General features: G+C 65.1%; 32 protein-coding genes and 1 pseudogene (1 of these 33 running past the window's edge). 22 read left to right on the top strand and 11 right to left on the bottom strand.

Annotated features, from left to right (window positions below; genetic code table 11):
• Nucleotides 1-4,760 carry the final stretch of an alpha/beta hydrolase gene (locus ACIBG0_RS12905; RefSeq protein ID WP_397032074.1) on the top strand. Its footprint begins 10,279 nt before the window's first position, so 4,760 of the gene's 15,039 nt are visible here — the last part of the coding sequence; the start codon falls outside the window, past its left edge; it ends in the stop codon at nt 4,758-4,760.
• Nucleotides 4,761-4,939: 179 nt separating this feature from the next.
• Here the strand turns inward: ACIBG0_RS12905 and ACIBG0_RS12900 are convergent, their stop codons facing one another.
• Nucleotides 4,940-6,073, bottom strand: a complete 1,134-nt coding sequence (locus tag ACIBG0_RS12900) for a mandelate racemase/muconate lactonizing enzyme family protein (RefSeq protein WP_397032072.1) — start codon at nt 6,071-6,073, stop codon at nt 4,940-4,942.
• A gap of 17 nt (nt 6,074-6,090) precedes the next feature.
• Entirely contained in the window at nt 6,091-7,005 is a 915-nt protein-coding gene (gene kdgD, locus ACIBG0_RS12895; RefSeq protein WP_397032071.1) for a 5-dehydro-4-deoxyglucarate dehydratase, read from the bottom strand.
• 260 nt (nt 7,006-7,265) lie between these two features.
• Here kdgD and ACIBG0_RS12890 point away from each other — a divergent pair, with 260 nt between their 5' ends.
• The 5 genes from ACIBG0_RS12890 (at nt 7,266) to ACIBG0_RS12870 (ending at nt 13,272) form a co-directional block, all read left to right on the top strand.
• Nucleotides 7,266-8,651, top strand: coding sequence for an MFS transporter (locus tag ACIBG0_RS12890; RefSeq protein ID WP_397032070.1), 1,386 nt, complete (start codon nt 7,266-7,268; stop codon nt 8,649-8,651).
• Nucleotides 8,652-8,671: 20 nt separating this feature from the next.
• Nucleotides 8,672-9,778: a lactonase family protein gene (locus ACIBG0_RS12885; RefSeq protein ID WP_397032068.1), complete on the top strand. Its 1,107-nt coding sequence runs from the start codon at nt 8,672-8,674 to the stop codon at nt 9,776-9,778.
• 171 nt (nt 9,779-9,949) lie between these two features.
• A complete protein-coding gene (locus ACIBG0_RS12880) occupies nt 9,950-10,711 on the top strand; it encodes a DUF4239 domain-containing protein (protein ID WP_397032066.1) in 762 nt (253 codons plus the stop codon).
• A 61-nt stretch (nt 10,712-10,772) separates the two neighbouring features.
• Nucleotides 10,773-11,654, top strand: a complete 882-nt coding sequence (locus tag ACIBG0_RS12875; RefSeq protein ID WP_397032064.1) for a hypothetical protein — start codon at nt 10,773-10,775, stop codon at nt 11,652-11,654.
• Between the two features lie 343 nt (nt 11,655-11,997).
• A complete protein-coding gene (locus tag ACIBG0_RS12870) occupies nt 11,998-13,272 on the top strand; it encodes a cytochrome P450 (protein WP_397032062.1) in 1,275 nt (424 codons plus the stop codon).
• A gap of 63 nt (nt 13,273-13,335) precedes the next feature.
• Here the strand turns inward: ACIBG0_RS12870 and ACIBG0_RS12865 are convergent, their stop codons facing one another.
• The 5 genes from ACIBG0_RS12865 to ACIBG0_RS12845 form a co-directional block, all read right to left on the bottom strand.
• Nucleotides 13,336-14,625: a cytochrome P450 gene (locus tag ACIBG0_RS12865; RefSeq protein ID WP_397032060.1), complete on the bottom strand. Its 1,290-nt coding sequence runs from the start codon at nt 14,623-14,625 to the stop codon at nt 13,336-13,338.
• A 233-nt stretch (nt 14,626-14,858) separates the two neighbouring features.
• The gene (locus tag ACIBG0_RS12860) at nt 14,859-16,094 is read right to left on the bottom strand and encodes a cation:proton antiporter (protein WP_397032058.1); all 1,236 of its coding nucleotides are present in this window, start codon (nt 16,092-16,094) and stop codon (nt 14,859-14,861) included.
• 36 nt (nt 16,095-16,130) lie between these two features.
• Entirely contained in the window at nt 16,131-17,849 is a 1,719-nt protein-coding gene (locus ACIBG0_RS12855) for a 3-deoxy-7-phosphoheptulonate synthase (RefSeq protein ID WP_397032057.1), read from the bottom strand.
• 40 nt (nt 17,850-17,889) lie between these two features.
• Nucleotides 17,890-19,377, bottom strand: a complete 1,488-nt coding sequence (locus ACIBG0_RS12850; protein WP_397032056.1) for an NAD(P)/FAD-dependent oxidoreductase — start codon at nt 19,375-19,377, stop codon at nt 17,890-17,892.
• 619 nt (nt 19,378-19,996) lie between these two features.
• Entirely contained in the window at nt 19,997-21,118 is a 1,122-nt protein-coding gene (locus ACIBG0_RS12845; RefSeq protein ID WP_397032055.1) for a hypothetical protein, read from the bottom strand.
• Between the two features lie 277 nt (nt 21,119-21,395).
• Here ACIBG0_RS12845 and ACIBG0_RS12840 point away from each other — a divergent pair, with 277 nt between their 5' ends.
• From ACIBG0_RS12840 to ACIBG0_RS12820, 5 genes are all read left to right on the top strand, one after another.
• The gene (locus ACIBG0_RS12840; RefSeq protein WP_397032053.1) at nt 21,396-21,569 is read left to right on the top strand and encodes a hypothetical protein; all 174 of its coding nucleotides are present in this window, start codon (nt 21,396-21,398) and stop codon (nt 21,567-21,569) included.
• 108 nt (nt 21,570-21,677) lie between these two features.
• Nucleotides 21,678-22,382 carry a PIG-L deacetylase family protein gene (locus ACIBG0_RS12835; RefSeq protein ID WP_397032663.1) on the top strand — a complete coding sequence of 235 codons (705 nt, stop codon included), beginning with the start codon at nt 21,678-21,680 and terminating at the stop codon, nt 22,380-22,382.
• Nucleotides 22,383-22,779: 397 nt separating this feature from the next.
• The gene (locus ACIBG0_RS12830) at nt 22,780-36,852 is read left to right on the top strand and encodes an amino acid adenylation domain-containing protein (RefSeq protein WP_397032051.1); all 14,073 of its coding nucleotides are present in this window, start codon (nt 22,780-22,782) and stop codon (nt 36,850-36,852) included.
• A gap of 10 nt (nt 36,853-36,862) precedes the next feature.
• Nucleotides 36,863-37,795, top strand: coding sequence for an aldo/keto reductase (locus ACIBG0_RS12825; protein WP_397032049.1), 933 nt, complete (start codon nt 36,863-36,865; stop codon nt 37,793-37,795).
• Nucleotides 37,796-38,267: 472 nt separating this feature from the next.
• Entirely contained in the window at nt 38,268-39,632 is a 1,365-nt protein-coding gene (locus ACIBG0_RS12820; protein ID WP_397032047.1) for a wax ester/triacylglycerol synthase domain-containing protein, read from the top strand.
• A gap of 84 nt (nt 39,633-39,716) precedes the next feature.
• Here the strand turns inward: ACIBG0_RS12820 and ACIBG0_RS12815 are convergent, their stop codons facing one another.
• Entirely contained in the window at nt 39,717-40,973 is a 1,257-nt protein-coding gene (locus ACIBG0_RS12815; protein ID WP_397032045.1) for a cytochrome P450, read from the bottom strand.
• 106 nt (nt 40,974-41,079) lie between these two features.
• Nucleotides 41,080-41,676 carry a TetR family transcriptional regulator gene (locus tag ACIBG0_RS12810; RefSeq protein ID WP_397032044.1) on the bottom strand — a complete coding sequence of 199 codons (597 nt, stop codon included), beginning with the start codon at nt 41,674-41,676 and terminating at the stop codon, nt 41,080-41,082.
• Between the two features lie 277 nt (nt 41,677-41,953).
• Between ACIBG0_RS12810 and ACIBG0_RS12805 the strand changes: the two genes are divergently transcribed.
• Complete coding sequence (locus ACIBG0_RS12805; RefSeq protein WP_397032042.1) at nt 41,954-42,883, top strand: AMP-binding protein; 930 nt, start codon at nt 41,954-41,956, stop codon at nt 42,881-42,883.
• Here ACIBG0_RS12805 and ACIBG0_RS12800 read toward each other — a convergent pair.
• Together ACIBG0_RS12800 and ACIBG0_RS12795 are read right to left on the bottom strand one after the other, a co-directional pair.
• Nucleotides 42,873-45,227 (bottom strand): hypothetical protein, encoded by a 2,355-nt coding sequence (locus ACIBG0_RS12800; RefSeq protein ID WP_397032040.1) that lies wholly within the window; start codon nt 45,225-45,227, stop codon nt 42,873-42,875. The genes ACIBG0_RS12805 and ACIBG0_RS12800 overlap by 11 nt on opposite strands.
• 128 nt (nt 45,228-45,355) lie before the next feature.
• Nucleotides 45,356-46,057: a MerR family transcriptional regulator gene (locus ACIBG0_RS12795; protein WP_397032038.1), complete on the bottom strand. Its 702-nt coding sequence runs from the start codon at nt 46,055-46,057 to the stop codon at nt 45,356-45,358.
• 263 nt (nt 46,058-46,320) lie between these two features.
• On the opposite strand from ACIBG0_RS12795, the gene ACIBG0_RS12790 reads away from it, so the two are divergent.
• The 10 genes and pseudogenes from ACIBG0_RS12790 to ACIBG0_RS12745 all read left to right on the top strand — a co-directional run.
• Complete coding sequence (locus ACIBG0_RS12790; RefSeq protein WP_397032036.1) at nt 46,321-46,770, top strand: hypothetical protein; 450 nt, start codon at nt 46,321-46,323, stop codon at nt 46,768-46,770.
• Nucleotides 46,771-46,821: 51 nt separating this feature from the next.
• The gene (locus tag ACIBG0_RS12785) at nt 46,822-47,715 is read left to right on the top strand and encodes an ROK family protein (RefSeq protein WP_397032034.1); all 894 of its coding nucleotides are present in this window, start codon (nt 46,822-46,824) and stop codon (nt 47,713-47,715) included.
• 310 nt (nt 47,716-48,025) lie between these two features.
• On the top strand, nt 48,026-49,177 hold the full coding sequence (locus ACIBG0_RS12780) for a GAF domain-containing protein (protein WP_397032032.1): 1,152 nt from the start codon (nt 48,026-48,028) through the stop codon (nt 49,175-49,177).
• 76 nt (nt 49,178-49,253) lie between these two features.
• Nucleotides 49,254-50,315, top strand: coding sequence for a conjugal transfer protein (locus ACIBG0_RS12775; RefSeq protein ID WP_397032662.1), 1,062 nt, complete (start codon nt 49,254-49,256; stop codon nt 50,313-50,315).
• A gap of 18 nt (nt 50,316-50,333) precedes the next feature.
• Nucleotides 50,334-50,594, top strand: coding sequence for a hypothetical protein (locus ACIBG0_RS12770; protein ID WP_062991015.1), 261 nt, complete (start codon nt 50,334-50,336; stop codon nt 50,592-50,594).
• Nucleotides 50,591-51,121, top strand: a complete 531-nt coding sequence (locus tag ACIBG0_RS12765; RefSeq protein WP_397032030.1) for a hypothetical protein — start codon at nt 50,591-50,593, stop codon at nt 51,119-51,121. The genes ACIBG0_RS12770 and ACIBG0_RS12765 overlap by 4 nt, the downstream gene beginning before the upstream one ends.
• Nucleotides 51,122-53,650 (top strand): ATP-binding protein, encoded by a 2,529-nt coding sequence (locus tag ACIBG0_RS12760; protein ID WP_397032029.1) that lies wholly within the window; start codon nt 51,122-51,124, stop codon nt 53,648-53,650.
• Between the two features lie 47 nt (nt 53,651-53,697).
• Nucleotides 53,698-56,193 carry a hypothetical protein gene (locus ACIBG0_RS12755; RefSeq protein ID WP_397032028.1) on the top strand — a complete coding sequence of 832 codons (2,496 nt, stop codon included), beginning with the start codon at nt 53,698-53,700 and terminating at the stop codon, nt 56,191-56,193.
• A gap of 48 nt (nt 56,194-56,241) precedes the next feature.
• On the top strand, nt 56,242-57,150 hold the full coding sequence (locus ACIBG0_RS12750; protein ID WP_397032027.1) for a hypothetical protein: 909 nt from the start codon (nt 56,242-56,244) through the stop codon (nt 57,148-57,150).
• Nucleotides 57,147-57,671 (top strand): annotated as a pseudogene (locus ACIBG0_RS12745) (hypothetical protein); the annotation flags it as partial. The gene ACIBG0_RS12750 and the pseudogene ACIBG0_RS12745, both read left to right, overlap by 4 nt.

Below are 57,671 nucleotides of genomic sequence, written 5' to 3'. Positions count from 1 at the left end.
CCGATATCGGGCGGGCCAATCAGATTCACGGCCGCTTCGAGCTGCGCGAATACCGGGTTGGAGCGTTCTACCACAACGGTTTCGGTCTTATCGGGGACCTGCACGCCGTACTCGAGAACGGTGTCCGTCAGGGCGGCGACATCGGGGAGATCGTGTTGGCGATGGTCGCCGATGCGTGGAGCGATATCCTCTACGGGGGCGGCAGGCGTACAGACAATCCGGACGCCTTCGACGAAAAGGCCTCGGCGGAACTGCTTTTCCACCGTGCCATGCGGCACGGCTACGGCCTGCCTACGGCTGTGCTGTTGGGGATGACGGTGGAGGCCACCGCATTCGACGAGGCCACCGGAGCTCAATCGGTCGAGCTGATGACATCGCTGCCGGACCGGTGGCTTGCGCTGGCGGGACCCACTGTGGTCGCCCAGATGCCTCGCGACTGGCCTTTCGTGGCGCTGCGGCTGGCCAACTGGGTGGCCGGTGTGGATTTGCAGACGCTGTCGGAGCCCGATGCGCTGGTCGAGAGCATCGAGTTGGCGGTTGAGGATTTGATGTCGCGCCGCTACAGCCCGTTCCGGGTGCTCGGCCGTGCCATGGCCAAGATGGGCGTTAGGGTCAACTTCATTGATAAGGCGCTGCGGCTGATTTGGGACTACCGAAACGCGGCGCCGGAGTTGTGGGACCCGGACATGACTGTCGGGCTCGCATTCGTCGATCGGCTGCGCCGCAACGCTGGCTTCATCGATCCCGACACCGGGCACCGCGACCCCGACGGATGGATTCTCGGCAACCGCGACATGCGCCGCGAGCACGCGGCAAAGATTCGGGAGATCGCCGACAAGCTCGAGGCGACACTTTTGCGGATGGAGCGGCGACTCGCGGGCAAGCCTGCCGACGAGCCGGACTACACCCCCATGGACGCCTACCGCGAGGCGAAGCAGCATGCGGTGGCAATGGCCGAGAAGTACGGTAGTTTCCGCTGGCAGCGGGTCATGCGCCCGGAAGAGCAACCATGGGATCTGGTAGCGGTCGCGTCGACGCTCGCCGGATGGTTGCCCGAAGCCGACCGGCCGAGTACATCCCGCGACGCTATCGAGGCGATGCTGCGGGTGAGCGAACTGGGCGCATCGGTGGCCGACGACGGTCGAGATGCCGTCGATCAGCGCCGGACCGGACCGGGAGCGGCGATCGTGTTGACCATGTCGGAGAAGGCAGACGGACAACCGCGGTTGCGCGCCGAACTGGACTACTACACCCGGGGCGAGCCAGGAATCGACGAAGAGTATGTGCGCGCAGCCTTGTCCGGTATCGACTGCCAGCCTCGCGTGGAGGAATCCGACGCCGATACCCGCGGACGGGTTTGGCATCGGATCAAGCTCGACTTCGACCACCCCGTACCCGATGACGGGCAGGACCGAAGCCACCTGGTCACCGGCCGGTCCGGCCCGCAGGCCATGCCCGTCGGACCGTTTGCGGACCGGGCCGCAGTTGAGCGTCGGGCACGGTTCCTCGTCAATGGCGTGTTGAAGACCAGCGAATACACCGATCAGCTCGCCCCTGTCGTCGCGGAACTGCTCGTCCGCAGCGATGCGACGGTGCTGCAACTCGACCGAGACGAGCACGACGAGACCGTCGCTGTTCTCGACATGCGCGCGGGCGACTGGAGAGTGCAACTGGCGGTGGACACAAACGAGGACGCCCCACTCCCGACCGAGACGACAGTGCAGCTGCCGATCACGCCCGCCACCGCCGAGCATGAGACCGCCGAACACCCTGCTTTCGAAACCAACAAGCGTGACTCGGCAGGCGATCGAACAGGCGCATCCGGCCGCGTCCAGAGACTGGTCGGCACTGAGGATCCCACTCCGCACAAGGTGGCGAAATCCGAATCCGGTGACAGTGTCCTCGTGGGGATTGTCCATCGCACGGACCCCGACCATCCCCAATCGAAGGCGTTCGGCGGTCTCGCTCACGGCTGGCTCGACCGTACGAGCGGGCACGCCCGAATCCTTCTTGTCGAAGGCGGAGTTCCGACGCCGGGTCCGACAGAACGGGATTCGCTGGCCGCGGACAGTGACACCGGTCGGCTGGCGTATCTCGCCGCCGTGCATGGTGTCGAGATCGGGTCACTGGAAGAAAACCCTCGTGATCAGGTGGCTTGGTTGATCGAGGAAAAAGGGCATGACCCGGAAACAGTCTTCGCGTACTACGTCTTGCGCCGGATACCACAGGCGTTACGCGCACAGGAGGGATATCGACCGGATACAACAGAACACCTACTCGAGACCATAGCAATGCGTTCGTTCATTCTGCCGGGCAACGTCGATGGTCGAAAAGCGTTCGGGCGAGTGATGGCGCGTCTTTATCCGGAGCGAAAGTCTCCCTTCGAATTCAGTGCAGCCGACGAGGACTGGTTGTTGCGGGAAACGGTGGACATGCTCGCGGGCAGGCCGGTGGAGACGCCGGTGCAACGGGTCGCGGCCGATTGCCACGAACGTAGAAAGGCATACGCGGTACAGGTGGTACTAAATGCTATCGCCGACGGGAAAGAGGTCTTCGCCATTTTCGGTGAGCCCCACTTCGACGAGATGGTTGCGAGGATGGGGGCGGACTTCCCAGCAGGCAATGTCCGGGCACTCGGCGACTCCACCGAAACGACACCGCGCGGCATACATCCGGGAACGACGGGGGTGCACCTGCCGATTGCGCCCGCTGAGGATATCCACGAGAACATTCACGCGGTACTGACTGCGTGCTTGCCTGATGCACCGCAATTCGTCGACCGCCTGATGTCGGCGGTGTCCGAACTCGGCCCAGGCGTACTGACCATCGGCGTCACTCGCCCACGAGGCCACCGCGCCGTCGAATTGACTGTGAACGGCACTCGCCGATCCGTGTTTTTCGAGCAAGACCGCTACCAGTACGTGCCGCGCCTGTCGGACACCGACTTCGGCAACCTCCCCGTGACTCGACAAGCCGACGAGGCACTTCGCGAACTGCTGCCGGTCAACGCGGACCTGACCGCCCCGGCCACCGACCTTGCAGCATACGTCGCCGATCATCTGGCCACCACGGAGCAGGAGGGAATCCTCCCGCACGATGTGCTGGTAGCAGCGCATATTTCGCAGGCGATGTACCTGCCAGGCGAACATCGGACGCTGCAGTTGGCCGTGCGGGCCGATACCCCGGCCGACATGGCCGCAGGCGAAAGGACCATCGCTTTCGTGCGACTTCCCGTCGGCACACCAGTAGTCTGGCATCCCCAGACCGGCGAGCTGCGCACCACGATCGACGCGCACATCACCCGGGTGGTCCAGACGGTCGACGAGCAACCACTCCGCCTCTACGCCGTCGCAGGCCCCGTGGGCCCGACCGGCGGACAACACCAGCCGACGGGCGAAGGCGATGAGCCCTGGAGCCCGACCGAAAACGAGAGTGAAAACGGTCAGTTGGTGCCCCAGACGGATGAGCCGAGCGACGGTGAGCAATCCGCGAACCCGGCGCAGCCGCCAGGCTCGGCCGCGCCCGACACCTCAGGCCCGACCGAGCCCTCGAAATCCGGATTTCTACAATGGATCCGCGGCAGGGGCCAGCCCAAGAACAAAGAACTAGCACCGGGTGCGCATGTGAGCGGCGTGGACGCCGGTCAACCGAACCGCGCACCCGTGGAGGATGACGCCCCCGCGTCGCCGCCGACACCCGCGTTCTCGCCTGAGAACGATGCCGGTGCCGAGACCACCACGGAGCAGGCCCGAGAGCAGACCGATACCAACGAAGAAACCGATCAGCACTCTGCATCGTTGAGTGAGGAGACGAGCCTCGGCGAACTCGGCCGGAAGTGGGCGGGTTACGACGAACGAGCCCCGCGAGCGATGCAGGTCCACCTCGAAAGTCCACACGGCGAGTTCTCGCTCGATCTGGTGTGCGACGGCGATCCGGAGGTGCTCGGGCGGGAAACCCTGGTGTTGCCCACCGACTTTCCCGGCATCGACGATATATCCGCTCGGCATGCCAGTATCGGCGTCCATCCGTCCGGTCGGGTCTGGATCCGCGACGAAGGATCGACGAGTCATACATACGTCAACGGGACCCGAATCAAGCCCGGCTCGAAGGTCATCCTGAATCCAGGCGATCATGTGCAGCTCGGCAACGCAAACAAGTTCACCGTCGCCTACCCACCGGCCGAGGGCGGCCCCTTTGTCAACATCGTCGACCAGACGCGGAAAAGCAAGCAGGCCATGAAGGATCTGGCCCGGATACCCGAGCACATTTTCCAGCGGGTGAGCGATTACATGAACGGCACGCCCAACGGTGGAATCGTCATCGGCAACAGGCCCATTAGCCAGTTGCCCGGGATCGAGGAAACGGTGCGGAACAGTGACGGACCCAATCACTATGCCAAGTGGGAACACGTAGATGGCCTATATCTACAGAATGACCGGCGGGTCTACATCAATTCCACCAGTAGGAACGGATCAGGGATGCTCGTCTGGCATGAGGTCGGGCATGTTGTTGACGAGGTGTACGGAGCCCATGGCGACTGCCTCAGCGATGACGAGTCCTGGCTCGACCTCCATAGGGTGATGGTGGAGACCCTCAGAATCAACCCTAAGTGGAATAGATACAACAACAACCCGCAAGAGGCGTTCGCTGAAACGTTTGCGTCATGGGTGTCGGGCTCCCAGCAGCTGCGCAAGTTCGCACTCGGTGACGAACAGATAACCAATCATTTGAAGGAGTATTTTGACCGAATATTCAGATGATGCTGGGCCGCTGATGCTGGCCGAGGTGAGGACTGACGGCGTGACGATCGTGCGGCCATTGGTCGGCCGGACCGAGGATGGCTGCTATTTATCCCTCCGAACCCGGCCAATGGTCTACGGCAAGCGTACGGATTGTCGGGAGTGTCTGATTGTCGGAGATCATCTGACCGGCACGGCAATCAGAGGGAGGTGGTGTGTTCGGCGACGGTCCAGGCGCGGGCTTGGTCGCTGATGGTGATGCCGAGGCCGGGGCGCGATGACAGGTGCATGCGGCCGTCGGTGATGGCGAGGCGTTCGTTGAAGAGTGGGTCGAACCATTCGAAGTGTTCGACCCAGGGCTCGCGGGGGTAGGCGGCGGCGAGGTGGATGTGGATTTCCATCGCGAAATGTGGTGCCAGTTGCAGGTTTTGACTGTCGGCGAGCGCCATTATCTTCAGGAATTGGGTGATGCCGCCGACGCGCGGTGCATCCGGTTGCACGATGTCCGCGCCGTGCGCGGCGATGAGTTGGGTGTGTTCGGCGACGCTGGTGAGCATTTCGCCGGTGGCGATGGCGGTGTCGAAGGTGGCGCTGAGTTGGGCGTGCCCGTCGAAGTCATAGGCATCGAGGGGTTCTTCGATCCATACCAACCCGAATGGTTCGAAGGCTCGGCACATGCGGCGGGCGGTGGGGCGGTCCCACTGCTGGTTGGCATCGACCATCAATGGCACACGGTCGCCGAGCTTCTCGTGCACCGCCGTGAGGCGAGCAAGATCCACCGCGTGGTCGGGGTGTCCGACCTTGATCTTGATACCGCCGATGCCGTGTTCCAGTGATTCGGTTGCGCGGTCGAGGACTTCTTCGATCGGTGCGTGCAGGAACCCGCCCGAGGTGTTGTAGCAGCGCACCGAATCACGGTGGGCACCTAGTAGTTTGGCCAGCGGCAACCCGGCGCGCTTGGCCTTCAGATCCCACAGGGCGACGTCGAAAGCGGCGATCGCCTGCACTGACAGCCCGCTGCGACCGACCGATGCACCTGCCCACATGAGCTTGTCCCAGATCTTGGCGATATCGCTGGGGTCCTCACCGAGTAGCACGGGCGCGATCTCGCGGGCGTGTGCGAACTGTCCCGGCCCGCCCGCGCGTTTGGAGTAACTGATGCCGATGCCTTCGAGTCCGGCCTCAGTGGTGATCTCGGCGAAGAGCACGGCGACTTCGGTCATGGGTTTCTGCCGACCGGTCAGCACCTTCGCATCGCTGATCCCGGTGGGCAGGGGCACGGTGACCGAGGAGATCTTGACGTTGGTGATTCTGTCGAGGATGGGTGAATCCATGGTGTGTTCCTTCGGGGTCAGGCGATCGTCTTCACGAGGGTGGTCAGCTCCGCGAGTTCGGCCTCGGTCAGGTCGGTGAGCGGCGGGCGGACCCGACTGGATGGTCTGCCGACCGCGGTGAGACCGGCCTTGATGATCGATACCGCGTAGCCGGGTCGGCGGTCGCGGATGTCGAGGTACGGGATGACGAAATCGCGCAGGTGTGTGTAGACGGTCGCGCGATCGCGGGCGCGGACCGCGCGATAGAAATCGAGCGCGAACTCGGGGGCGAAATTGAAGATGGCCGAGGAATAGGTGGTCACACCCATTTCGGTGTAGGGGAGTGCGAAGGTTTCCGCGGTGGGCAGGCCGCCGATGTAGGTCAGCCGGTCGCCCATCCTGGCGTAGATCCGCGTCATCGACTCGATATTGCCGACTCCGTCCTTGAAACCGATGAGGTTCGGACTGCGCTCGGCCATCCGGGCGACCGTGACGTCATCGCAGGCGGCATTGGCGCGGCTGTAGAAGATCACCCCGAGCGAGGTCGCGGCACACACCTGGGCCACATGTTCCACCAAGCCGTCCGGCGAGGCCTCCACAAGGTAAGGAGGCAGCAGCAGGATTCCGTCCGCGCCGGCCGCCTCGGCCGCGCGGGCCTGTTCCACCGCCATCCTGGTGCCCGCTGTCGCGGGCGCGATGACCGGGACCCGGCCACCGGTCTCGGCCACGGCGGCGCGCACCACGCGATCGATCTCCGCACTGGTCAGGGCGAAACCTTCCCCAGTGCCACCGGCCGCGAACAGGCCAGCGACCTCGTATCGGGACAGCCAGCCGATGTGATCCCGATAGGCCCGCTCGTCGAAGTTCAGTTCGGCGTCGAAATGGGTGACCGGGAACGAGAGCAATCCGCGCCCTAGCGCGGGTCCCAATTCCTCGGCGGAGAGCTGCGACACGGATATCCTCCTGGCAACGGAAATTGCTGATTTCTTGGAGATTAGGTCCGGCGCCCGATGCCGGTCCAACACTGTTTCGAAATCGACCGATACTCGAATGGCATCAGATCAGGCCGGGTGGGGTCCGACCCACACCGCTCGTTTGGGTATCGCTCAATACCGAATTGGTGTTCGACGGGTATCGCTTCGGCCCTTTAGCCTCCTTTCACACCCATTGCAGGGTGATCCGGCGCACACCGGCCGGTCACAGGAGGACAGTGATGTTGAAACGTGAGACAGTGCCCGCCGACGGCGGCGCCCGCGCCATGGCGGCACCCACCGAACAGCGGCCGGGTCGTCGCATTCCCACGCGCTATCTGGTGCTCGGGCTGTTGTTCATCATCACCGCTGTCAATTACGCCGATCGCAGCAGCCTGTCGATCACCGGCAGCGCGGTCCGGTCGGATCTCGGATTTTCCACCGTCCAGCTCGGCTACATCTTCTCGGCATTCAGCTGGGCCTATGTCGTCGCGCAATTGCCCGGCGGGATGCTGCTGGACAAGTTCGGTGCACGGCGGGTCTACGCGGCGAGCCTGGCATTGTGGACACTGGTCACCGCGGCCACCAGCCTGGTCGGTCTGATCACCACCCCGGTGCTGGTCGCATTGTCGATCGTATTCGGGTTGCGATTGCTGCTCGGCGTATTCGAATCCCCGGCATTTCCGGGTAATGCGCGGGTGTCGACCATGTGGTTCCCGACCGCTGAACGTGGCCGGGCGACAGCGGTTTTCAATTCGGCGCAGTATTTCGCGACTGTGATGTTCGCCCCGGTAATGGCCTGGGTCACCAATCAATTCGGCTGGCGCTGGGTATTCGTACTGCTCGGCGTGCTCGGCTTCGGTTTGGCGGTGTTCTGGTGGCGCTGGCTGTATCCGCCGCGCGCACACCGCCGCGTCACCCCGGCCGAACTCGATGCGATCGTCGCCGGTGGCGCGCTGGTCGACCTCGATACGACCAAGGGCGAGAACGCGACCCAGCGCAAGCGACTCGATCGGCGCATGCTCGTGCGCGTCTTCTCCACCCGGCCGCTGTGGGGCGTCTATGTCTTCCAGTATGCGGTCAACGCGCTGACCTATTTCTTCATCACCTGGTTCCCGATCTATCTGAACAAGGGCCGCGGGCTGTCGCTGGTGCACGTTGGATTCGTCGCCGCACTGCCGGCATTGGCGGCCTTCATCGGCGGCCTGGTGGGCGGGATTCTGTCCGATGCCCTGTTGCGTCGCGGACGATCGCTGACGGCGGCGCGCAAAATCCCGGCGGCCGCGGGCATGTTGCTCGCCACACTCATCGCGCTGTCCAACTTCAGCGACAGCACCACCGTGATCGTGGCGATCTTGACCGTGGCATTCTTCGGCAAGGGCATCGGTTCCCTCGGCTGGGCGATAACCACCGATATCGCGCCGACGCAGGCGGTCAGCTTCGTGAGTTCCACCATGAATGCCTTCGGCAATATCGCGGGCATTGTCACCCCGATCGTCATCGGCTATCTGGTTTCTTCGACCGGTTCGTTCAATACCGCGCTGTGGTTCGTATCGGCACACGGTTTGCTCGCCGTCGTCGCCCTGATCGGTATGGGCACCATCCGGCGTATCGAATTCGACGCCTGATCCGAAACCGGAAGTGTCCCATGACCATCAGATATGGCAGCGCATTCGGTAGCGCCGGAATCCTGCTCGCGGCGGCGCTTGCCGGATGCACCGCGGACCGTCCCGCCGCTCCAACGACGATCGTGTACGTATCGAATGCCGACAGTGCCGAGATTTCCGTGCTCCGTCTCGACAGTGCCACCGGTGCGATTACTCCGGTGGATACGGTTTCGGTGTCGGGTAAGGTAATGCCGCTGACAACAAGCCGCGACCACCGCATTCTGTACGCATCGCTGCGATCGGCCCCGTATTCGGTTGCCACATTCGGAATCGACTCCGCGACAGGGAAATTGCGACCAACACCGACGGTTGCTCTCCCGGACAATATGGCCTATCTCTCGACGGACCGAACCGGACGCTACTTGCTCGCTGCCTCCTATACCGGGGACAAGATCTCCGTGAACGCGATAGATCCATCGGGTCGGATTTCGGCGGAGCCGCTGCAGGTGATCGCGACACCGCCGCATGCCCATTCGATCGTCGCCGATCCGTCCAATCGGTATGTGCTCGCGGCCGCACTCGGCGGTGATGTCATTCTGCAGTACCGCTTCGATGAGAGCACCGGACGATTGACGCCGAACGAACCGGCTTCCGTCGCAACCGAACCGGGCGCGGGCCCACGGCACTTGCTCTTCCATCCGAACGGCCGCTATGTCTACGCCACCAACGAACTGGACGGGACGGTCAACACCTACCGTTTCGACCCCGACCACGGCACACTGACCCTGCAACACTCCGATTCGGTACTGCCACCCGATTTCGCGGGCGGCGCACCCGCCACCTCGGATCTGCACATCACGCCCGACGGGCGCTATCTCTATGTCGCCGAGCGAACCTCCAGCACGATCAAGGGGTTCCGGGTGGCCGACACCACCGGCGCATTGACGCCGATCGGGTCCACGCCGACCGAGACCCAACCCCGCGGGTTCGCCATCGATCCCCGAGGCCGCTACCTGATAGCGGCGGGCGAGAAGTCCAATGCGATTACCCGCTACACGATCGACGCGAGTACCGGCGTGCTGGTCGCTGGCGACCACTTCGGCATAGGTCGTGATCCCAACTGGGTCGAGATCATCGATATGCCCTGAGTAGCAGCACCTTCCCGCGACACCCTCGTCCGCGACACGCGGAATGCATTGGGACACCATCCATCCGGGTCTCGGCACCGAATAACAGTTGATCGACGCCGCTGCTGGTCGCCCTCGGCGAGCACCAGCGGCGCAGATCTGGTCGGTGTGTTTCGGGAGGTGCGTCGCCATATGCTGTTGATATTCATCGTGCCCGTCCTTGCGGCGATCATCGCGGTGGCCATCTTCGTGATCGGAGATCGGCTGCGGCCGGATTCGTGGGTGTCGACCGAGGAGGAAGCCTCCGGGTCCCTCGTACTGGAATTGATCAACACGCTTTTTCTGGCGGTGGTCGCCTTTGTGGTGGTGATCTGCTGGCAGGAGTACGACAACGCGCACAATCACACCGTTGCCGAGGCCAAGGCACTGGTGGACACGTATTGGACCGCACATTCGATGCCGGATCGGGAACATCGCCAGATCCAGGGCTTGGTGCGGGATTACACCGATCAGGTCCTCACCCGGGAGTGGCCGGTTATGCAGGCGGACCGGCGGCTGAGTCCGCCAACGCAGGACACCTTCGACAGTCTGCGCGATGCCGTGGAGTCGATCAATAGCACCGATCCGGACGTCATGGATCTGCGCACGAGTGCGATGGCCAGCCTCGACGCGGCTGCCGAGGCACGCCAGGACCGGGCCATGGACGCGAGTTACCAGATGCCCGTATTCCTATACGCGGCTTTGTGGTTCGGCACTGTACTGCTGTTGTGTTCCGCAGTGCTGTCGGGGGTGGAGGTCACCAGGCGCAGTCTGCTGATGACCGCGCTGCTCGGCATCGTCGTCGGCACGACGGTGCTGGCGATCTACAACCTCGACCGACCGTTCTCCGGTGGAAACAGTGTCTCGAAGGACGCATTCGAATACGCCATGTCGCGCTACGAGCACATCACCTGACGGGTCGGCGCGAGACCTGCGGAGCTGCGACGGATGGGATACCGGCGACATGGCGTTTGTTGTGCAAAGACGAAGGGCCGCGGTGGCGGTGGCGGCAGCGGTGCCGTTATTCGTGGGAGGGCCCGCGACCGCCGATCCCACTGGGCCCGAGTGGTCGGTCATCGGTGATGTCGCCACCGGGAGTGCTGCCGTCGACGCGACCGGTACCGGAAGTGCCGCAGCGGATTCCGGGAGTAGCTCCTACGGCGGAGTCTTGGCTCTCGAACCCAGGGGTGTCGCCACCGGCAGTGCGGCTCCGGGGACAGCGATGTCGAGCAATGTGAAGCAGGGCAGCACGACGACCGGCACAGCAGCCGTCGATATCGGCGCCGATGCCTTACCCGCTGGCGGGCGCGCGGATGCGACGGCCGGAGCGGGCGAGACGCTCGGCCTCGACCCCGGCAGCGTCCAATCCGCCTGCACGGGCAGTGCCGTAATCGGCAGCGCGACAATACTGCTCGGTCTGATGTCGGGCAGCGGCATAACCGGCTCCGGTTTGATCGGCACTGGTTCGGTCGGTTCGAGCGGATCCGGGCTCGGTAGTGTCGTGGTCGGCAGCGCGACGACCGGCAGCGCACTGCTGACCTGTCTGCTCCTACTCCCGGCCCCCGAACCGGACGCACCCGGCATCCCCCTCCAGCTCGGCCCGCCGCCCGCACCACCGGTGCCCGCTTCGCCCGCACCAGCGCCCCCACCGGAATTCACCGCCGCCGCACCGGCACTCGCGATCGCTCCGGAAACGCCGATCCGCACCACCCCGCATCGACCACTGCCCGCGGCGGCCGAATCCGCTCCGGAGAATCCGATTGCCTGGAACCTGCTGGAGCTGGTGACGGTCATGGTGGTCACCGTCCTGACCGTGGTCCGCAAGGTTGCTGTACGTCGCAACCGGCGAGCCGAATGACGCGCGCGGGCGTGGCCCCGATCTGCTGAGCCCGGGCGAATGATTGCTCGAACCGACGTTGGGGCTGCGCGTCTCATGAGCGGTGGCTATCATGACGGCGGACACTCAAGAACTGGTCTGGGGCAACGGATTTGGATCATGGGAACCGGCAGGTAACTCATGACCCGCACCACACGTGCTGCCCACGTGGGGCAGATCGGCACGACTGAAGTCGTGCGAGCAGTTTGTTCGTCATCCGTTGTCATCAACCTGCCGAAGCTCGCTGCTCTGACATAACTGAGGCCAGTGCTGGGTCTGCTCGATTGTCAAGGTTCTTTAGTTTTCAAAAGTTCGGAGTTCATCTGTGGCAACGCACACGCATAACCCACCGGAATCACGCTCCTCGGTCGGTGGCTCACCGGGATTCGGGGCCGGGCCGCGCATCGTGATGTACACCCCTGAATTCGCCGCCGACCCGCACCGGGCCTACGGACAGATGCGCAAGAAGTTCGGTTCGCTCGTGCCCGTGGATCTCGCCCCGGGCGTACCGGCCACCCTGGTGATCGGCTACTACACAGCGGTCCGCATTCTGACCGATCCTGACCACTTCCCGGCGGATCCGCGGACTTGGGAGCGAAACATCCCGGCCGACTGCCCGGTACTGGGCATGATGAAGCGGCGGGAGAACGCCCTGCGCACCGACGGGCAGGAACACAAGCGCTATCGCGAGTCCACCAGCGCGGCGATCAATGACGTCGATCTGCTCGGCATGCACGCTGTGATCGAGCAGATCGCGATCCCGCTGATCAACAAATTCTGTGCCGACGGACACGCTGATGTGTTGCAACGCTACGTTCTTCCGCTGGTATTCACCGCGGTGAACACCATGCTGGGAGTCGACTCCGATATCGGCGCGCGGATTGCGTCGGCAATGGATGCCATGTTCGATGCCGGGGTCGAGGTCGGTGCGGGCGAGCGCATGCTGCACGAGGCGCTACGGCTGCACGTCGATCGCAAGCGGGAGGAGCCCGGTGACGACATCACGACCCGGTTGATGCTTCACCCGAGCGGTTTGACCGATGAGGAGGTAGTCCAGCAGTTGGTGACGCATTACGCGATCGGGGTCGAACCGCTGGTCCATCTCATCGGCAATGCGTTGCGACTGATGTTGACCGACGATCGATTCGCCGCGGGCATGCACAGCGGTAGTCTGTCGACCCGCGATGCGCTGGACGAAGTGCTGTTCACCGACCCGCCGTTGGCGAACTACTGCATTTCCTATCCCCGTCAACCGATTCTGCTCAATGGCGTGTGGTTGCCCGCTCACCAGCCGGTCGTCATCAGCATGGCCGCCTGCAACAGCGATCCCACCATCAGTGCGGTCGACGGGGTCGAACGTGACGGCAATCGCTCACATCTGGCCTTCAGCGCCGGACCACACATGTGCCCGGCACAGGATGCCGCCTATTTGATCGCCCAGGACGCGATCGACCAACTGCTCGATGCCCTGCCCGAAATCGAGTTGGCCGGTCCGGCCGCCGAACTCGGCTGGCGCACCGGGCCGTTCCACCGCGCGTTGACCGCGCTGCCGGTCGTCTTCCCGAAGTCCGCTCCGTTCCCGGAGTTTCCGCCTGCCTGAGATCCAGACCCAGGGGCCGAGATCGCCGACCATCGACGATCTCGGCCCGCTGTCGGCCGACATCTACATGAGTTTCATCGGCGCGGACGGTGTGAAAACGACGGGGAATGCCGCCATCGCACGATGGAAGGGGCCGGGCCGCCAGATCAGCTGATCCGCGGGCACCCCGAGCTGGATATCGGGCAGTGCGTCGAAGAGCTGATCGATGGCGTACTGAACCGTCAGGTACGCAACGCCTTTGGCCGGACAGGCGTGGGGCCCGGCGCTCCACGCCAGGTGTGAGCGGTTGCCGAGGCGTCGTCCGTCGGCGTCGTCGTTGCCGCGGATCGCCGGGTCGTTATTGCAGCCGGTGAGGCTGATGACGACCGGTTGGTCCGCGGGTAACCAGATATCGTCGACCATGATCGGCTGGCGCGGATAGGTCGTGCAGAAGTTCGCCATGGGCGGGTCGTTGAACAGAACTTCGTCGATCGCGGTGATCGTGGACAGGTTCCGTCCGAGGACATCCGCGCACTTGAATCGGTCGTCGGTGATCATCAGCAGCAGTGCGTTGGTGATCAGGTTGCGCTGTGCTTCGAATCCCGCGCCGTAGAAGCTCATCAGCTGCGCGAAGATTTCCATGTCATCCAGGGCGACAGGGTGGTGTGCCAGCCGTGAGGTGACGTCGTCGCCGGGGTGTTCGCGTTTGAGCTGGATCAGCTCCAGTAGTGCCTCTTTGAGCATGACCATGCCCTGAGCGCTGCGGACCGTGTCGAAGCGCGCTGCCATGCCGTTCGCGACACGCTGCCCGATATCGGGTGGGCAGCCGACTATTTGGTTCAGGACACCGAGAACGAGCGGAAAAGCGTACTGGGTCACCAGATTGGCGTTCCCAGCCTTGCAGAAGGTATTGATCAGCGGGATCGCGATCTGCTCGATGATCGCGGGCAGTCCGTGCACATCGATTCCGTCGATGCTCGCGATGGATGGCTCCCGATAGCGGATGTGGGTAGGCCCGTCGTTGTTCCGTGCGGCCGGGAGCCAGGCCATCATCGGCCGTACCGGGCAGTCCTCGGGGACGGTCTTCTGCCAGGTGCGCGGGTCGGCGGGAAAGTGGGTGGGGTCGTTGAGGATTCGCACCGCGGTCGCGTAGCCGATCACGAGGGTGGCCGGCACTCCGGGGGCCAACTCGATCGGAACCAGCGTGCCGTACTTGCGCCGCATCTCCTCGTAGGCGTGGTGCGGATCGGCGACGAACTCCGGGGTGTACAGCGGAATCCGCTCGCCGGTAATGGTCGATGATCCGTGCTGAACTGGGCAAACTCCGGTCGTGCCGGTGTGCGGATCGGACGTGGGGGTGTGCGGTGTGGTCAAAGACGTTACTCCAAACGGTGGAACAGAATTCGACAAAGACTGAATCAATGAGCGCGGGCAGGTTCCTCGAGTAAGGGTCAGCGGTGCGTCGTCGAGCGTTCGAAACGACACACCCTTCCTAGGACCTTTCCGGAACCTGGCGACTCGCCCACGCTAGCAACATAGCAACGCGCAGGCCGCGACGCCCGGGGAACCTGGTTGCGACCCGGTTGGTTCGAGCGTGTCGTCGACGACTATTCGACCGCACCACCGACGGGCAACCGGTTGACCGACGCGGCTGAATCGCCCCGTGACGTTTCGTCGACACCGATCAGCCGCAGTAGTGGCGCCGTCATCGCCGTTGTCACCAACGCCATTACCACCAGTATCGAATACAATTGTGGGCCAATGAGTCCGGTGCTGAGCCCGACATTGAGTATGACGAGTTCGGTCAAGCCGCGAGTGTTGAGCAACGCTGCCAATGCCGCTGCCGATCGCGATGTCAGACCGGTCAGTCGCCCGGCCAAGTAAACACTGCCGAGCTTCCCCGCGACGGCCACCACCATGATCACGACCAACTCGCCGATGGCGGCCCGATCGATCGCCCCGAGGTCGACCGCGAGTCCGGCCACGACGAAGAATCCGGGCAGCAGCACCAAGCTCAGAATCCGGGCACCGGATTCGACTGCTTCGCGTCGAGCGCGCGGGAACACCACGCCGAAGGCGAAGGCGCCGAATATCAAATGCAGTCCGATCCATTCCGTTATCGCGCCGAGCAACAGCGCGCCGCCGACACTGATCACGATCATTGTCTGCTCAGCGCCCGCCGCGGCGATTCGCGCCAATGCCGGGCGCACGATCCACCACGTCACCACCACGACCGGCACCAGCAGCGCCAGTCGCCACTGACTGCCCATGCCAGGGTGCGCGACGGCCAGCACGACGGCCAGTGCCGTCCAGGCGAAGATGTCGACCAGCGCCGCACAGGCGAGGCTGAGCTGACCGATTCCGGTGCGTGTCAGCCCACGGTCCTGCAGGATCCGGGCCAGTACCGGGAATGCGGTCACAGCCAGCGCACAGCCGATGAACAGCGTGAAGCTGGGTAGGTCGCCGCTGCGGTGGCGCGCGAGCGTGGTCGCGGCGATGCCGCAGCCCAAGATGAATGGCACGGCGTAGGCGGCCACCGATACCGCCGGGATAGACCGTCGGCTGCCCGCGAATACGCCGCGGTCGAGTTCGAGCCCGGCGACGAACATGAATACGGCGACGCCGACATTGGCGAGCAGGGTCAGATACGAGCGGACCTCGTGCGGGAACAGCATGTCCGACAAATGCGGCCCCAACACCGTCGGGCCCGCGAGTATTCCGGCGGTGATCTCCCCGATGACCGCGGGCTGGCCGACGCGTTCGGCCAACCATCCCAAGATCCGAGCCGCCGCCATGATGAGGGCGAGATCCATGAGGACCACGACGATTTGACTACTTTGCACTTACTTCTCCCTCGCGATTCGACGGGCTGCCCGCGTTCAGCTTGCCCACATCGCGCTCAGTGTGGTGATGACACAGTTCAATGCCCGTCCGGTATCGAGTCCGGTGTCGAGGTGACTTCGGGGTTCGGTGTCGACGTGCAGCCCAGCCGGTGCGGTGCCCGTGGTCCGGCAGGCGTTGACGTAGGCGTGGATCGCAGCGGCCGGATCGTCGGCATGCATCGGATCGCACATCCAGCCCACCGGGGTAGCGCACCGGGTGGCCGCCTCGAACAACGCGGGAAGTGCGGCGGCGGTCCGGGTGCCGGATAGCGCCGGGATAAGCGTGAGCCGACCCGGCCGACGCGTGGGATTCAGATACCGGCACAGGAATTCGACATCGTCCGGCGTCGCGGTAGGTGCGAGGGTTACCGCCAGCGGGTTGCGGACCTGAGCGGCGAAAGACAAGTGCTGGGAGGTGAATTCGTGGCTTCGGTCGCCGATCCACAGCAGCTGGGTCGAACGGTCCCACTCTTGCCGGGGCTGCTGAGGTCGAGTCGCATCCGCCTCGCATGACCGGATCGTGCGCGAGATATGCAGGGGCGCAATAGAACTGTACAGTTCGCGGGAGCCTGAGGGCGCGCTTGCCGCGATCGGGAGCATCGAGGCGACCTCGACCAGCAGATCGCGTACCACCGACGGCGGGTAGCGGTCCGCGGCGCCGCGCAGCAGCTGCGCGCAGAGTGCGATAGGCGGGTTCGCGAGGCGCCAATATTCGAGCTGTGCCGCGGCCCGACGGTATTTCCGGTCAGCGGCCACGGTGTCGAAATCGGCTGGTATTCGACATGTTTCGCTGTCATATCGCAATTGGCCGATGGTCACGATCGGCAAATCGAGTCCGTGGTTCAGCACGGCGGCAGCACTGATCGCCAGCGCACGGCGGGCGGGCAATGCCGTGATATCGAGGGCGGCTTGGGCTCGGGCGCCGAGATGTACAGCGAAGGCGCGCCCGCGCGCCGCAGCGGCCAAATCAGCAGTGAGCGAGTCGCATTCGCGTGGGTGGATCAGTTCCGGCAGCGCTCGTGAACACTGCCCGCCGGTGTGCGGCGATTCGGTATCGCAGCCACTCGGGCGTGCCGTCGAGGGCTCGGTCGCTCGTGATCGGGGGTATTCCGGCTCATCGGCCCAACTCAGCTCCTCATCCGAGATGGGAGCATGTTCCGGTGGCACGACGCTGGGATTGAATACCTCGCGGATATAGCACAGCGGTCGTTGATCTCCGAGCATGATGACATACGCCTTCGCCGCGCAGAGGCGACCATCGGGCCATCGCGTGACGCCCGCCCGAAGCACATGCCGTCGCTGGGACACACCCCGCGAGATCAAGCCGCGCCCGATCGGCACGTGCACATCGTCGGCGCCGGCCGCGGCCGCGGGGCCGCTCACCGCGACGACATAGTTGACCGATGCGGTCACCATATCGGCATTGATCAGACATGAGCGCCGGACGATGACACGGTCGGGGCCGGCCAACCGCAGTGCCTCGGCGACGGCAGGGGGCAACTGCTCGGCCGCGAGTTCATCCTGACGCAGCACCCGTATCTGGAGATCCGTGCCGAGTATGGCCTCGAGTCTGGGCTGGGTGAAGCCGTCGCTGGCCAGCAGCATCCGGGTGACTGGATGGCCGAATTGCGCGATCTGCTGTGTGGCTGTCCGGGAACCCGAACCGCCGACCGGGAAATCGCCCGGCGGCTCGGGGTCGGAGCGCGTGATAGTCATAGTGTCCGACTTCGCGCTGTGGTTTTCACGAAGGCCGGAACTAGAGCACGGGGACGTCCGCCACCTTCGGTGGCAGCACCGGACGCGCGATGGCCGCGACCTCCGCAGCATCGCGGGGCCGCGTGGTCAGGCCGAGTACCGGTTCGGTGGTAATTCGCACATCGTCGAGCACCGTATCCGCCAGCGGGTCACGCCAGTGGTCCCAAACGACCGACATATCCAAGTGACCCATGTACTCGAGGTTGGCCGATTCCGCGTGCAGTTTTTCGGTCTCGCTGAGTTCGGAGGCGATTGTGTCGGTTGGAGTGCGCCCTTGCTGTCCCGAGGATTCGTCCACATCGGTGAGCCCGGCCATGATCCGGGTGAAGGACACCTCTGGAGTGTCACCCTCGTGCGTCTCGGTGAGTTTGTCCGCGTGCGAGAAGTATTCGTCGGAACCGATGTACTGCTCGTACATGCGCGAGACCAGTACGAGGAACCGTGAGTAGGCCCGTCGGGCAGTGTGCTCGTAGAAGGCCATCGCGTCGGTCTCGCTCATTTCGCCACGCAGGGTGGTCGCGATCGCGGCCGCGGCGACGAGCCCGCCGTAGGTCGCCAGATGCACGCCGGTGGACAGCAGCGGATCGAGGAAGGCCGCGGAGTCACCGACGAGGGCGTAGCCCGGACCGCAGAACCGGTCCGACACATAGGAATAGTCCTGCTCGGCTTTGACTTCGGCGACTTGCTTCGCGCCTTCGAGCAATGCGCTCATGGCCTTGCTGTCACGAATCGTATTGAGGTAGTACTCGTCTCGACCCTGCTCGCGTAGTCGCTCGCCCGCCTTGCGGGCCGAAACGACGTAGCCGACGCTGAATCGGTCATTGGACAGCGGGATGTGCCAGAACCAGCCGCCCTCGGGTGTGGACACGACGTTGATCGCGCCTTCCGGGCTGTCCGGGTGCAGGTGCGCGCCTTCCCAATACGACCAGACCGCGACATTGCGGAAAGCAGGATGCTGCCGACGCATGTTGAAGCGTCGCTTGGCCAGCAGGCCGTATCGTCCCGATGCGTCGACGAGAAAATCGAACTCGGTGGTCTGAGTGCCGTTGTCGCCGGGGCCGGTCCATTCCACGGCTATCGGGCGGTCACCATCGAAAATCACATTCTCGACATTGGCGTTCTCGATCACCAACGCGCCTTGGTCGGCGGCGTTGCGCAGCAGAATGTCGTCGAATGCGTCTCGCTCGACCTGGTAGGACCAGGCTTCGGCATCGACGAGCTGGGACCAGTCCAACAGCCAGTTATCGTTCTGCCACTGGAAATAGCCGCCTCGTTTGATCTGGAAGCCGTGCGCCGCGACCTTGTCGAACGCGCCGGAAAGGCGCAGGGTCGACAGGCACGATGCGAGCATCGACTCGCCAATGTGATACCGCGGGAACGTATCTCGTTCCAGAAGCGTCACGCGGATTCCTGCTCGAGCCAGCAGAGCTGCGGTTGTCGACCCCGCTGGGCCGCCACCGACAACGAGGACATGCGGATCGTTCGCCATTGCACACTCCTTGGAACAGCGGACACCGACACGCACTGTGCGTCCATGTCGGCAACCGAACCAACTCCGGTCCCACGGTGGTGGATCAACCCGGACCGAGGCGTCGCCGTCCGTTAGCCATCCGTGGCGACGCCCTCGTCAGATTGTAGCGGCAACAATCGAATCATCAACCGCCGGAGTCGATTTGGAGTTCCCAGACAATCGGTGGTAACCGGTGTCTGAAGGGTAGCCGAAACCCCGAATCGGACCTTCGTGCCGGCTCGCCCTTACAAAGCACGCCTGGGCGGGTATCGGATGCGGCGGCGCGGTGTCCGCGAATGCATATCAGCGCAGCGCTTTTCATCGAGACCGTGCGCCGCGATCGGAGGGAATCGCCTGGGCGTGACAGGCGAGACTGTTCGGTGTCGTTTGGCATCACCCCGCTCGGTCGGCAAATTCAGAGTAAAGCCCAAATCAGGTCCGCGCGAGGCGTTCGCAAAGTTGACTTCTGCGGTTGGCGAGCTCCGCTCGGCGAGCAATATCCGGATTGCGCTGCGGTGGAAGCCATTTGCCGACGCAGGCGCCAGCAACGCGGGTGCGAACTGTCAGGCGGGCACCCGCGTCAGCTGATCGAGGTGCCTCAGTCGGGTGTCTGCTCGTCGTCACGTGCCACCGCGACCGTGGCCTCGGCGGCGATTCGGGCGACCTCGGGGGTGCATCGTCCGAGACCGCATGCGGTGGCCACGCCGAAGGCATGACGACCCAACGCCTGCTCGAAAAGCGCACGCGCTCGGTCGCTGTTCTCGACAGAATCCGCCGAAACCACGCCCGCGATCACTGGCCAGTCGGTGGCCAGTGATCGCAAGGGAGCGTAGAAGCGCGGCTCGAGTGGTGCGGGCTCGGCGCCGTACGCACACGGAATATGGACCGGGGGCAGTGGCGCGCCCTGCCGATCCAGCAGTCGCGCAGTGCGATTGAGCAAACCGACCGCGGGAGCCAGACTGCGCGGGGCCAGCAGGCTCTCGTGCTGATAGTCGCCATAGCACAGGTGCACAACGGTTTCGGCGCCGATCTCGTGCAGCCGCCCGAGCACACCGGCGAGCTGGCGCGCCACCAGTGGCGCCAGTGCCCACCGCGAACCCAGTTGTGTCGCTTTGACCATGCTCAACAAAGCAAACGGCGACTCCAACTGCCAGACGACACGGTCGCCGTGCCGAGCGATTACTTCCGATACCTCCTGCACCACCGCTTCGGTGAACACCGGCAGCTGTCGCAGCGCGGCGACGGCCAGATCGAAGTGCCGCAATGCTTTTCCGATCGGCAACCCGCCGGATACCGCCGCGCCGGCGAATACGAACATTGCCAGATCCAGTGGATTCGGCAGGCTGATCTGTACTTTCGTCTCGGCCAATTGCGGCCGCTCGCGCTGCAACGACTCGAACGCGGCCACGACTTCACCGATGCGTTGCACGCGGTCCATCGAGACGTGTCGCACTTCGAGCTTGCTGCCGGATCGCAGGCCGTAGCTGGGGAAGTCGCTGTAGTCGGCATACCCTCCGGCCTGGACGATCTCGAAGACATCGGAGTGCTGCTTGCGCGTCCGCAGATAGTCCATGATCCAGTCGGGGTCCAGATCACAGGGCAGCGCGGTGACCGGCCAGCCCGCCGTGCGGTCGGCAAACCATTGCAGGATAGCTTGATCGCCCGTCATCAGGTCCCCTGGAAGACTGCCGACATAGTGTGCGTACCTGGTGGTGGTCATCGGTGGCCCCTAACGTTCGGATATATGCGAGCGACAGCCAATACTGGCGCAGGTGCGCCAGCGCGACAACTTCGACGTCTTCTGTTGTCGCCCTTGGCGAATGCGGAAATCGATCGCATTGCGGGGCGTCGCTCCCACTGCCGACGAAAGATCGGGGTGAACCCTGATCTTCACCCGGATATTGGTGCTGAGCTGGTGATTTATCAGCGCCCGGCTGTCAGCATCGAGGTGTCGGATCGTCGGATGACGGTTCGCCCGAGATCTTCTGGAGGCTGGCATGTTGTGGAAAATCATCGGTGTCGTAGCGGTCGTGTGGATCGCGCTCGCCATCATCGGTGCGTTGATCAAGGGGCTGTTTCCGATTCTGGTGATCAGCGCGGTCGTCTTCGGGCTGTACCTGCTGTACAAGGCGGTCGCGGGGTCGGACAACTCCTCCGTGAGCAAGCTGTAGCGGCCAACTGCGGGGCCCGCCGGGACTCGGGCGTCGCGGTTTCGTCAGAGGTGGGCCGTGCGGAGCGCACGGCCCACCCGCGTTCGAACATCTGCTTGAATGACCAGTGTGGAGCAGGTTCCCGAGGATTGGCAGCGCGGTCTCGTCATCGTGGCGCATCCGGACGATATCGAATACGGTGCGGCCGCCGCGGTGGCACGCTGGACGGGACAGGGCAAGGACATTCGCTACGTCCTGGTGACCTCCGGCGAGGCCGGGATCGCGGGCATGGCGCCCGCCGAGGCAGGACCACTGCGCGAGTCCGAGGAGATCGCCGCCGCCAAGGTGGTCGGGGTACACGAGGTGGAATTCCTCGGTTATCCGGACGGCCGCGTCGAGCAAACCTTGGCGCTGCGCCGAGACCTGGCCGCCGCGATTCGCCGTCATCGTCCGGAATTCGTGGTGCTGTTCAATTTCGGCGACACCTGGGCTCCGGGTTACGTCAACAGCGCCGACCATCGCGCGGTCGGCCGCGCCGCCCTCGATGCCATCTCCGATGCGGGCAACGAGTGGATCTTTCCGGAGCTCACCGAAACTCCGTGGTCGCCCCGGCTGGCCGCGGTGGTCGGGCCGAGCGCCACGCACGCCGTCGACGTCACCGACACCATCGAACAAGCCGCCGCGTCATTGGCCGAGCACCGCCGCTACCTCGAGGTGCTCAGCCCCGAGCCGGTCGCGGACCAGGTGCGCGCGGTCGTCGACATGGCGACCGCCCCGAAGCCCGGATTTCCGGCCGCGCGCGCGGTCGGCTTCGAGCTCTACCACTTCGGCTGACCGTTGTGATCGAAGTCACCTCTAATGTCGTTGCCGAGTCCGCTTCCGTGAAAATGTCGCGCAGATCACGCCCACTGGTCCTGGCTGGATCGATCGCAGGTGGTCGGGGCTATTGCCGTGATAGCGAGCGACTACTGATTCGGGGGTCGCGATCTGGTGCGGAAACGTGGTGGCCGACCGTCACCTAGGCTGTTGGAGGCCGTGTTGTGAAGTCGATCGCGCTTCTCGGGCGAATGTCGTAACAGATTCCCGCGCATGGGGATATGGGACGAGTTCGCTCTTGTAAACTCGAACGCTTGACTCGCGGCAGCAGAGCGGTCCGTTAGTGAAGTACGTGCGTTCCATTATGCGGGTGTGGTCTTTAGGCGCGCAATAGGTGAGAGGTGTAATACCGGAAATGGCAAGGGATCGTCGTTCCGCACGCGGTAGTCGTCGCCGAGTCGGTCTGCTGTTCGGGAATTTGCTCGCGGCCGCTGTGGAGTCCGCCGCCGACGCCGTCGCCATCCGGTTCAACCCTTCGGGCGATCCGTCCGACGACAAGCAACTGACCTATCGCGAACTCGACGAGTTGTCCTCGCGCGTGGCGCGCGAACTCATCGAACATGGGGTCGGCGCGGGCGATGTGGTGGCCATCGGTATCGCGCGCAGCATCGAATCCGTGCTGGCCGTGTGGGCGATCGCGAAAACCGGCGCCGCGTACGTGCCCGTGGACCCCGGCTATCCGGCCGACCGGATCGCGCACATCCTCTCCGATTCCGGTGCCGTCCTCGGGCTTACCACTGCGGCACACCGGCCGGTGCTCGGCACGACTGTGGACTGGATCGAACTCGACGATCCGGTACACGCTGGGCGCATCGCCGAACGCCCGGCTCATCCGATCTCCTACACCGACCGGGTCCGTCGACTCGACGAACGCCACCCCGCCTATGTCATCTACACCTCGGGATCGACCGGACGGCCCAAGGGCGTCGTTGTCACGCACGGCGGCTTGGCCGGACTGGTCGCCGCGCAGCGCGAACAGTATGCGGTTACCGGGGAGTCGCGGGTCCTGCATGTCTGCTCGCCCAACTTCGACGTTTCGGTGCTCGAGCTCCTGCTGACCTTTTCCTCCGGTGCGACATTGGTGATCGCGCCGCCGTCGGTCTTCGGTGGGGCCGAACTCTCGGATCTGCTGCGACGCGAGCGCGTCACCCACATGCTCATCACCCCGGCCGCCTTGGAATCGGTGGACCCGGACGGCCTGGACGAGCTGCGCGTTGTCGTGGTGGCCGGCGACAAGTTCGGACCGGAGCTGGTCGGCCGCTGGGCTGGCGAGCGTGCGTTCCACAACGGCTACGGGCCCACCGAAGCGACGATTCTCGCCACCAGCACACCGCCGATGGCACCGGGTGAGCCCATCACGATCGGTACGGCCATCGCGGGTATCGGTGCCTTCGTCCTGGATGCCCGGTTGCGCCCGGTGCCCGCAGGGGTGATCGGCGAACTGTATCTGTCGGGTCCCGCCTTGGCGCAGGGCTATCTCGGTCGGCCGGGCCTGTCCGCCGAGCGCTTCGTGGCCAGCCCATTCGGCGCCGATATCGGCACGCCGGGCGCGCGGCTGTATCGCACCGGCGATCTGGTGCGGCGCACCGAAGAGGGCGGCGTCATCGAGTACCTGGGTCGCTCCGACTTCCAGGTGAAGATTCGCGGCTTCCGCATCGAACTCGGCGAGATCGACAACGCGCTCACCGGTCATCCGGATATCGACTTCGCGGCGACCCTCGGCAAGACGCTGCCATCGGGTGCGACCGCGCTGGTGGCCTATGTGCTGCCGAAGGCGGGGGCCGCGGTGGACACCGAGGCGCTCGGCGAATTCCTCGGCGAGTCACTGCCCGCATACATGATTCCGGCCGCCTTCGTCGTGCTGGACGAGATCCCGTTGACCCCGGTCGGCAAGCTGGACCGGGCGGCACTGCCCGAGCCGGTCTTCGCTCCCCGCGAGTTCCGCGCGGCGGAGACGCCGGTCGAGGAGATCATCGCCGAGGTATTCGCCGAACTGCTCGGGGTCGAGCGCATCGGTCGCGACGACTCGTTCTTCGCATTGGGCGGCGATTCGATCCTGTCGATCCAATTGGTCTCGCGCGCCAAGGCACGCGGTGTGGTCTTCACCGCCGCGGAGGTTTTCGAACATCGCACGGTCGCGGCCCTGGCCGAGATCGCCACCTCGGCCGACGCGGTGGAGCAGCAGCTGCTGGCGGAACTGCCCGGCGGCGGGGTCGGCGAACTGCCGTTGCTGCCGATCATGGCGGCGATGCTGCCCAGCGACTCGTCGTATCAGCGGTTCTCGCAGACGATGGCGCTGCGGCTGCCCGACGATATCGACCGGGAGACCCTGGTCGCGACGCTCGGCGCCGTCTTCGACCACCACGACATGCTGCGCGCTCGGTTGCGCGAAGCCACCTCGGACAACCCTCGGACCTTCGAGGTCTTGGAGCCGGGCACTATCGACGTCGACGCGCTGGTGCATCGGGTAGAGGTGCCCGACGATATCGACGATGCGGAGTTGTCGCGGCGGGCGAGTGTCGAGTACGACGCGGCGCTGGGCCGACTCGATCCGGCGAATGCGGTGATGGCGCAGTTCGTCTGGTTCGCCTTCCCGCAGGGCGGCCGCCGTCGTGATGTCTTGCTGGTCGTCGCGCACCACATCGTGGTCGACGGAGTGTCCTGGCGGATTCTGATTCCGGATCTGGCGATGGCGTGGTCGCAGCTGGCGGCGGGACAGCCGGTGGCGCTGCCCGCCAACGGAACCTCGATGCGGCGCTGGGCGCACGCCTTGCGCGATGCGGCGCAGGATCCGGTCCGAGTCGCGGAACTGCCGTTCTGGCAACAGATTTCCGATACCGAGGATCCGCTGTTCGGTGCCCGCGCGTTCGATCCCGCGGTGGACACCTTCGGCACCGTCGATCGCGTCGAGGTGACGGTGCCCGCCGAGGTGACCGATGCGCTGCTGACCGCGATCCCGGGCCGGTATCACGGTGGTGTCAACGACGGCCTGCTCTCGGCGCTGGCGCTGGCGGTGAGCAAGTGGCGTGGCGAGAGTGCGGGCGGTACCGCGCTGGTCAAGCTGGAAGGCCACGGCCGCGAAGAGGGGCTGGTCCCCGGTGCGGATCTGTCGCGGACGGTCGGCTGGTTCACCAGCGCCTTCCCGGTCCGGCTCGATCTCGCCGGCGCCGATGTCGCCGAGGCCTTCGCGGGTGGAAAAGCCTTGGGCGACATCGTGAAATCGGTGAAGGAGCAGTTGCTCGCGGTCCCCGACAAGGGCCTGGGCTACGGCCTGCTGCGCTACCTGAACCCGGAGACCGCCGCCGAACTGAGCGGTGCCCCCCAGGTCAGCTTCAACTACTTGGGTCGGGTGTCGACGGGGAAGATTCCGGAGGGCCTCGGTGCCGTGGGTTGGGTGCCGGTCGGGGATCTGGGTCAGCTGGATGCCGAGATGGATCCGGATATGCCCGCCAACGGCGTGATCGACATCAACGCGATCGTCACCGACGGCGCGGACGGACCACAACTCGGTGCGTCGTTCGCCTTCCCGCGTGGATTGTTGTCGCGGGAAAGGGCACAGGAGTTCGCCGATCTGTGGGTCGCGGCGCTGCACGCACTGGCCGAGCACGCGCGGCATCCGGATGCCGGTGGGATGACGCCATCCGATCTGCCGTTGGTCACGGTCAGCCAGTCGGATATCGAAGTGTGGGAACGGAATTACCCGGCAGTGTCGGATGTGTGGCCGCTCTCGCCGCTGCAGTCCGGTCTGCTGTTCCACGCACAACTCGCCGAGTCGAGTATCGACGTCTACACCTCCCAGGCGACGGTCGATTTGGGCGGCATCGTGGATGCCGATCGACTGCGGGCGGCGGCCCAGGCCATCTTGGACCGCTATCCGAATCTGCGCACCGCATTCGTCACCGGCGCCGACGGACACGCCGTACAGGTGGTCCTGGATCGGGTCGAAGCACCATGGCGGACAGTGGATCTGACGCATCTGCCCGAATCGCAGCGGCTGGCGGAACTGCGGCGGCAGGTGGCTGTTGAGCGGGAGACCGGCTTCGATATGTCGGCCCCGCCGCTGATGCGATTCACCCTGTATCGCACCGATCAGTGGCATCTGGTGATCACCACCCATCACATCTTGCTCGACGGCTGGTCGATGCCGCTGCTGATGCGCGATGTGCTGGTGCTCTACGCGACCCGGGGCGATCGGTCCGCGCTACCGCGGGTGCCGTCCTACCGCACCTTCCTGAGCTGGCTGGCCGGTCGGGATCGGGAGGCGTCGCTGCGGGTGTGGGAACAGGCGCTGTCCGGTGTGACGGAGCCGACGCTGCTCGCCCCGCAAACGCGGAGGGTCGACGGCCATGGCAGCGGCAAGGTGGTCACCGAGATCGACACCGAGCGCACCCGCCGGATTTCGGAGCTGGCGGCCGAACTCGGCGTCACCGTGAACACCGTGCTGCAGGCGGCATTGGGCATTCTGCTCGGGCGTTTCACCGGTCGCGACGACGTGGTGTTCGGCACCACGGTGTCCGGACGTCCGGCCGAGTTGTCCGGCGTGGAGTCGATGGTCGGTTTGTTCATCAATACGCTTCCGGTGCGTGTGCGGGTCGACGGCCGGTTGGCGGTCGCCGAGTTCTTGCGGACGCTGCAGCGCGAGCAGGCCGGTCTGCTCGACCACCACTATGTGGGGCTCACCGATATCCAGCGGATCGCCGGTGCCGGAGCGCAATTCGATACCTTGCTGGTCTTCGAGTCCTACCCGATCGACCGGGATGCGATCGCCGCCGCCGATTCCATCGACGGCATGTCGGTGACCGCCGTCGGTATGGAGGACGGTGCGCACTACCCGCTGACGCTGGTAGCGGTAGCGACGTCGACGATCGAGCTGACGTGGCGGTATGCCGGTGGCGGCTTCACCGCTGACGCGGTGGACACCCTTGCCGCGCGGCTGGGCCGGGTGCTCGACGCGCTGGTCGGCGATCCCGCGGCCCAGGTCGGCGATATCGATATCATGCTGTCCGACGCCGAGCGGGATCGAATTCTGCTGGACTGGAACGATACCGGTCATACGGTCGAACCCGAGCTGCTGCTGGACGGCTACCGACGCGCGGTGCTGGCGCATCCGGATCGGGTCGCGGTGGCCTACGAGGGCGCCGAACTCACGTACGGGGAACTCGACGACCGGGTGAATCGCCTTGCCCGCCTGCTGATCTCGCAGGGAGTGGGAGCGGAATCGCTGGTCGGTCTCGCGGTCCGGCGCTCGCTGGATCTGGTCGTCGGCATGTACGCGGTGCTCACCGCGGGTGGTGCATACGTACCCGTGGACCCGGATCATCCGGCCGAGCGCGTCGAGCACGTGCTGACCGCGGCGCGGCCGGTGTGCGTGCTGACCACGACCGCGGACGCCGTTCCGGTGCCGGACGGAATTCCATTGCTGCACATCGATACCGCGGATCTGGACGGAGTCGCCGGTACCCCGCTGGAGGCCGGGGAGCTGCTGCGCCCGGTGCGCCCGGAGAGCCTGGCGTATGTGCTGTTCACCTCCGGCTCCACCGGACGGCCCAAGGGCGTCGCGGTTTCGCACCGGGCCATCGGTAACCATCTGGCCTGGATGCAGTCCCGGTATCCGCTGCATGCCGACGATGTGTACCTACAGAAGGCCGCCTTCACCTTCGACGCCTCGATGTGGGGCTACTTCATTCCGCTGCGACTCGGCGCCAAACTGCTGATGGCCACCCCCGACGGCCATCGCGATGCCACCTATATCGCCGAAACCATTGCGGCGCAGAAGGTTACCGTCACCGACTTCGTGCCGTCGATGCTCGCGGTGTTCGCCGCCCACACGCCCGCCGGTGCCATTCCGACACTGCGGCACATCATCGTCGGCGGCGAGCTGCTGCCCGCGGAGACCGTGGCCGCGGTCCGCGCGGTGTGTGACGCGTCGGTGCTCAATGTGTACGGCCCGACCGAGACCGCGGTCGCCGTCACGACCTGGCTCGCGACCGCCGACGATCAGGGCGGCCTGCCGATCGGATCGCCGGTATGGAACAGCCGCCTGTACGTGCTGGATGCCCGCCTGCGGCCGGTGCCCGCCGGGGTCACCGGTGAGCTCTACCTCGCCGGTGATCAGCTGGCCCGCAGCTATCTCGGGCGCGCGGATCTGACCGCCGAACGGTTCGTGGCCAACCCCTTCGGAACCGGCGAGCGGATGTACCGGACCGGCGACCTGGTGGCCTGGAGCGCAGCCAGTGTCCTGAAATACCTGGGCCGCACCGACTTCCAGGTGAAGCTGCGTGGACAGCGCATCGAACTCGGCGATATCGAGGCGGCCCTGCTGGCGCAGCCGTCGGTGAACCAGGCGGCCGTCCTGGTGGTTCCCACCGAACTCGGTGACCAGCTGGTGGCCTACGCGGTCCCGGTGCCCGGGGCGCACCTCGAGGTGGAGCCGCTGCGCGCCGCGCTGGCGGGCACACTGCCCCCGTACATGGTTCCGGTCACGATCGTGGAGCTGGGCGAGTTCCCGCTCAGTACCGCGGGCAAGCTGGACCGCAAGGCGCTGCCGCGGCCGACCCTGGCGGGCCGGGAATTCCGCGCGCCGTCCACTCCGCTCGAAGAAATCGTCGCTGGCGTGTTCGCGGAGGTGCTCGGGGTGGACCGGGTCGGCGCCGACGACGACTTCTTCACCCTGGGCGGCAACTCACTGGTCGCCACCCAGGTCGTGGCCCGGCTGAGTGCGGCGTTGGGCGCGCGGGTGCCGGTGCGCATGCTGTTCGACGCACCGGTGGTCGCCGACCTGGCTGGGCGTATCGTGCCGGATTCCGAGCATGCGGATCGGCCGCCGTTGACGCGGGCCGTGCGCCCGCAGCGCATCCCGCTGTCATTGGCGCAGCATCGGATGTGGGTACTCAACCAGGTCGATACCGAATCCCCGTCCTACAACCTGCCCTTCGCCATCCGGCTCACCGGCACTCTGGACGTGCCAGCACTGCGCGCGGCCGTCGCCGATGTATTGGAGCGGCACGAGGCGCTGCGCACGCGCTTCCCGGTCGACGGTCCGGACGCGACGCCCCGCCAGGACATCATGTCCGTGGCCGAAACGCTGCCGAACGGGCTGGAGGTCGAAGCGACCGCGGACCCGGATCGGGTCGCGGCGCTGTTGTCCGCCGGATTCGATGTCACCGAGCACCCGCCCGTGCGCATCCGGTTGTTCTCCGACCCGGCCAGCGACGAGCATCTGCTCGTCCTCGTCACGCACCACATTTCCGCGGATGGTGTCTCGCTGGCACCGCTGGCTCGGGATCTGGCGACCGCCTATCTCGCGCGCACGGCGGGGATCGCCCCGGGTTGGGCTCCGCTGCCAGTGCAGTACGCCGATTTCGCGCTCTGGCAGCGCGCGGTCATCGGCACCGAGGACGACGAGAACTCCATAGCCGCACAGCAATTGGCGTACTGGCGGCGGCAGCTGGCCGGTGTGAGCGAAACCGCGCGGCTGCCGCTGGACCGTCCGCGTCCGGCGCAGGCGTCGATGCGCGGTGGGGCCACCGAAATCGCCGTGCCCGCGCAGGTGCACGCCGGTCTGGCCGACCTTGCGCGCCAGCACAATTCGTCGTTGTTCATGGTCGTACACGCCGCGCTGGCCGCATTGCTCGCGCGGCTGTCCGGCGGCTCGGATATCGCGATCGGCACCCCGATCGCGGGTCGTGGTTCGGCCGAACTGGACGATCTGGTCGGCATGTTCGTCAATACGCTGACTCTGCGCACCGATGTCGATCGCGACGCTTCGTTCGCGACATTCGTCGAGCAGGTCCGCGAGACCGACCTGTCCGCCTTCGCCAATGCGGAGATCCCGTTCGAGCGGGTGGTCGAGGAGGTACTGCCCGCCCGGGCCGTCTCGGCGAATCCGCTGTTCCAGGTGATGCTGTCGTTCCAGAACATCGAGCAGCCGACACTGGAATTGCCCGGGCTAACGGTCTCGGCCGTCGATACCGGTGAGATCGTCGCGAAATTCGACCTGCAGGTGATCGTCGAGGCGCGCCAGCACGACGATGGCAAGCCGGGCGAACTGGTCATCGGCTTCGCCTATGCGACAGACCTTTTCGAGGAAGCGACCATTGCGGGCCTCGGCCGCCGATTCGAGCGGATCCTCGCCGCTGTCGCCGCCGATGCGCAGGTGATCGTGGGTGCCATCGACATCCTCGACGAGGCGGAACGGGACCGGGCGCTGGCCGCGCCCGTACGGACCGCCGATCCAGCACCGGCCGAACAGACCACGCTGCTGCCGCAGCTGTTGGCCGATGCCGTTGACACCAATCCCGATGGTGTCGCGGTGATCTTCGCCGATGCCGCCGAGCAGCTGGCCGAATGGGAGTACGTCGACCTCGACGAGCGCTCGAGCAGGTTGGCTCGACTGCTGATCGACCGTGGCATTGGTCCGGAGGACCTGGTCGCGATCGGCATTCCGCGTTCGCCGGAGTCCGTGCTCGCGGTGTGGGCGATCGCCAAGACCGGCGCCGGATTCGTCCCGGTGGACCCCAACTATCCCGTCGAACGGGTCCGGCACATGATCGCCGATTCGCATGCGGTGCTGGGGCTTACGGTCACCGAGGTCGGCCCTGACCTGCCCGACGAGGTGCAGTGGCTGACCATTGATGCCGAGGATATCGATCGGCGACTCGATGACTACAGCGCTGATCCGGTGACGGATGCGGATCGGTTGCGGCCGTTGCGCGCCGCGCATCCGGCCTATGTCATCTACACCTCCGGATCGACCGGTAAGCCCAAGGGCGTGGTCGTCACGCAGGCCGGTTTGTCGAGTTTCTGCGCCGAACAGCGCGAGCGCTACCGGGTGACGAGCAGTTCGCGCACACTGCATTTCGCATCGCCGTCGTTCGACGCATCGGTGCTCGAGTTGCTGTTGGCCGTCGGTGGCGCCGCGACCATGGTGGTGGCCGCGCCGACGGTATACGGCGGCGACGAGCTGGCCGCGCTGCTGCGCCGGGAGCGGGTGACGCATGCGTTCATCACGCCCGCGGCGCTGGCGTCCGTCGACCCGGCGGGCCTGGACAAGCTCCGCGTCGTCATCGCCGGAGGCGAGGCCTGCCCGCCGGAGCTGGTGCGGCGTTGGACGATTCCGATCGCCGGGCGGCGTACCCGTGAGTTCTACAACGGGTACGGGCCGACCGAGACCACGATCATGACCAATATCAGCGCGCCGCTGGTGCCCGGCGAGACCGTCACCATCGGCGGGCCGATCCGCGCCATTACCGAGTACGTACTCGACGAGCGGCTCTCGCCGGTGCCGGACCGTGCCGTCGGCGAGCTCTACATCACCGGTGCGCAGGTGGCCCGCGGCTACCATGAGCGCCCCGCGCTGACCGCCGCCCGGTTCGTGGCCAATCCATTCGACCGGGACGGTGCCAGGCTGTACCGGACCGGCGATCTGGTCCGCCGGACGGTCGACGGTGCGCTGGAATATCTGGGTCGCAACGACTTCCAGGTCAAGGTCCGCGGCTTCCGCATCGAACTCGGCGAAATCGACGCCGTGCTCGCGGCGCACGAAACCGTTGACTTCGCGGTCACCATCGGTCACGAAATCGCCAGCGGTGCAACAATTCTCGTTTCCTATGTGCATGCCGCCGCCGGTGCGACGGCCGATGCCGACGAGCTCACCGCATTCGCTGCGAACAGCCTGCCCGCGCATATGGTGCCGACCACTGTCATGGTGCTCGACGAGATTCCGCTGACTCCGGTCGGCAAACTCGACCGTGCCGCCCTGCCCGCGCCGGTGCTGCACACCAGGGCCTACCGTGCTCCGTCCGGGCGTTGGGAAGAGCTGGTGGCGAGCGTATTCACCGAATTGCTCGCGCCGTCGACACCGGTCGGTGCCGACGACGACTTCTTCGAATTGGGTGGCAACTCGCTGATCGCCACCCGGCTGGCGGCGCGGCTGGGTGCGGCATCCGATACCAGGGTGCCGGTGCGCCTGCTGTTCGAGGCGTCGACGGTGTCCGCGCTCGCGGCCAGGTTGAGCGAGAACGAGGCCGGAAGCGACCGTCCCGAGTTGGTCGCGGGTCCGCGGCCGGAGCGGATTCCGCTCTCGGCGGCGCAGCAGGCGATGTGGTTCCTCAACCGCCTGGATACGTCCTCGTTGGCTTACAACGTGCCGATGGCGGTGCGCCTGACCGGTGCTGTCGATACGCAGGCGCTGCGGGCGGCGATCGGCGATGTGGTGACTCGTCACGAGATTCTGCGCACGGTATATCCGCCCATCGATGCGGGCCCGGTGCAGGTGATCCTGCCTGCGGCGCAGGCGATTCCGCCGATGCTGGTGCAGCGCATCGACCCGGCCGAAATCGTGGACGCGGTGGCCGCGTTGGCCAGGACCGCCTTCGATCTGACCGTCGAGGTGCCGGTCCGGATCAGCCTGTTCGACCTCGGCGATGGCGCGAACGGTCGCGAATACGTGCTGGCGATGGTCGTGCACCACATCGCGGGTGACGGTTCGTCGATCGGCCCGCTGGCCCGGGATCTGATGACCGCGTATGTGGCACGCAGCGCCGGACAGTCGCCGAATTGGGCTCCGCTGCCGGTGCAGTACGCCGACTACAGCATCTGGCAGCGCGAACTGCTCGGTGCCGAGGACGATCCGGAATCGTTGGCGGCCAAGCAGATCGGGTATTGGCAGCAGGAATTGGCCGGGTTGCCCGAGCAGCTCGACCTGCCCTCGGATCGGCCAAGGCCGCTGGTGCGTTCCTACGCCGGTGGCCAGGTGGCGGTGCGGATCGACGCCGAAATCCACAGCGCGCTGGCCGAATTGGCGCGTGCGCAGGGTGTCACGGTGTTCATGGTCGTGCACACCGCACTCGCTGTGCTGCTGGCTCGGCTGTCCGGGACCAACGATATCGCCATCGGTACGCCGATGGCCGGACGCGGTGACGCCGTGCTCGACGACCTCATCGGTATGTTCATCAATACCCTGGTATTCCGAACCCGATACGACGGCGGCGCGCCTTTCGCGGACCTGCTCGCCCGGCAGCGCGAGACCGATCTGCAGGCGTTCGCGAACTCGGATGTGCCGTTCGAGCGCTTGGTCACTGTGCTGAACCCGGTGCGCTCGCCCTCGCGGCATCCGCTCTACCAGGTGGGGCTGTCGTTCCAGAACCTGGACCGCGTCGCACTGGAACTACCGGGGCTGACCGTCGCGAGTTTGGATATCGGTGTCGAGGTATCGCAGTTCGATCTGCACTGGTACATCGGCGACTCCTACGATGAGGCGGGCACGCCGCTGGGTATCGGCGGCATGGTCACCTACGCCGCCGATATGTTCGACCCCGCCACCGTGCAGGGTTTCGTGGACCGGTTCGCGCGCCTGCTCACCGCCATCGCGGGTGATCCCGGTGTGGTGGTGGGCGAAATCGATCTGACCGAGGCGACCGAACGCGCCGCGCTGCTCTCGGATGCGGCCGAAACGGCGCACCCGGTATCGGCGGATTACCTGCTCACCGGCTACCGCCGTGCCGCGGCGACGACACCGGATGCGGTGGCCGTCGTGCACGACGAGACCGCCTGGACCTATCGGGAATTCGACGAGCGCGTCAACCGCATCGCCAGGTACCTGATCGCCCAGGGCGTCGGCCCCGAATCCGTTGTGGCGCTGGCGATACCGCGTTCACCGCAGCTGGTCGCCGCGATGTATGCGGTGCTGTCCGCGGGCGGCGCGTATCTGCCGCTGGACCTCGACCATCCGGCCGACCGGATCGGGTACATGGTGGCGACGGCCGAGCCGGTCTGTGTACTGACGACCGATGGCAATTCGGTACCCGTCACCGGAGTTCCCGTCATCGATATCGATGCGCTGGATCTGTCCGAATACTCCGGCGAGCCGATCACCTTCGGTGAGTTGCGTGCGCCGCTGCACGCCGATCATCCCGCGTACGTGCTGTTCACCTCCGGCTCGACCGGTCGCCCCAAGGGTGTCATGGTCTCGCACGGCGCGATCACCAACCAGATCGAATGGATGGTGGACCAGTACGGGTTCGGTCCCGAGGATGTGTATCTGCAGAAGACGGCGACGACCTTCGACGTATCGCTGTGGGGCTATTTCGCTCCGCTGTGGGTCGGCGCGCAACTGGTGCTCGCCGCACCGCACGGACAGCGCGATCCGGGCTATATCGCCGAGCTGATCGCCACCCACCGGGTGACGGTCACCGATTTCGTTCCGTCGGTACTGCAGGTCTTCCTGGCCGCTGCCCGGGTGGAGCAATTGGCCTCGCTGCGTGCGGTGTTCGTCATCGGTGAGGCCTTGCCGCCCAACACCGTCGCCGATTTCGCCGCGCTGTCGGATGCCGGACTGCACAACCTGTACGGTCCCACCGAGGCGGCGGTATCGGTGACGTATCGCCCCGCCTCCATCGATGACCGATTGACGGTGCCGATCGGTGTATCGCTGTGGAATACCCGCACCTATGTGCTGGATTCCCGACTGCATCTCGTACCCGCCGGTGTCGTCGGCGAATTGTATTTGGCGGGAAGCCAATTGGCGCGCGGCTACCTCGGCCGTGCCGACCTGACCTCGGATCGGTTCGTCGCCGACCCGTACGGCCCGGCCGGTGCCCGGATGTACCGGACCGGTGACCTCGTGCGCCGCCGTGCCGACGGCGTACTGGAATATCTGGGACGCACGGACTTCCAGGCGAAGATTCGTGGCCACCGGGTCGAGCTGGGGGAGATCGAGGCCGCGCTGCTGGCGGATCCGTCCGTCGCCCAGGCCGTGGTGGTGGTGGCGAAGTCGGAGACCGGGGATCAGTTGGTCGCCTACGTGGTGCCCGTGACCGAGCTCGATGCCGATGTCCTGCGCGAATCGCTGGCACACGTGCTTCCGGGCTATATGGTGCCCTCGGCCATCATGGTGCTCGAATCCTTCCCGGTGAACAGCAGCGGCAAACTGGATCGGGCCGCGCTGCCGCGGCCGGTGCTGCGCGCCCGTGAATTCGTGGCACCGGCCACCGACACCGAGCGCGCCGTAGCCGAGGTTTTCGCCGAAGTACTCGGCATTGCTCGGGCCGGCGCCGAGGACGATTTCTTCGATCTCGGAGGTACTTCGCTGCTCGCCTTCACCTTGCAGCGGGCGCTGACCACCCGCCTCGGCATCGACGTGCCGATGGCGGCGCTGTTCACCACGCCCACCGTGCGCGGTCTGGCCACCCGCCTCGACAATCCGGAGGAGCCCGCGGCCGTGGTCCCGGGCACCGACATCGCGACGATCACCACCGACGCAGTGCTCGAACCGGAGATCGATGGTGTGGGTCTCGCACCGGCTCGTGCCGAGGCGCAGCGCGACGTACTGCTCACCGGCGCAACCGGATTCGTCGGTGTGCACCTGCTCCGGGAATTGTTGGCCAGCACCGAGGCAACGGTCTGGTGCCTGGTGCGCGGCGACGATAACGAGCGGGCCTACAAGCGGATTCGCGACGCCATGCAGCTGTACCGGATCTGGGACGATGCCTATCAGGGGCGAATCGTCGCTGTCGCTGGCGATCTGGCCGCGCCCGGACTCGGACTCGATCAGTCCGACTGGGCCCGGCTCGCGCAGCAGATCGACACGATCTACCACAACGGAGCCCGCGTCAATCATATCGAGCCGTACACGCGGTTGCGTGCCGCCAATGTGTCGGGCACCCGTGAGGTGCTGCGGCTGGCGACCACCGGGCGGATCAAACCGGTGCACTTCGTCTCCACGGTCAACGCGGTGATTCCGAATGCGCCCGCATCGGATTTCGTCGCCCGTGAGGATGCTCGAGTGCCGGTCGGCGAGGTTTCCGGAAACGGTTATGTAGCAAGTAAATGGGTGGCCGAACAACTGATCCGCCAGGCCGGCGAGCGCGGTGTGCCGGTGAGCATCTACCGTCCCGGCACCGTGTCCGGTGATCCGCGACTCGGCGTGAACAGTATCGACGACTCGTTCTGGAACATGATCCGGGCGGCCGCCATTCTCGGACTCGCCCCGGATATCGGCGATGCCACCATGTCGCTGGTGCCGGTGAACTATGTGGTGGGCGCCATCGTCGCGCTGGCGGATCAGCCGCCGGTCGGCGCGGCCTATCACCTGGTGAACAACCGGCCGGTGGCGATCGGCGATATCTTCGAATCCCTGCGCAGGAATGGGATTCCGATCGAGATCGCATCCATCGAGGAGATCGCGACCAAACTGGCCGAGGAAGCGGCGGCGCGCGATGCGACCGGCGACGATTCGCTGGTGCGTGCCGCCTTGGTCAGCGGCAACTACGGCGGGGCCGCGGCCGCGGTCGAGGACACCAATACCCGACTCGAGTTGGCGCAGTACGGTATCCACTGTCCGCCCATCGATGCCGAGGCCTTGGATGCCTATGTCAGGGCCTTCATCGATGCGGGTTTCTTCCCCGCCCCGAGCGACGTCCAGCTGTAGAGAGGAACTCATGTCCGCCGAAACCCAGTCCCGTCCCGCCGCCGCCTCGGGCACCTTCGCCCTCGGTGGTGACCTACCGGTCACGCGCCTGGGCTACGGCGCGATGCAGCTGACCGGTGACGGTGTATGGGGCGACCCGAAGGACCCGGACGAGGCCGTGCGGGTGCTGCGTCGTGCCGTTGAGCTCGGCATCACCCTCATCGATACCGCGGATTCCTACGGTCCGTTCGTCAGTGAAACGCTCATCCGCCAGGCCCTGCACCCGTATCCGGACGACCTGGTCATCGCGACCAAAGCCGGGCTGGCCCGGCCCCGTCCCGGTGAATGGGTGCCGATCGGGCGCCCCGAGTATCTGCGCCAGCAGCTGGAATTGAGCCTGCGCCATCTCGGCGTCGACCGCATCGATTTATTCCAGCTGCACCGGATCGACCCGCAGGTGCCGCTCGCCGACCAGCTCGGTGAGCTGGCGTCGCTGCAACAAGAGGGCAAGATCCGGCATATCGGCCTGTCCGAGGTCACCGTCGTTCAGCTGGACAAGGCGCGCAAGATCGCCGATATCGTCTCGGTGCAGAACCAGTACAACCTCGCCAACCGCAGTGCGGAGGACGTACTCGAATATGCCGAGGCGAACAACATCGCCTTCATACCGTGGTTCCCCATGGCCACCGGCGATCTCGCCCGTCCGGGCGGTCCGCTGGATTCCCTCACGCGCGAGGATGCCAGCCCGTCCCAACTCGCGCTCGCCTGGCTCCTTCGCCGCTCGCCGGTCATCCTGCCCATTCCCGGCACGTCCAGCGTGGCGCATCTCGAGGAGAACACGGCCGCCGCCACCATCACACTCACCGACGATGAATTCGCCGCACTGTCCGCGGTGAGCACCCCGGCATCCGGGGGCGGCGCACGGGGTTGGCGTTCCCTGCTGCCGAAAGTGTCGCGTAGCTGAGAAGCGCCGGGTTCGCTGCTGAATGCGGCCGGGCTCGGGGCGGCGGACGGGAGTCGGGCAGGCGGCTATAGAGCCCCGGGGACGTGGCCGGAGACCCGGGAGGCGCGGGCGACGTGGCCGGGGCTCCGGAGAGGCGGCCAGAGACTCGGGGAGGCGGCCGGGACTCGGGGACGCGGCTGGGGGCTCCCGGGGACGCCGCTGGGGCTCCCGGGGACGCCGCTGGGGCTCCCGGGGAGGCGGCCGGAACCCCAGGGACGCGGCCAGGAACCCGGGGAATGGGCCGGAGGCCCGGGGAGGGCGGCCAGGGACCCCGGGGAGGACGACGAGGGACCCGGGGAATGGCCGGGTACACGGGGAATCGGCCGGAGACCCGGAACTTGGATCGGGAGCGCCGACACCCGATTTCGATTCCGGCAGACGTGATGGTCACTGACCGATGGCATAGTGCAGCAATCGGATCGACGAGAGCAGCATGATGTACGAAGCACAACTGGTGGCCAATGACGCCGCCTATTACTACTTGGCCCGCTCCGGCCGGGTCACCGACTGGCCGATGTGGTGGGTATTCGACAACGGTGACGCGCCGCTGACCGCTGCCGATATCGCCGACCACATCGGTGAACGAGCCGAACTGCTCGAACCGCTGCGCCGTCGGATCCAGGAGGTGCCCGGCGGGCTCGGGCACCCGTTCTGGGTGGTCGACGACAGTCCGATCGACACCCACATCGTCGCTCATGCTGCGGCACAATTGAATTGGGCACAGTGCCAGGACGAGATCGGGCGCATTCTCGAGCAGCCGCTGGACGCTCGGGTCATGGCCTGGCAGCTCCACGTATTTCCGAACGTCACCGGTATCCCGACGCTGAGTGGCGTGGGCACCGTTGTGCTGATGCATGTCAGTCATGCGCTGATGGCGGGTCCGGCCATGACATCGCTGTCGGAGGCGTTGTTCGCCACGGTGCCGTTGCGGATCGAGGGGCAAGGCCCGGCCACGCAGCGCCCGCGCCCCGCGCTCGCCGCCGTGGCGGGTGCGCTGCGCTGGCCGTTGCAGGCGCTGCGTTTCAATGTCCGCGTCCGACGTGAGATGCGCCGGATCGCCCGCGAAAACGACGACAGCGGGCCGAATGTTCCACCGGTTTCCTCCACCCGGCTCAACCGCCGGATCGGGCCGGGACGCGCCATGCGGACGATTCCGTTGGCGCTGAGCCTCGTCCGTGCGCAGGGGGTTACGGTGACGTCGGTCGGGCTGACGGCGATATCGCACGCATTGCAGCGCTATCTCGAAAAACGCGATGGTAGCTGTCCCGACGATCTCGCGGTATTGGTGACCGTCGCGGTTCCCGACGCGCCGGTAATGGGTGTCAATCGTGTCGGTGCCGATGCTGTCGCCCTGGCAGCGGCGGAACCCGACCTCGCCGCTCGTGCGCGGGCGATCGACGCCACGCTCCGGGCGCGCCGCCATTCGGCGTCGAGCCGCAGGGAACTCAACCGGCTCGCACTCATCGACCTACTGCCGAGCCGCACCTACCGGGCGCGATTCGGTACGTTCGGGCCCGCCGATCCGGACGCTCCTGCGCACGCGCACACGATCCTGACCAGTATCAGGTGCGAGCCGACCGCCGAATGGTCGTTGTCGGGCAAGCCATTTCGCTTCGCGGGCATGCTGCCGCCGGTGTATCCGGAAATCGGTTTGGCACATTCATTCGTCGGCGCTGGCGACAGCTTCACCCTATCGGTGGCATGCGATCCGGCGATCGTCCCCGACCTGGACGATTACTGCGACCTCCTGCGGGAGTCGTGCCGTGAAGTCGCCGCCGCGCTCGGACAGTCGCAGTAACTGGCCGGGCAGCTCTCGTGTGCGGTACCCCATTCGACTCGGCTCTACCACGTCGGCGCAAGACCCAGTTGGAGACGAACGTGCCTACCATGCCACCGGCAGGGCCTTCGGACCGCGAACCAGCAGGCCGGACTTCCACGGCACCTCGTCGGCCGGTACGGCGAGGTGCAGGGTAGGGAACCGTTGCAGCAGTGAGCTGAGCGCTACTTGCAGCTCCACCCTGGCCAATTGCGCACCGAGGCAGTGGTGTGCGCCGTGTCCGAAGGCCATGTGCGGATTGCGTTCTCGGGTCAGGTCCAGTTCTTCGGGATCCGCGAAGACGGTTTCGTCCCGGTTGGCGGCCTGGGTATTGACGAACACCGACTCACCGGAGCGGATCTCGACACCACCCAGCTCGATATCCTCGGTGGCGATTCTGGGAAAGGAACCGCCCGAACCCAATTGGACGTAGCGCAGTAGTTCCTCCACCGCGCTCGGGACGAGTTCCGGCCTGCCACAAAGCAATTCCCAGTGTTCTCGCTCGGTGAGCAGCACATAGGTGAAGTTCGCGATCTGGTTGGCCGTGGTCTCGTGGCCTGCGATGAGCAAGCCGATACCCAGGTTGACCAACTCCTGCTCGCTGAGCCGGTCCTCGTCATCGCGTGCGGCGACCAATGCGCCGAGCAGATCGTCGGTCGGCCGCTCGCGACGCTGCGCCACCAATTCGGTGAGGTACTCCTCCAGGCCCGCGCGGGCGGCGCTGATCTGTTCGCGGGTGTGTGCGGTGGTGGACAGCACCGTATCGGAGAAGTCCCGAAACCGGTGCTGGTCTTGCGGTGGGACGCCGAGCATTTCGCAGATCACGGTTACCGGCAGCGGCAATGCGAGCAGCTGCACCAGATCCGCGGGTGAACCCGATCGCTCGATTTCGTCGAGCCGCTCGTCCACGATCTGCTGGGCGCGCGGGCGCAATGCCTGCACCCGGCGGCCGGTGAACGCCTTGACCACCAGTTTGCGCAGCCGCGTGTGCTCGGGCGGGTCCATACTCAGCAGCGAATCGCGGCGCGCGGGCTCCGGCGTGGTGCGCGGAATATCCTCGCGCTCGACCGCCACGGCGCGACTGAATCTCGGGTCGGCGAGCACCTGTTTGACGTCCTCGTAGCGGGTGACCAGCCAGCCCTCACCGCCATAGGGGAGTCGTATGCGGCTGATCGGCTCTTCTCGGCGCAGCCGCGCGAAGAGCGGGTCCATATCCAGGCGCATCGGGGTGCTGAAGGGAAAGCTGCGGACCTCATGGTCGACGGGCCCACCCGTCGCCCGAACGCCGCCCCACATCGAATCGCCGCGCGATGCTGCCTTCATCTGAACTCCCTTTCGCTACGCGGACGGTAGGTGCCCGAGCGATGTAAGCGAGTGCTTACAACTGATGTTAGGGAGGGTGTGGCGGCCCGTCAACGGGTGAATTCTGTTATGACGGTGGAAATTTCACATCCATCCGCTCCAGCAGTACGTGCGCGGCGCGCAGCACATGCTCGGCAACCGCCGCCGGATCCGCGCTGGCCAACGGATCTCGGCGATGCACCGAGCGAACCAGTCCGATGCCCAGCAACCACGCGAGTAGGAGATCGGCGCGCAACTCGGCATCGGGTCCATCGGTGAGTGCCGAAAGCGCGCTCACATACTCGTCACCCAGTTCCCGTCGCACCGCGGCCGCACCCTCGTCGTGTCCGCTGGAGCGCAGCGCCGCCTGGAGCCAATGTGCCTGTGCCGCAGATCCGGTCGGCTCGAGCGTGCGTGCGAGTAACCGGCCGAGCAATGCCTCGGCAGGTCCCTCCTCGAGTACGCGCCGACCGCGATCCGCTATCGACGCGCGGAACAGCTCGTCCTTATTGCCGAAGTACCGGAACAGGAGCGCCTGATTTACCCCGGCCCGTGCGGCTATCTCGCGCACGGTGGCGCGCTCGTAGCCGCGTTCGGCGAACAGTTCTTGTGCCGCCGCCAATATAGCGAGTCGCGTTGCGGCCGCATCCCTTTTGCGGCCGACCGGCTCGTACTGATCAGACATTCGCCCTCCGGTTGATCTCAGACAGTGCAGCGTAAGTCGCGTTCCCAAAATTGGGAACGGGGATTGTGCAAGCGACCACTTTGTGGCTGTACTGTTGCGCACCTGGCATCGCTGAGAATTGGACCTCGATGTGGTGCTGGAGGCGTCACGATGCGGAAAGGCGTTGGTCGCGCGGTCCTTCGGGTTCCATTGCTCACCTCTTGTTCCCCCTTGCCGGGAGGTGCCGGGGATAACCGCCGCGACCTGCGATGGGTGCCGTTCGTGACCCCACTCCCGGTTGCGGAATCCAGAATTCCGCAACGGGAGTGGGATACCATCTTGCGTCATCGGAAGGACAATTGATGGATGCCCGCGATCGGCGTTTCTTGTTTCGGCCGATGCGGATCCGCTCTTATCATTCGGTCAGCTCGAGGCGTGGGCCGAGATCGTCGCACGGTGTTTGCAGAAGAATGGCGTCGACGCGGGTGACGTGGTGGTCGCCGAGCTACCGAATTCGCCTGCATTCGTGGCCGTAATGTCGGCCGTCTGGAATATCGGCGGGGTATTCGCGCCCGTGGATCCGCGACTGAGCGCACGGCAGAAACAGCAGACTTTTACACTGGCCGCGCCTCGGGTGGTTGTCGCGCCGATCCTCGCTTCGACCGAGTCGCCGACGCTATTGTGGCGCAACCCCTTCGAGCCCCGGCGCAACTCGATTGGATACCGACCCCGCCCACTCCCCGCGGCGGTGGGTGCCGACGATGCCCGCGCCCACGGTGCACGAGGACTACCCGCGACGTGGCGCGCCGGGAAAAGGACGGCCGCCGGCGAATCATGGGATGGCTCAGCGAAATTGCGCACCGCGGCGACCATGCGGTGGCGCCGGTCGATGTGGAGGCGGCCGCAATGTCATCCAGAGCGGCCGGGCAGTGGTAGCGAACCCGATGTCACATCGGTAGCACGGATGTCGTTCGCGGTTCCCGATCCGATTCGGCGGCGCTGTGGCTGTGGCGGTCGGGGGAGGAAGATGTGCGGGCGAATGTCTGCCGCCGAGCGCCGAAGGCTCTGTCGACCGGCGGTCGGCGATCCCGCGCCGCGACTCCATCGGAGCCTCGAGAGCGGGCGACATACCAGGATCGGCGCCGACCCGCGGCAGGGCGGTCGGCGCCGTCGGAGTACTGGGACTGCGGTCGTAGTCGGTCGAGCGTTAACCTCGGCTAGAACGTAGGAATGGCTTTCGACGGTGTGAGGGTACTGCTACCCGTCCAGTACTCTGGCAGTGCCATCTTCTGCAGGATTCCCGATGCCGCCGCGAAGTTTTCGGCTTCGGCGGCCGCTAGGTACTCCCGGCTCAGGTGCACATTGATGAATCTGTTCATCAATGCCGCACGCTCCCTGGTCACGGTGCCGGTCAGGCCTGGCAACGAACTCCCGGTGCCCGACACGACATCCCGAATGGCATGGATGACCGGCTCGGTGGGGTTGTTGAAGTAGTCGCGGAGGAACTGCTGCTCGGGCGCGGTGAAGCTGCTGAACTGCAGATTCGGATCGGCGAAGCGACGTTCCGCGAGCCGATGCGCGGTCCGCTTGAACAGCGCGACATTGGCCGGTGTTTCGCCCAACTTGAGCACACCGAGCGAGGCAATCGCTTGCCCGACATGCTTGTCCCCGTCCCACATATTCGGCCCCCAACTGGTGCGGTAGTTGTAGGCCTTGATGGCGTTGGTGCGCATTTCCTTGTCGGTGAATCCTGCACTGAACAAAGCCGCTTCGGCGTCACCGAGGCTGGCGCCGCGGTCGACCACTCGATCAATCGCGACGGCGGCACCCATCGGTGTGTGCCCATACGTCGCCGCGGCGGACCTGGCGGAGTCGATAATCTGCTCGCGGGTTCGGTAGTAGTTGCGGATCCAGCCGAAACGATCCGCTTCGACCGCCATCCGCATATTCGCCAGCTCGGCTCGTTGCCGCATCCCGGCGCGTGAACTCAACGGTGCTCGTCTGCGGCCCATGAGGTATTCGGTCACCGGCGAGGCGTTCATTGTGTTGAGCGCCGCGAGTCCGGTGACCAGGCGCTGGGTTCCGGACATACTGCCGCCCGCTCCCATCATGGCGCCTCCTCCGCCACTGCCACCACCGGCTTGGGCCACATGTCCGGTCGCGAGCACACCACTGATCCGACCAGCTATCCGGGAGGGAGCGGCGGCAAGGCCGCGGCTGATCCGGCGTAGCAGGACAATTCCGATGATCATGAACGATCCACCGATGAAGATCACCGCGATGCCGTGGCCCTGCGCCTGTTTGAAGACATCGCCGAGGACCAGTGCGTAGATGCCGAGATATACGGTGAACGCGATCATCTTGCCCGCCGATACGAAGGCATCCACCAGATTACGTAGCAGGAAGGTCTGGCTCGGTCCGTAGACGTATCCGCCTGCGGCGAAGCCGAAAATGGCCATGAACGCGTGATAGATCGCCTCCGCCGCGGCCACCACGATCTTTCCGGACAGATACACGCCGAACATCAGCAGGACGGCGGCGAAAACCAGCAACAGTAGGCCGGTGCAGATCTGGCCCGCATTGGGATTCTGGCTCTTGGTGTACGCCGCGACATCGCCGCAACGTTTCAGGCCGGCGGTGACCTTGTCGTCACTACCGGCCAACACCCCGTCCGACCATGCCGCTCGGCACGCCGGTGAGTCGTCCACGACGTGGCCGAAGTTCCACACCTGCAACGGGTAACGCACGAAGTTGTCGGCGAGCGTGCCCTCTATCGAATCGACGACCACGTTCGGGCTCGGGTTCGATTGACCGTTGAGGCCCGCGGCTACCGCCACCCCGACGTCACGTCCCTGTGCGAGCAATCCGTCCGAGGAAAGCACATCGGCCATCGGATGTGCCAGGTAGGGCACGCTGAACAAGGCGACACCGATCATCGTCACGACCTGAAGCGTGGCCTTGGAGAAGTATCCGCGAACGATGAACCAGCCCACGGGTACTGCGCCGATGGTCACCGCAAGCAGAAGGATGACGGGCGTGCCGACTTGTCCGGCGAGCGTGTCGGCGACCCGGGTCAACGGGTCTGCGATCAGGTCGAGCCAGCGAAAGCTCACCACGTACTCGATCACCCAGATTCCGGTGACCTCGGTGGCCATGAACCCCGCGAATTCCAGGTCGAGCGCGGAGGACAACGCGGCATTTCCGGGATGGAGAATACTGCCGTGATCCGTGGCGAAGACATAATTCGCCAGCGGAACTCCATGCGAATCCCGGACATTCATCCAGCCGACGCCATCAATCGTCGACGAGCCGGCGGTCACGGTTCCCGTCTGTGCCGTCGCCACCGCGCCGATCGTCATGGGCACAACGAATAGCAGGAATACGCCGAGCAGCAGCCGGGCCGTTATTCTGCGCAGCCGAGTCGCGCCGACCCAATACCCGGATCGACGCAGCACCGCGCGCGGCCGCCATCGCGCGGTATCCCAGAACTCCAAGTCCGACAATGCATTCAGGCGGTCGATCTTGCCCGATACAAGTCGCGTACCAACGAGATTATCCGATCGCCCGATCACGCATACAAACGTAATCGTTGGTCGAACACCGAAAACCCATTGGGCTCAGGGTGATTCGTATTTAATTCGTATGGATCCGGGCGATTGTTACCGACAGCACATCGAATTGTTTTGGGTGTGATTCGATATCAGGCCGGCGGCAGTTCGGAATGTCTGGCGAAGGCCTGATCGATCAACTCCGACGTCGCGCGCGTGGCGATCAGCCGGGCGATGGCCAACTCAGATTCGAGTTTTGCGCGGTCCTTCGGTGTGCGCCCGGACTGTTCGTAGACCTGGCCCGCCAGGAAGTAGAACAGTTGGGTCGCATACTGATCGGCGATCTGATTGCAGTCCGCTCTGAGTCGCTCGATCAGTTCGAAGGCGTCGCGTGCGGGAATACCCGCATCGACGAGTCGGGTGGTCAGGTCACCGCAGCGCGGATTGGTTACCCGGTAGGCCTCGTGCGGATCGCCACTGGCGGCGAGCGCCTGCTGCACGTATTCCGGAAGTTCCGGGGGTGCTTGCTTGCGCTGCGCACGAGGGGAGCCAGGCGCGGCGACCGTCGTCGGCTCGGAGATCGGCTGATCGTTGACGCCGAGCACCTCCGCCAATCCGTCGCCACGATCCCAGGCCTCGAGCAGTTCCCGAATCCCGTTCAACTTCATGCCCCGACTGAGCAGACGACTGATCGTCTGCAGTCTGTTGAGGTGATCCGACCCGTAATAGCCGATGCGCCCCCGGACATCGGGGGAGGGGAGGAGTCCTCGTTCGTGGTACACGCGGACGCTTCGCACGGTGGTGTCAGCCGCCCGCGCTAGCTCGTCGATCGTGTACTCGGACTCAACAGCCATATCCATAGGAAACCACAATTCGCCCCTTAGCGGATGGCCCGCGAACAAATGTACCGTTAACTAACGATACGCCAGGATCACATGTTGGTCAACGTGCCGTTAAGTAGCGGCAGAACCGATTGCCGAGTTGGCCGATCGTGGGTTAACGTGCGTAGACCAGTACATGCTGGCCCTCCCGGGGACTGTTGAGCAGCCCTGATGACCGCCCGACCAATGGGCCCGCACAACGGAGTTGGCGCGCCCTCGGCACCCCGGAGACGGCTATGAGCATCATGCAATCTTCCCTCGTCGTGGAAACCGTTGTGACAGCAAAGGTTTCGACGCTTCCCAGCGGGTCGGCCCATCGCCCGCCCTGCGCGGACGGGCCCGACGACTGGGACCTGGACGTCGGCACTCCGGACTCCTGGCGTGCGGCGATGCGAATCTGTGAGAGCTGCCCGGTCTTCGCGAAATGTGAACAGTTGGCGCAGACGCTCATCGAGCGCGGCACCGGCCCCCGCGCGATGATCTGGGCCGGGGTGCCCTATGACAGCGCGGGGAAGGTCGTTTCGGACCTGGACCGTCATCGCATCACCCCCATCGACCACAAGCGGCCGCTTCGGATCATTCGAACCGGCTCGCGCCCGGCGCCCGCCGAACCCGCTCCTTCGGCCCCGCGCCGTCACATTGTGCTCGGTCGCAGACTGGAACCGACCGGAACCGGCGCGCACTGACCTATGCTTCGTCCTGTTCGCGACGGACTTCATTCTGGCGGTGTGTAACTCATGACGATGTTGGCTCTGGAGATCGGGCCGGGCGGTTTCGCGGCGAGTCGGGTGGCCGACAATGTCGGCGAGGACGAGATCCGGCGGGTCTCGATCCCGGCCCGCGCGGCCTGGGACAGCTGCCGTGACCTGCTGCTCGAGGCCGCAGGTGGCGAGGATGTGACCCGGGTCGGAATCGGTTCCGTCGGCCCGCTCGATATGGCCGCTGGTGTGGTCGCACCGCCCGGTATCGCCGAGTGGGGGACGGGTTTCGGGATTGTGGCGGCAGTGCAAAGACTGTTTCCGAACGCAATCGTCCAGTTGGCGCTCGACGGCGTGTGCCTTGGCCTGGCCGAGCGCAACTTCGGTGCGACGAACGACGTGCTCGACGCGCTTGCGGTTATGGTCTCGGACCGGATCGGCGCCGGGGTCATGGTCGGTGGTTTCGTGGTGGTCGGTCGGACCGGAAACGCGGGAAACCTCGGCCATGTGCTGGTGCCAGGCTTCGATGAGCTCTGCGAATGCGGGGGACGTGGCTGTCTGGAGGCGGTCGCCGGCGGAGTCTCCGCGGTGAAATGGGCACGCGCGCAAGGTTGGCAGGGCACCTCGGTCGACGACCTGGTCGGTCAGGCGCGTGCGGGTGACGAACTCGCCGATGCCGCGCTCACCCGCGCCGGGACGGCGCTCGGCCGCGCGATCGCCTCGGTAGCCGCGTTGCTCGACCTGGACCTGGTCGTCCTTGGTGGCACGCTGGTGGCACCGGGCACTTCCCTGTGGAAAGCGCTCGGCGCTGCGGTCGCCACGCACGCCCGGCTCGGCTATCTGACCGGATTACGGGTCGTGCCATCGGAACTCGGCGCGGTGGGGGTACTGGCTGGTGCGGGCGTGTTGGCATTGACGGCCGGAGAGGGTTAGCCCCGTCGCGGTTGCGGGCATTGGAATTGCGCCTGAGACCAGTGCGTTCGTCGCTGGTCTCAGGCCTTGTGCGGTGATTCGCCGCATCTCGGCGAACTGCCCTGAGCTGCGGGAATTCTGACGCGTGCACATGCGTTCTTAAGCGGACGTTAAGAAAGGTCCGCTCGGTGAACATCGGGTGGTCACGTCATGCAGACTGCAACTGATGTCGACATCCGCAAACCTGTTGAACGAGCCGTTAGATAGCGGTACATTATCCGTGTCACACACAGGTGGCGGTTTCCGACGAACGGTTGGTACGGGCAGTGCGATGACAAGTGGCGCAGTAAATCCTTGGATAACGATCGAGACGTTGACGCCCGAGGCGATGTCGGTGGCTTCTGTCGGAGACGCACCGCGTGGATTCGCCGACTGGCAGCGAGTGCTCCAGCGGGTAATGGCGCGGACTCCGGCGCTCTACGACAGTCTCAAGACCCGGAGCCTGATCGATGCGATCCGGGCGGCGCGCGACGAAGCCGAGGACGTGGATCTGACGCTCGCAACCGGTTCGGGTCCGCACGCGCTGCGGATACGTCCGGTGTTCGGGCCGGGCGGCGATGTGCACGCGGTCCGTTTGTGGATGGGCTCCGCCGCGGCGACCTGTCCGGAATTACCGGCCGCGGTGGGTGCGATCTGGGACCTCAATACCCAGACGATTCAGCAACCCATCGGTGCGACCCGGCTGACGGGCAATTCGGCCGAGCAGCATGTGCCGGTGATGTCGATCGCGGAGTTGTTCCATCGGATCTCGGCCTTCAATCGACACGCCGAGGTCCTGGATCTGCTCTACAGCCCGAAGGCCGGTGACAAGCTTCAGTTCGAGGTCACGGTGACCGACGGTCCGGAGCGGCCGGGCCGGTGGCGGATCAGTATCCGGGCCCGCGACGACGCTCGTACACAGGGCGCGTGGTTGTTGATCGAAGATGTCACCTCGGACAATGAGCCGTCCGAGTGGCCCACGCTGGAACGGGTCGGATTGCGTGAAGCCCACCGACGGGCCGGAACTCACCTCGCGATCGTCCAGACCGAACGCGCCAGCATCTCGCATTGGCTCACCGATCCGGCTCCCTGGATTCGATGGGACTATCTGTTCCGGCCGGTGGACGTCTTCCATCCGGATGACCGCGTGCGTTTGATGGCCCTGAGTGACCGGTTGCAGTCCGGTGATACCGCGGGTGTCACGGTGCGAGCCCTCAACTACGGTGGCGGCTACACCCCGACATCGCTGCTGCTGTACCCGTATCCGGGTTATCCGAGTCGGCAACTCGCGATCGCCCAGCTCGTGCGCGTCGCCGATGACATGCCGATGCTGGAATCCGGGCGCAACGCGCTGGAAACCCCACAGGGGCAGGCGCCGATCGGGTACGACGATCAGCTGCAGTATCGGCTCGCACATCGCTTGAAACGTAGCCCTGTGTACTGACTCGCTGTCCCCACTGCTGGGAACCATGAGGGGGCTGGAAATGATGGTGCTCTCTACCATTTCGGGAGTGCGGACAATGGTTGGCAGATCGACGGATTCGGGCGATGAATTACTTCGCCGAATGGTCGCACGCCGCCGTCGCGACAATGTGATCGTCGCCGTGCTAGCAGTGCTGGCCGTACTCGGTGGCGGGCATGCGATCCTCGATTTCTTCGCCTCGGATCCGCCGCCGCCGTCCGACAGTGCGACGCCTGCGACCATCGGCCGTGCGCAATTGGCGGGCTCTTTCGCCGAACAGTTCATTGTTACTTACCTGAGTTCGGTTGCCGGACAACAGGATCGGCTCGGCGAATATGTCGGAGCCAGTGCGCAGCAGATCACGCTGCCCTCGACGGCCAGGCAGGTGTCGGATCCCGCCGTTGTGTACGTATCGCGCGTCGGGAGCTTCGACACGCTCGAGGTCTGGTCGGTGACCGTATCGGTGCGGGTGGGTAGTAAATCCGCCCCAACCGCCAGCAGCAGCACTACCGGTACCTCCGCCACCAACAGCAGCAACAGCAACAGCACCGGGGCAGACACCCGCCAGTTCTATCGGGTCGGCGTATCAGTGCTCAACGGTCGACTGCGGGCGCTCGCGCTGCCCGCGCTGATCGAACCGCCCAGCCGTGGCGCTGATCTGGCGCAGGCGTACTCCTCGCCGTGCACGGCGGATACGCCGCTCGCTCAAGTGGCTTCGGGCTTTCTGAGCACCTATCTGACGGGTAATGGCGATGTAGGCCGCTACATCACCCTGGACGCCGGTATCGCCGCGCTGAAACCCGCCCCGTTCAGCGCCGTGGAGACCGTAGCGGTCACCTCGGACGACAACAGTTGTGGCACAGCGCGTTCGAGCGCGCAGGTGCTCGTCACCGTCAATCCCAAGGCCGACGGCGGGGCGGTCGCGACGCTCGCCTATCCGCTGACCATGGTCCGCGATGGTGGCCAATGGCAGGTGCAGTCGGTCGATGCCGTACCGGCGATGACCAACCCGCCTGCCGTTATCGCCGACCAACAGAACTCGCGCGCAAGTGCGCCGCCAAGCTCGACGACGTCGCTGCCGTCGACGACGGTGCAGATTCCGCGGGCTACCCAGAACTGATACGAAAGAGGCACGGCCGTGGGTAATTTGAGCGCCATCCTGTACAACATCTTGATCTTCGTCCGCTGGGCGGGCCTGATCCTGATCACCATCCTGAGCATGGGTGTGCTGATATCCGAGGCGGCCAAATCCAAGCTCTCGCCCGCGAAGATCCTCGCCGTCGCCGGATCGGCGCTGCTGGCCGCGGTCCTGTTCTGGATACTCCCGACGCTGGTCAACTACGCGCGCACCGACTCCAACATCGTGGTCCCCGATCACCCCATCGGTGGCTATCGATGAGTCAACAGGTGATCAAGGTCTTCACGCCGATCAAGCGGGTTCCCACCATGATCGGCAAGGCCCAGAACGGGCAGAAGCTGCCCTTCGGGCCGTATACGCTGCCGCAGGTCGCGGGAGCGGTGGTGTTGATGGTGATCACCTCGATATGCGCGATGATATTCCCGGTCAATCCGGCGGTTACCTTCCTGGTGGGGCTGGTACTCACGATCGGGGTCGTCTTCGCCATCGGTCTGGTGCCGTATACCGGCGTGCGGATGACTTCTCGGGCGCTGTGGGTCGGGCGGCTGATCGTCTCGCGCAAGCCGGTGTCGGCATCGGGTATGCCGGTCAACGCCGATTCGGCGCGTCACACCATGTTCATCGAAGAGTCCGTCGTCCTGGTCCTGCCGGATCGTCCGACAGAGGCAGTGGACAGCGCGAAATCCGATATCCGGTTGCTCGATGTGATCGGTGTCGGCGGCAGTGGGGCGGATCTGCGCAACTGGATCAACGGCAACGGTGGCCCAGCATCGGAAGGGAGCCGCTGAATGGCGTTCGGACGAGATCTACAGCCCACCGCCGCGATTCGCGGAAATCTGCAATTCACTCACTCGGGTCTGGTCACCGCGACCTACTTCATCAATCCGCTCGGCTACGGATTGCGCAAGGCGAGTGACAAATATGACGTGAAGATGGCGCACCATGCGCTGATCAACAGCTTGCCGAGTGGTTCACTGCTGCTCGGCATCCAGGCACGGCTGAATACGATCGATGTGTTGACCAAAATGGTGGAGGGCGTCGATCTCGACGAATGCGAGGAGTACGCAGACGAGGTGGTCGCCTCGTATGAGCGAGTTCGTGCCATCGCACCGCAGACCCGGATCTTCCTGCTGACAATCCCGGTTGGCACGGCGAACTCCGGTATTTCGGCGCTGTCGCGGATGTGGCGTGGCAGCACCACAACGATCGACGCGACCGCCATCTCACGCGCGGACCTGGATGCCTACGACGATAAGGCGAACGAGATCCTGTCCCGGATCGGCGGCGATTTCGATCCGATCCCGGTGCCCGCCGCGCTTTTCCAGTGGCTGTGGGAGCACTATCTGTCGCGCGGCGCCGCGGGCGATCCGGTGGCACCGACCCGGGTAGGGGCGCTGGACGACGCGACGGCGGCGGTGTTCTCCTCGGCGGCGCTGGACGAAGGGGCCCAAGCCGACAGCAACCGGCGAATTCGGCCATCGTTCGTTCCGGTGATCAAGGTCGTTCAACCGGATTACGAGTATCGCCCGTCCTATCAGGCGATGCTCACTCCGCATTCGTTCCCGTATTCGGGCATGCGATTCCCGGGGGGCAGCGAATTCCTGAATGTGCTCGAGGGCCTCGGTGACGTCACGGTCGACTGGGGGATGCGGGTTTCGACCAAGCCCGCGGACCAGGTGCTCAAGAACAACGAGCTGAGTCTGCGCCGACTCGGTGAGCAGATGGATCAGCGCGACCAGGAGGTGTCGTTCGCGCAGAACACGCTGACCTCGAAGGCGCAGATGCTGGGTGAATACAACCAGCATTTCGAGGTCAACGGCGGTGAGTCGGAGGTGTCCTTCACAACCGTCATCGCCATCGGTGGTCCCTCGCGTGATGTCACGATGGACGCGGTCAATAACCTCAAGCGCCGCTACAAACGATTCCAGGTCGATATGACCGCCCCACTCGGTACTCAGGTCGATTTGTGGTCGATGCTCGTGCCGGGCAGTCCGCCGCGGCGGGCGTTCGACGATTTCGCGCACATCGTGCCCTCCGATATGTGGGCCGGTTTCGTCCCGTTCATCACCAGCCAGATCGGCGACGACAGCGGCCCGGTGATCGGGATCAATCTTCTGTCCGGCCAGTACGAGCCGATCCACTTCGGCATCATGGAAGCCGCACTGCACGATCTGTCGGCTTCGTTCGCGGTCACCGGAGAACTCGGCTCGGGTAAGTCGTATTTTCTCAAGCTCATGGCCGTGCTCGTGCACGATATGGGCGGCCAGTTCCTGGCCATCGACCGCAGTCAAGTTGGTGAATGGGCACATTTCGCTGCCTCGATCGACAATGCTGTCGTCATCGATCTGGCGAATCCGACGGTGTCATTGGACCCGTTGCGCATGTTCGAGCCCAGGATCGCCGGCGAGCGTGCGCTCGATTCGATCCTCCCGCTGCTGGATTTGTCGCCGACATCGGGCGCGGGCGCCGCCGCGAGCAATCTGCTGACCGCTCGCGGCATTGCCGAACACGGCATCCGCAGTCTGCTGGATTTGTTCCATGTCGTGCGGCGACTGCGTGATCAGCCGGGCAATCAGGAGGAATACGCCGACTTGGCCGCGCGCCTCGGCACGATTGTCGAGCGCGTGCCGGTGCTGTTCGATCCGTCGCTGAAACCATTGCGGCTCAATGCCGCCGCCACGGTCATCCGCAGCCACCAGCTGGCGCTGCCGACAGCGGAAGAGCTGACCACCCCGCACCTGTACAACCGCTTGCCGTTGACGAAACGACTCGGAACCGCACTGTACGAACTTGTCGGCGTCGCTGCCCGAGAGGCATTCCTCACCGATAACGGCAGATTCGGGCTGCTGGTGGGCGATGAGGCGCACCATTTCACGCAGACCCAAGTCGGATCCGCCGTCACCTCGGACTTCAGCCGTGACGGCCGTAAGCATCTGGCTGCGATCGGGCTGGCCTCGCACGATCCAGCAACCGACTTCCAGGGCGCGGCGCACAATCTCATCCCGAATCGGTTCGTTTTCCGTCAGCGCGATGAGACCTTGGCGCGCAACAGTTTGGAATGGCTCGGCGTCGATTTGGAGGAAGCGCCGTTTCTGCTGCAGGTTTTGCGTGAGGAGACCTCTCCGCCGGTCGGCACCGGCCGTCAGGTGCCCGAGGAACGCCGAGGTGAGATGTTCATGCGTGACGCGCTGAACCGAATCGGCCGTGGCAAGGTACTCGGACCGGCCCGGATCGATCGCGCCGCGGCAATTACCAGCACGCCGACTTCCAGCGGAGCCGCGCGCATCGCTGCTGCGGAGAGACAGGCAGTCCGGTGAGATTCGGTACCGGTCCGGATGATCGACGAGGATTATCCGACTTCGGAATGACGGAAGAATCGGAGTTATTCGATCCGGTTCGATGGCGACCGTCGGCGATATTTCGGCGATGTCGCAAGTGGATCGGCGCGACGCGCCGTCGGCGCTGGACCACGTGGACGATTATCGCTCTTGTCGTGCTGTTTCTCTGTCCGGGCATCATGGCGGTGCTGGCCACGGCGGAAACCAGCACGGGGACAGTGTCCGCGCCTAATAGTGCGCTGAGCTGGATGCGCGTCAAAGATTCCTCGGGGGTGGAACTTTCGAGTTACCTGTTCGCCACCAATCGCGGCGGTGTGTTGAACCCGGGAAACCTCGTAATGTCGTTCCTGATCATCGTGCTGTTCGCCATCTGGCTTGTCATTACGGTCACCGCGATCTGGCTGCCCACCGATACCCTGGACTTCGGGTGGCTGACTGTCGTCAGCAAGCCGCTGGAGGGTGTTGCGCACAGTCTGTCGGGGCAGATCGCGACACCCATCATGCTGCTGACTTTTGTGGCGATCGGCGCGGTCCCGGTTGGCGTTTTCATTGTGCGCGGCTATTTCTCCAAGGCCTCGATGCAGGTCGTGATGATGGTGGGGGTGGCGATACTCGGGCCGCTCTTCTTGGCCGAGCCACTTGCTGAGGTGCTGGCGCCGGACGGACTGCTGGCGCAGGGTCGGAATCTGGGGATTTCGGTGGCGGCCGGTTTGAACGGCAATAGCAATCCGAATCCGAACCAGTTGATCCAGACGATGCAGGCGGACATGGCGGACAATTTCGCCCGAAGTCCGTTGCAGGTGTGGAACTTCGGGCATGTAGTCGATGACCGGGCGTCCTGCCGGGCGGCGTGGTCGGCCGGTGTGATGGCCGGTGACGAGGACCGGGTCAAGAACGGGATGAAGTCGTGCGGGGACAGCGCCGCCTATTCGGCGGCCGATAATCCGAGCGTCGGTCAAATCGGCGCCGGAATTCTGCTGCTGTTGTCCGGCACGGTGCTATTGCTTTTCGGCGCATACCTGGCCATCAAGGTCATCTGGGCCGCGCTCGATTCGATCTACTACGGATTCATGACGATATTCGGATTCGCCGCGGGCGGATTCGTATACGGGCCGACGCAGACGTTCACCATTCGGTGTGTCGTGCACGGATTCGTCTCTGCCGCGCGTATGGCCGTATTCGTCATATTCCTCGGCGTCTATGAGCTTTTTCTCGGCGATCTGTTCCAGCAGGCGCGCGGCCAGGTCATGTCCGTGTTCGTCATCGTGGCGATCGTGGAAATCGTCGCGATCTTACAGCTGAAGCGGCTCAATGCTGGTCTGGAGAAGGGCAACGACTGGATTGCCAACCGCTTTGCGCTGGCCATTCAGAACGGTGGCGCCAGAACTGGCTCGGGTGGCGGTGGCGGTGGCGGGACGGCCTTGGGTATGGGGCAATTCGGCGCGAGCCACAAGATGTCGGGCATAGGGATGATGGCGCTGATGGGTGGCGCGAGCACGATTGCCAACTCGCCATTGACCGAATGGGCGATGGGCGGACTGCCGGGTTCCTGGCGGCCCCAGTCGAAATTGAAGAAGCGAATGGCGGAGGCTCAGGCCGGGGTGTGGAACACCGACGGGTTCGGTGGGCCAAACGGCTGGTATACCCAGTCCTATCTGAACCGAGAGCTCTTTTCCGCGAATGCCCGCCGGGAAGCCGGTGTCTATGGCGGTTTGGACTCGTTCCGCGGCAACGCAGCAGGCGTACAAGGTGTTATCGATGCGGGCGGGGCGGCGGCTGATGCATTCGGTGGCTTGATCGGTGCTGGCGCGAGGAACGAGGATAGGGCGTTACTTGCGGCTCGCTCGCGTGTGATTATCGGCAGGACTGCTGGTACCGCGCCGCTCGAGGATAAAGACCTCGCTTTCTTGGCTGCTTCTGTTCGGCATGCCCAGAATTCAGCACGCATGGTCATCAACGGAACAGGTAGTGCAGAGGAGGCCGCAGCTGATTTCGCGACCCTGGAGCAGGCGGCCCGAGAATTCCGCCGAGTCAGGTCGGGTGGTGTTACTCTGGATGGTGGAAACGAGCGCATTCATCCCCAGCTGGATTTTGTCCAGGATTACGTGACGGACGCTCCTGAGGTTGCACGTGCAAAGATGCAGGCATTGAATGCGGTAATACAAGATGAGACCCCAGTTGCAGGCACGGCGGCCCACACTCAATGGCAGAACTTGCAGAACGCACAAAACAGAGCGACTGGCGCAAACGTTAGCGTATATGACGCGGAGCGTATGAAGCAATGGATTATGAATGAGCATGCCAAGGATGCTCAGACGCTCGCTGGAAGGCTCTTGGACGATGTGACAAACCCGGAGACGATCCGTGATCTCCGCGACGTCGTCTATCGGGCTGTCAATACGGATAACTACTCATCGGGTGGCGCTGGTCTTTCGCAGAATATGGTGACGCCACGCGGAACTAATCCGAGTAACCCGAACTGGATCACAGGATTGCAGGGTGTACGCAATTTGCTGAGATAACTATTCGGCGCCAAGATAGTCTGCTCGTGCTGTGCGGAGAGGTATTCGATGATCGGTCGGCTCATGTTCCTCGCCATGGTTCCCGCCTGGGCGTGGTTGTTGCTGGCGGCGGTGTCCGGCCTCGGCACGCTTCTCGTCATCATGGTGCTCGTGGTCGGCGGCACGACGTCGGCCATCTCGGCCGACCTGCACTATCAGTGCGACAGTGCGGTGGGCCCGGACCCGTCGCAGACCGAGACCTCCCCACCCCGCACGACCGCTGCGTCCAGTTCTGGGACGGGCGCCGCGCCCTCGACCGCGCCTACCGCCAACCCGTACGCGGAATTGACTGTGGCACCGGATGATACGAACGCCTCGGACTGGCAGCGCGCCTGCGTAAGCGCGATCCACACCGCGCCGTATCAACTTCCGCCGCTGCAGACGACAATGAGTGGATTGCTCGGTGACTGTGCCCGGGAACTGGCCATCAATCATGCACTGAAAGCATCGTCGGGAAGTGCAGACGGTGCGCCGAGTGGCCCATCGAGCGCGGCAGGGTTGACGCGGGATGTGATCTATCAGGCCTCGGCGGCTGCGGTGACCGGGCGTTGCGATGCGACGGCGCAGCCACCGGACGACACCGAACCGGCGACACCGCCCGCGAGGGCTACATCGGCGCAGCCGGGATCGGCGGCGGTCGCGTGCGGGCAATCGTCGAGTATCGGGAAAGCGGTGATCGTGCTTCCGAAAACCATCGCGGCCCAGGCCGCATGCGGACAGCGGGTCGATCCCGCCGCGGTGTCGGAGGGTGATCTGGTCTTCTGGGATTACCGCAGCAACGCGCCTACTCGGACCGGAATCGCCCTCGGCGCAACACAAGTCATGACTTATGATCCATACTCCGGACGGTTCGTCGAGCAGTCGATCCCGACCGGCCGCGACGTCCGCATCAAGCGAGTGCTAGGGGGTGGGTCGTGACCAGCGCCGAGGTCTGGCCTGCGGATTATCAGGTCGAAGTTGTCGATGAGCAGACCGAAGGTGCTGGCGACGAGGGGGATTCACCATCCGGTCCGGTAACGCCGTGGTCGGGAAAGCAAGAGCACAAGACCAAACCGCGGACCGGCACCGGCCCGGCGAATCCCGGAACCGGTACGTCGCCTGGGCAGAACGGTTCTTCACCGGCACCAGCGCAGAATGGCGCACCCGCTACACCGCAGGGGCAAGCGGGGCAGGGCGGGTCCAGTCCGGGTTCGGCGGCTGTGCCGCAGGGGAATGTTGTGGTGCCGCCGGGTCCGGGGGCGGGTCAGCCGGGTCAGGCGCCTGCTGCTCAGCCGCAGGCTCAGGTTGCGCCTGCTGAGCCTGCGCCGCCGTTGGTGGATCCGGATGCGGTGGCGGCGTTGGCGCCGGCGGGGGCGATGGCGTTGGGTGTGTTGCCGATGCTGGCCTCGGCGCTGGCCGGATTGGGGTCCGGTGGCGGCAGCGGTGGCGGTGGTTCGGGG

Origin of the sequence: Nocardia sp. NPDC050630 (genome assembly GCF_044457245.1) — a bacterium.
Lineage (GTDB): Bacteria > Actinomycetota > Actinomycetes > Mycobacteriales > Mycobacteriaceae > Nocardia.
The sequence above is the reverse complement of the archived record's forward strand: the minus strand, read 5'-3'. Positions and strand labels throughout refer to the sequence as shown.

Excerpts from the sequence above, each read along its gene's own strand:
- ACIBG0_RS12760 (WP_397032029.1), top strand. The coding sequence starts at position 51,122 with ATGGCGTTCGGACGAGATCTACAGCCCACCGCCGCGATTCGCGGAAAT.
- ACIBG0_RS12815 (WP_397032045.1), bottom strand. The coding sequence starts at position 40,973 with ATGAAGGCAGCATCGCGCGGCGATTCGATGTGGGGCGGCGTTCGGGCG.
- ACIBG0_RS12900 (WP_397032072.1), bottom strand. The coding sequence starts at position 6,073 with ATGGATTCACCCATCCTCGACAGAATCACCAACGTCAAGATCTCCTCG.
- ACIBG0_RS12810 (WP_397032044.1), bottom strand. The coding sequence starts at position 41,676 with ATGTCTGATCAGTACGAGCCGGTCGGCCGCAAAAGGGATGCGGCCGCA.
- ACIBG0_RS12825 (WP_397032049.1), top strand. The coding sequence starts at position 36,863 with ATGTCCGCCGAAACCCAGTCCCGTCCCGCCGCCGCCTCGGGCACCTTC.
- ACIBG0_RS12820 (WP_397032047.1), top strand. The coding sequence starts at position 38,268 with ATGATGTACGAAGCACAACTGGTGGCCAATGACGCCGCCTATTACTAC.
- ACIBG0_RS12795 (WP_397032038.1), bottom strand. The coding sequence starts at position 46,057 with ATGGCTGTTGAGTCCGAGTACACGATCGACGAGCTAGCGCGGGCGGCT.
- ACIBG0_RS12830 (WP_397032051.1), top strand. The coding sequence starts at position 22,780 with ATGGCAAGGGATCGTCGTTCCGCACGCGGTAGTCGTCGCCGAGTCGGT.
- ACIBG0_RS12890 (WP_397032070.1), top strand. The coding sequence starts at position 7,266 with ATGTTGAAACGTGAGACAGTGCCCGCCGACGGCGGCGCCCGCGCCATG.
- ACIBG0_RS12790 (WP_397032036.1), top strand. The coding sequence starts at position 46,321 with ATGAGCATCATGCAATCTTCCCTCGTCGTGGAAACCGTTGTGACAGCA.
- ACIBG0_RS12755 (WP_397032028.1), top strand. The coding sequence starts at position 53,698 with ATGACGGAAGAATCGGAGTTATTCGATCCGGTTCGATGGCGACCGTCG.
- ACIBG0_RS12885 (WP_397032068.1), top strand. The coding sequence starts at position 8,672 with ATGACCATCAGATATGGCAGCGCATTCGGTAGCGCCGGAATCCTGCTC.
- ACIBG0_RS12785 (WP_397032034.1), top strand. The coding sequence starts at position 46,822 with ATGACGATGTTGGCTCTGGAGATCGGGCCGGGCGGTTTCGCGGCGAGT.
- ACIBG0_RS12880 (WP_397032066.1), top strand. The coding sequence starts at position 9,950 with ATGCTGTTGATATTCATCGTGCCCGTCCTTGCGGCGATCATCGCGGTG.
- ACIBG0_RS12845 (WP_397032055.1), bottom strand. The coding sequence starts at position 21,118 with ATGACCACCACCAGGTACGCACACTATGTCGGCAGTCTTCCAGGGGAC.
- ACIBG0_RS12840 (WP_397032053.1), top strand. The coding sequence starts at position 21,396 with ATGTTGTGGAAAATCATCGGTGTCGTAGCGGTCGTGTGGATCGCGCTC.
- ACIBG0_RS12750 (WP_397032027.1), top strand. The coding sequence starts at position 56,242 with ATGATCGGTCGGCTCATGTTCCTCGCCATGGTTCCCGCCTGGGCGTGG.
- ACIBG0_RS12780 (WP_397032032.1), top strand. The coding sequence starts at position 48,026 with ATGACAAGTGGCGCAGTAAATCCTTGGATAACGATCGAGACGTTGACG.
- ACIBG0_RS12850 (WP_397032056.1), bottom strand. The coding sequence starts at position 19,377 with ATGGCGAACGATCCGCATGTCCTCGTTGTCGGTGGCGGCCCAGCGGGG.
- ACIBG0_RS12765 (WP_397032030.1), top strand. The coding sequence starts at position 50,591 with ATGAGTCAACAGGTGATCAAGGTCTTCACGCCGATCAAGCGGGTTCCC.
- ACIBG0_RS12775 (WP_397032662.1), top strand. The coding sequence starts at position 49,254 with ATGGTTGGCAGATCGACGGATTCGGGCGATGAATTACTTCGCCGAATG.
- ACIBG0_RS12855 (WP_397032057.1), bottom strand. The coding sequence starts at position 17,849 with ATGACTATCACGCGCTCCGACCCCGAGCCGCCGGGCGATTTCCCGGTC.